The organism is Stenotrophomonas sp. SY1, from assembly GCF_021202945.1.
GTDB lineage: Bacteria > Pseudomonadota > Gammaproteobacteria > Xanthomonadales > Xanthomonadaceae > Stenotrophomonas.
This window is the reverse complement of sequence record NZ_JAJOYR010000003.1, coordinates 57,059-114,729: the sequence shown is the minus strand read 5'-3', so window position 1 is coordinate 114,729 and position 57,671 is coordinate 57,059. Positions and strand designations below refer to the sequence as shown.

At 65.2% G+C, this 57,671-nt stretch carries 44 protein-coding genes (2 of these 44 running past the window's edge); 20 read left to right on the top strand and 24 right to left on the bottom strand.

Annotated elements, in window-relative coordinates; all coding sequences use genetic code 11:
• From LR961_RS17605 to glnA, 7 genes are all read right to left on the bottom strand, one after another.
• Positions 1-1,372 carry the 5' portion of a serine/threonine-protein kinase gene (locus LR961_RS17605; protein ID WP_232151276.1) on the bottom strand. 1,130 nt of this gene lie to the left of the window's left edge, so only the first 1,372 of its 2,502 coding nucleotides appear in the window; its start codon is at positions 1,370-1,372; its stop codon lies beyond the left edge, outside the window.
• Positions 1,373-1,601: 229 nt separating this feature from the next.
• A complete protein-coding gene (gene ntrC, locus LR961_RS17600) occupies positions 1,602-3,041 on the bottom strand; it encodes a nitrogen regulation protein NR(I) (RefSeq protein ID WP_232151275.1) in 1,440 nt (479 codons plus the stop codon).
• The gene (locus LR961_RS17595) at positions 3,034-4,092 is read right to left on the bottom strand and encodes an ATP-binding protein (RefSeq protein WP_232151274.1); all 1,059 of its coding nucleotides are present in this window, start codon (positions 4,090-4,092) and stop codon (positions 3,034-3,036) included. The genes ntrC and LR961_RS17595 overlap by 8 nt, the downstream gene beginning before the upstream one ends.
• Before the next feature lie 28 nt (positions 4,093-4,120).
• Positions 4,121-4,867, bottom strand: coding sequence for an N-acetylmuramoyl-L-alanine amidase (locus LR961_RS17590; RefSeq protein WP_232151273.1), 747 nt, complete (start codon positions 4,865-4,867; stop codon positions 4,121-4,123).
• Between the two features lie 371 nt (positions 4,868-5,238).
• The gene (gene amt, locus LR961_RS17585; RefSeq protein ID WP_232151272.1) at positions 5,239-6,663 is read right to left on the bottom strand and encodes an ammonium transporter; all 1,425 of its coding nucleotides are present in this window, start codon (positions 6,661-6,663) and stop codon (positions 5,239-5,241) included.
• A 21-nt stretch (positions 6,664-6,684) separates the two neighbouring features.
• The gene (locus tag LR961_RS17580; RefSeq protein ID WP_232151271.1) at positions 6,685-7,023 is read right to left on the bottom strand and encodes a P-II family nitrogen regulator; all 339 of its coding nucleotides are present in this window, start codon (positions 7,021-7,023) and stop codon (positions 6,685-6,687) included.
• A gap of 308 nt (positions 7,024-7,331) precedes the next feature.
• Positions 7,332-8,741 carry a type I glutamate--ammonia ligase gene (gene glnA, locus LR961_RS17575; RefSeq protein WP_232151270.1) on the bottom strand — a complete coding sequence of 470 codons (1,410 nt, stop codon included), beginning with the start codon at positions 8,739-8,741 and terminating at the stop codon, positions 7,332-7,334.
• A 214-nt stretch (positions 8,742-8,955) separates the two neighbouring features.
• On the opposite strand from glnA, the gene LR961_RS17570 reads away from it, so the two are divergent.
• Both LR961_RS17570 and LR961_RS17565 read left to right on the top strand, forming a co-directional pair.
• Entirely contained in the window at positions 8,956-9,750 is a 795-nt protein-coding gene (locus tag LR961_RS17570) for an undecaprenyl-diphosphate phosphatase (protein WP_232151269.1), read from the top strand.
• Positions 9,751-9,833: 83 nt separating this feature from the next.
• Positions 9,834-10,655 (top strand): META and DUF4377 domain-containing protein, encoded by an 822-nt coding sequence (locus tag LR961_RS17565; RefSeq protein WP_232151268.1) that lies wholly within the window; start codon positions 9,834-9,836, stop codon positions 10,653-10,655.
• Between the two features lie 312 nt (positions 10,656-10,967).
• Here the strand turns inward: LR961_RS17565 and LR961_RS17560 are convergent, their stop codons facing one another.
• The 9 genes from LR961_RS17560 to LR961_RS17520 all read right to left on the bottom strand — a co-directional run bounded on the left by LR961_RS17560 (position 10,968) and on the right by LR961_RS17520 (position 19,980).
• Positions 10,968-11,576 (bottom strand): YbhB/YbcL family Raf kinase inhibitor-like protein, encoded by a 609-nt coding sequence (locus LR961_RS17560; RefSeq protein WP_232151267.1) that lies wholly within the window; start codon positions 11,574-11,576, stop codon positions 10,968-10,970.
• A 14-nt stretch (positions 11,577-11,590) separates the two neighbouring features.
• Positions 11,591-13,660, bottom strand: a complete 2,070-nt coding sequence (locus LR961_RS17555; RefSeq protein ID WP_232151266.1) for a tetratricopeptide repeat protein — start codon at positions 13,658-13,660, stop codon at positions 11,591-11,593.
• A gap of 58 nt (positions 13,661-13,718) precedes the next feature.
• The gene (locus tag LR961_RS17550; RefSeq protein ID WP_232151437.1) at positions 13,719-14,711 is read right to left on the bottom strand and encodes an alpha/beta fold hydrolase; all 993 of its coding nucleotides are present in this window, start codon (positions 14,709-14,711) and stop codon (positions 13,719-13,721) included.
• A 54-nt stretch (positions 14,712-14,765) separates the two neighbouring features.
• A complete protein-coding gene (locus LR961_RS17545) occupies positions 14,766-15,560 on the bottom strand; it encodes a lysophospholipid acyltransferase family protein (protein ID WP_232151265.1) in 795 nt (264 codons plus the stop codon).
• Positions 15,561-15,830: 270 nt separating this feature from the next.
• Entirely contained in the window at positions 15,831-16,259 is a 429-nt protein-coding gene (locus LR961_RS17540; protein WP_232151264.1) for a hotdog fold thioesterase, read from the bottom strand.
• A gap of 27 nt (positions 16,260-16,286) precedes the next feature.
• Positions 16,287-18,263, bottom strand: a complete 1,977-nt coding sequence (locus LR961_RS17535; protein ID WP_232151263.1) for a phospholipase D family protein — start codon at positions 18,261-18,263, stop codon at positions 16,287-16,289.
• A 4-nt stretch (positions 18,264-18,267) separates the two neighbouring features.
• Complete coding sequence (locus LR961_RS17530) at positions 18,268-18,849, bottom strand: YceI family protein (RefSeq protein WP_232151262.1); 582 nt, start codon at positions 18,847-18,849, stop codon at positions 18,268-18,270.
• Between the two features lie 3 nt (positions 18,850-18,852).
• Positions 18,853-19,329: a histidine phosphatase family protein gene (locus LR961_RS17525; RefSeq protein ID WP_232151261.1), complete on the bottom strand. Its 477-nt coding sequence runs from the start codon at positions 19,327-19,329 to the stop codon at positions 18,853-18,855.
• A gap of 18 nt (positions 19,330-19,347) precedes the next feature.
• Positions 19,348-19,980: a ParA family protein gene (locus LR961_RS17520; RefSeq protein WP_232151260.1), complete on the bottom strand. Its 633-nt coding sequence runs from the start codon at positions 19,978-19,980 to the stop codon at positions 19,348-19,350.
• Positions 19,981-20,102: 122 nt separating this feature from the next.
• On the opposite strand from LR961_RS17520, the gene LR961_RS17515 reads away from it, so the two are divergent.
• Positions 20,103-21,584: an AAA family ATPase gene (locus LR961_RS17515; protein WP_232151259.1), complete on the top strand. Its 1,482-nt coding sequence runs from the start codon at positions 20,103-20,105 to the stop codon at positions 21,582-21,584.
• A gap of 69 nt (positions 21,585-21,653) precedes the next feature.
• Here the strand turns inward: LR961_RS17515 and LR961_RS17510 are convergent, their stop codons facing one another.
• From LR961_RS17510 to LR961_RS17495, 4 genes are all read right to left on the bottom strand, one after another.
• On the bottom strand, positions 21,654-22,787 hold the full coding sequence (locus tag LR961_RS17510) for a hypothetical protein (protein ID WP_232151258.1): 1,134 nt from the start codon (positions 22,785-22,787) through the stop codon (positions 21,654-21,656).
• 126 nt (positions 22,788-22,913) lie between these two features.
• Complete coding sequence (locus tag LR961_RS17505) at positions 22,914-23,651, bottom strand: hypothetical protein (RefSeq protein ID WP_232151257.1); 738 nt, start codon at positions 23,649-23,651, stop codon at positions 22,914-22,916.
• Between the two features lie 363 nt (positions 23,652-24,014).
• Positions 24,015-24,929 carry an AEC family transporter gene (locus LR961_RS17500; protein WP_232151256.1) on the bottom strand — a complete coding sequence of 305 codons (915 nt, stop codon included), beginning with the start codon at positions 24,927-24,929 and terminating at the stop codon, positions 24,015-24,017.
• 258 nt (positions 24,930-25,187) lie between these two features.
• On the bottom strand, positions 25,188-25,826 hold the full coding sequence (locus LR961_RS17495; RefSeq protein ID WP_232151255.1) for a tetratricopeptide repeat protein: 639 nt from the start codon (positions 25,824-25,826) through the stop codon (positions 25,188-25,190).
• Positions 25,827-25,999: 173 nt separating this feature from the next.
• Between LR961_RS17495 and LR961_RS17490 the strand changes: the two genes are divergently transcribed.
• From LR961_RS17490 to LR961_RS17475, 4 genes are all read left to right on the top strand, one after another.
• Complete coding sequence (locus LR961_RS17490) at positions 26,000-29,710, top strand: indolepyruvate ferredoxin oxidoreductase family protein (protein WP_232151254.1); 3,711 nt, start codon at positions 26,000-26,002, stop codon at positions 29,708-29,710.
• Positions 29,711-31,014: 1,304 nt separating this feature from the next.
• Positions 31,015-32,739, top strand: a complete 1,725-nt coding sequence (locus LR961_RS17485; protein ID WP_232151253.1) for an SIR2 family protein — start codon at positions 31,015-31,017, stop codon at positions 32,737-32,739.
• Entirely contained in the window at positions 32,736-33,314 is a 579-nt protein-coding gene (locus LR961_RS17480; protein WP_232151252.1) for a hypothetical protein, read from the top strand. The genes LR961_RS17485 and LR961_RS17480 overlap by 4 nt, the downstream gene beginning before the upstream one ends.
• Positions 33,311-35,734 carry an AAA family ATPase gene (locus LR961_RS17475; protein WP_232151251.1) on the top strand — a complete coding sequence of 808 codons (2,424 nt, stop codon included), beginning with the start codon at positions 33,311-33,313 and terminating at the stop codon, positions 35,732-35,734. The genes LR961_RS17480 and LR961_RS17475 overlap by 4 nt, the downstream gene beginning before the upstream one ends.
• Positions 35,735-36,017: 283 nt before the next feature.
• Here LR961_RS17475 and LR961_RS17470 read toward each other — a convergent pair whose 3' ends face one another.
• Entirely contained in the window at positions 36,018-36,971 is a 954-nt protein-coding gene (locus LR961_RS17470; protein WP_232151250.1) for an AraC family transcriptional regulator, read from the bottom strand.
• 135 nt (positions 36,972-37,106) lie between these two features.
• Between LR961_RS17470 and LR961_RS17465 the strand changes: the two genes are divergently transcribed.
• The 3 genes from LR961_RS17465 to LR961_RS17455 are packed head-to-tail and all read left to right on the top strand — an operon-like array spanning position 37,107 to position 40,972.
• Positions 37,107-37,493, top strand: a complete 387-nt coding sequence (locus LR961_RS17465; RefSeq protein ID WP_232151249.1) for a hypothetical protein — start codon at positions 37,107-37,109, stop codon at positions 37,491-37,493.
• A complete protein-coding gene (locus LR961_RS17460) occupies positions 37,483-38,703 on the top strand; it encodes an MFS transporter (protein WP_232151248.1) in 1,221 nt (406 codons plus the stop codon). The genes LR961_RS17465 and LR961_RS17460 overlap by 11 nt, the downstream gene beginning before the upstream one ends.
• A 19-nt stretch (positions 38,704-38,722) precedes the next feature.
• Positions 38,723-40,972, top strand: a complete 2,250-nt coding sequence (locus tag LR961_RS17455) for a TonB-dependent receptor (RefSeq protein WP_232151247.1) — start codon at positions 38,723-38,725, stop codon at positions 40,970-40,972.
• Between the two features lie 157 nt (positions 40,973-41,129).
• Here LR961_RS17455 and LR961_RS17450 read toward each other — a convergent pair whose 3' ends face one another.
• Positions 41,130-43,040, bottom strand: a complete 1,911-nt coding sequence (locus tag LR961_RS17450; protein WP_232151246.1) for a peptidase M61 — start codon at positions 43,038-43,040, stop codon at positions 41,130-41,132.
• 43 nt (positions 43,041-43,083) lie between these two features.
• A complete protein-coding gene (locus tag LR961_RS17445; RefSeq protein WP_232151245.1) occupies positions 43,084-43,725 on the bottom strand; it encodes a DUF938 domain-containing protein in 642 nt (213 codons plus the stop codon).
• A gap of 155 nt (positions 43,726-43,880) precedes the next feature.
• Between LR961_RS17445 and LR961_RS17440 the strand changes: the two genes are divergently transcribed.
• Positions 43,881-45,509: a TldD/PmbA family protein gene (locus LR961_RS17440; protein WP_232151244.1), complete on the top strand. Its 1,629-nt coding sequence runs from the start codon at positions 43,881-43,883 to the stop codon at positions 45,507-45,509.
• A 323-nt stretch (positions 45,510-45,832) separates the two neighbouring features.
• Here LR961_RS17440 and LR961_RS17435 read toward each other — a convergent pair whose 3' ends face one another.
• Complete coding sequence (locus tag LR961_RS17435) at positions 45,833-46,606, bottom strand: SDR family oxidoreductase (protein ID WP_232151243.1); 774 nt, start codon at positions 46,604-46,606, stop codon at positions 45,833-45,835.
• A 103-nt stretch (positions 46,607-46,709) separates the two neighbouring features.
• Here LR961_RS17435 and LR961_RS17430 point away from each other — a divergent pair, with 103 nt between their 5' ends.
• The 9 genes from LR961_RS17430 to LR961_RS17390 form a co-directional block, all read left to right on the top strand.
• Positions 46,710-47,618 carry a LysR family transcriptional regulator gene (locus LR961_RS17430; protein WP_232151242.1) on the top strand — a complete coding sequence of 303 codons (909 nt, stop codon included), beginning with the start codon at positions 46,710-46,712 and terminating at the stop codon, positions 47,616-47,618.
• Between the two features lie 223 nt (positions 47,619-47,841).
• Positions 47,842-49,476, top strand: coding sequence for a TldD/PmbA family protein (locus LR961_RS17425; protein ID WP_232151241.1), 1,635 nt, complete (start codon positions 47,842-47,844; stop codon positions 49,474-49,476).
• 22 nt (positions 49,477-49,498) lie between these two features.
• Positions 49,499-50,833, top strand: a complete 1,335-nt coding sequence (locus LR961_RS17420; protein WP_232151240.1) for a TldD/PmbA family protein — start codon at positions 49,499-49,501, stop codon at positions 50,831-50,833.
• Between the two features lie 200 nt (positions 50,834-51,033).
• Positions 51,034-51,708, top strand: a complete 675-nt coding sequence (locus LR961_RS17415; RefSeq protein ID WP_332311050.1) for a DUF4159 domain-containing protein — start codon at positions 51,034-51,036, stop codon at positions 51,706-51,708.
• A gap of 16 nt (positions 51,709-51,724) precedes the next feature.
• Complete coding sequence (locus tag LR961_RS17410) at positions 51,725-52,714, top strand: MoxR family ATPase (protein WP_232151238.1); 990 nt, start codon at positions 51,725-51,727, stop codon at positions 52,712-52,714.
• A gap of 16 nt (positions 52,715-52,730) precedes the next feature.
• Positions 52,731-53,627, top strand: a complete 897-nt coding sequence (locus LR961_RS17405; protein ID WP_232151237.1) for a DUF58 domain-containing protein — start codon at positions 52,731-52,733, stop codon at positions 53,625-53,627.
• Complete coding sequence (locus LR961_RS17400) at positions 53,624-54,778, top strand: BatA domain-containing protein (protein ID WP_232151236.1); 1,155 nt, start codon at positions 53,624-53,626, stop codon at positions 54,776-54,778. Before LR961_RS17405 ends, LR961_RS17400 begins: the two co-directional genes overlap by 4 nt.
• Positions 54,775-56,934 (top strand): DUF4175 domain-containing protein, encoded by a 2,160-nt coding sequence (locus tag LR961_RS17395; RefSeq protein WP_232151235.1) that lies wholly within the window; start codon positions 54,775-54,777, stop codon positions 56,932-56,934. Before LR961_RS17400 ends, LR961_RS17395 begins: the two co-directional genes overlap by 4 nt.
• Positions 56,934-57,671, top strand: the 5' portion of a protein-coding gene (locus tag LR961_RS17390; RefSeq protein WP_232151234.1) for a carboxypeptidase regulatory-like domain-containing protein. 1,017 nt of this gene lie beyond the right edge of the window; the window shows 738 of its 1,755 coding nt (coding positions 1-738); its start codon is at positions 56,934-56,936; its stop codon lies beyond the right edge, outside the window. Before LR961_RS17395 ends, LR961_RS17390 begins: the two co-directional genes overlap by 1 nt.

Sequence of the window (57,671 nt, the reverse complement as noted above, 5' to 3'; positions counted from 1 at the left end):
GGGAAGCACCATCGAGCACGCGCAGCATCAGGGTCTTGTCCAGATCCTCCGTCATGGCCGGGTCCATGCTGTCCAGCACCGAGGCCAGGAAGCTGGAAGACACCTTGGCCTTGGCCGCTTCCTGGCGAGCCTCGCGCAATGACCAGGCGGTGGCCACCAGCCCGGCCACCAGCACGACCGCTACAACCGCTGCCGCACCCACCATCAACCGGTTGCGGCGCGCGAACTTGCGCAGCGAGAGCAGCCGCTTGCGGCCGGCGGCATGTGGTGGGTAGTGACGCAACCAGCGCCGCAGGTCTTCCAGCAACGTCGACACCGACGCGTATCGCTCATTGCGGTCGCGTTGCAGCGCTTTCAATGCGATGGCGTCCAGCCCGTCCTGCAGCTCCCGCAGCAGGCGCATCGGGCTACTGCCGCGTGCCAGGGCCACCTGCTCTTGCCGTGAGGTGGAAAGACCACGCAGGTATTGCGATGGCGACAACGAAACAGCGGGCTCAGGCCGTGTGCCGCAGGCCAGTTCGTACAGAATCGCCCCAAGCGAATACACGTCGCTGCGTGCATCCACATCATTACCTGGCCGCGACTGCTCCGGGCTCATGTAGCCCGGCGTGCCGCCGCCATTGCTCAGCTCCGTGCCTTCGGCTTCCATGGCGATGCCGAAATCAATGATCTTCGGCATCGCCACGCCATCGACGCTGCCTACCAGCACATTGGTGGGCTTCAGGTCACGGTGGATGACGCCCTTCTGGTGCGCGTGCTGCACGCCTTCGGCCACCTTGGCCAGCAACTCCACGCGTTGGCGCATGCTCAGCGCGTGCTGGTCGCACCACCGTGATACCGGCTGGCCCTGGATGTATTCCATGACCAGGTAGGCGCGGCCTTCCGGGTCGATGCCGGCGTCGTGGATCTGTGCGATGGCCGGATGCTGCATCTGCGCAAGCAGACGGCACTCGTACTCGAAGTGGGCATGGCGACGCTCACTCAATGCGGTCGTGCGCACCAGTTTGAGCGCCACTTCCCGCTCATAGGCGCCATCGGCGCGGCGCGCCAGGTAGACGCGGCCCATGCCGCCGGAACCAATCATCCGTTCGATCGCCCACGGGCCGAAGCGCGTGCCCGCCGCGATCTCTGCTTCGCTTGCCTGCAGCAGCTCTTCGTTTGCCTGCAACATCGCCTCGGCCGCCCGCTGCAGCGGTTCGCGCAGGCGCCGCGTCGCGTCCAGATCAGCGCTGATCAACGCCAGCAGTTCCTGCCGCAGTTCGGGTTGGTCCATGGTCTGCGCGTGGGCGAAGCCAAGGCGCTCGATTTCAGGCAGGTCGGTGGCCTGGCCGAACAGCTCGGTCAAGCGGCTCCAGGCTTCGGCACTCAACATGGCAGCAAACGCCTCGACAGCCAGGTGTTGGTGACATGTGGTTCACGGCACAGGTTTGGCGTGGACACGCCGCCTGGTTCGCCGCCATCAAACGCGCTGGGACGGGCCCGCTCATGCAATACGAAAGAGCGCCGGAGCATTCCGGTGGTATCGACCTGCGGTGTCGAGGGTTCCATGGGGGCCCGAGTATACAGACCGGTCTTCAGCATTCCGGACGCGCCGTCACCACTCAGCTCTTCCGGCCCGGCCCCAGTTTGCGGGTGATGGTGTTGCGGCCCAATCCCAGCCGTGCGGCGGCATCGGCACGGTGGCCATCGGTGAAGGCCAGCGCCGCTTCCAGCAGCACCGCATCCAGACGCTCGCGTGCCTGCGCATGCAGGCCGGTGGCACCCTCGGCCAAGCGTTGCCGGGCCCATTCGCCAAGCGCTGCGTCCCATTGCCCCGGCACCACGCCGGTCGGCGTGCGGGCGCCGCGTCCACCACGTGACAGCGCGGCGCGAACGTCATCGGCGGAAATGATGTCGGCCACGGCCAGCGCCGCGAGCCGCCAGCACACGTTTTCCAGTTCGCGTACGTTGCCGGGCCAGGGATGTTCGCGCAGCACCTGCAGCGCCGGCGTGGACAGGCGCTTGGCCGGGACGTCCAGGCGTCGGGCAGCGTTGTTGAGGAAGGTCTCGGCCAGTTGCGGCACGTCGCCCAGGCGTTCGCGCAGCGGCGGCAGCCACAGCCGCACCATGTCCAGCCGGTGCAGCAGGTCGGCGCGGAAGCGGCCCTGTTCGACCAACGCTTCCAGGTCCTGATGGGTGGCAGCCACCACGCGCACGTCGACACGGATCAACTCGCGGCCACCGACGCGGAAAAACTCTCCCTCGGCCAGCACGCGCAGCAGCCGGGTCTGCAGGGGCAGCGGCATGTCGCCGATTTCGTCCAGGAACAAGGTGCCGCCATTGGCCTGTTCAAAGCGGCCGATATGGCGCTTGCTGGCACCGGTGAAGGCGCCGGCTTCGTGGCCGAACAATTCGCTCTCCAGCAGTTCGGCAGGAATCGCCGCCGTGTTGAGCGCGACGAACGGCCCCTTGGCGCGCGGCGATTCGCGATGCAATGCGCTGGCCACCAGCTCCTTGCCGGTGCCGGTTTCGCCATTGATCAATACCGACAGCGGCGCCTGCGCGAGGCGGCCGATGGCACGGAACAACGCGCGCATGGCCGGGGTGTCACCGATCAGCTGCGGCGGGCCATCGTCCGAGGCGCTGGCCGCTGCGGCGGCAGGCACCGGCAGGGCCTGCGGCTCGGGCAGCGCGCGACGGGCCAGTTCCACCGCATCGTCCAGATCGAACGGTTTGGACAGGAATTCATGCGCACCGCCACGGAACGCACCGGCGGTGCTCGCCACATCGGTGTAGGCCGACATCACGATCACCGGCAGCTGCGGGTGCGCGGCCTTGAGCTTGTCCAGCAGCACCAGCCCGTCATCACCGGGCATGCGCACGTCGGTGAACAGCAGGTCCGGTGCCGGGCGCTCGGCCATCGCGCTCAAGGCGGCGGCGGCGCTGTCGAAACCTTCCACCGTGTAGCCGGCATCGCGCAGCGCAGTGGTCAGCACGAAACGTACCGAGCGGTCGTCATCGACCACCCACACCGTGGCGGCCTGGGATGTGGACTCATGCATCGCTCACCTCGGTGGCTTCTTCTTCGGCCAAGGGCAGCGGCAACAGCACGGTGAACACGGTGTGGCCCGGCCGCGAACGGTAGCTGAGCGTGCCGCGGTGTTCGCGGGCAACCTGCTGGGCCAGCGCCAGGCCCAGCCCGGTGCCTTCGGCGCGGCCACTGACCAGCGGCAGGAACAGGTGTTCGGCCAGCTCTTCCGGCACGCCACGGCCGTCGTCGGCCACTTCCAGGCGCAGCGCCAGCGGATGCGGTTGTTCGGCGATGCGCAGGCCGTGTTCGACCCGGGTACGCAGGGTGACGCTGGTGGCGCCGGCCTGGATGGCGTTGCGCACCAGATTGAGCAGCGCCTGGGTCAGGCGGTCGCCGTCGCCGGGAAACTCCGGAATGCTGGGGTCGTAGTCGCGCAGCAGCCGCACCGACCAGCCGGCCTCGCTTTCGACCAGGCGCAGCACGCGCTCCAGCGCCGCATGGATGTTCAGCGGTGCGTGCGGCCGTGGCGGTGCCGGTGACAGCAGCTGTTCGAGCAGGGTGTTGAGGCGCTCGATCTCCGAGCCGATCAGTTCGATCAACTCGCTTTCATCGCTGTCGCGACCGTGGGCACGGCGGGCCAGCAGCTGCGCCGCGCCCTTCAGCCCGGCCAGCGGATTGCGCAGCTCGTGGGCCAAGCCCTTGAGTGCGGCGCTGAAGGCGCCAGGCAGGACCTGCGCCGGGTCGGCGGTCTGGAATTCGTCCACCGGGTGCGCTTCAAGCAGCCAGCCGCCGCCTTCGTGGCCGCTCAACCAGCCATCGGCGAAGCGCGGGGCTTCGCCGGGCAAGGCCAGGGCCAGCCGTGGCAGGCGCAGGGTGTCGGTGGAAGGCGTGGCCAGTTGCCCGGCCAGCAGCTCGCCCTGCACTTCCAGCGAGGCCAGCGGCTGGCCCAGCAGGCGCCGCACGCTCACCCCCAGCCAGCGGCAGAACGCCGGGTTGGCACCGAGGATGCGGCCATCGGTGTCGCTCCAGACCAGCGGTGTGGCCAGCAGTTCCGGGGAGGGGCTGAAGTCGTTTCCGCTCATTGCACCAATATAGTGCAAAGACCCGGATTCACTGCTTCTGCAACAGCAGCGAATGCAGGATGCGGGCGTCCTCCGCGTCCAGCTCGGCGGGGAGCGTGTCGCTGCCACGGAAGCGGCGGTGGAAAGCACGCGCGGCGGCGGCGCGGTCATCCAGCGGGTAGCCCAGGGCCTGCAATGCCATCCAGCGGTCAAAGCCTTCCGGCGCCGGCCCATGCGCAGCATTCGGCCAGATGCCGAAACCGGCTTCGGCCAGTTGCTGCCAGGGGAAGAAGCGGCTGGGATCGGCCTTGCGCGTGGGTGCCAGGTCGGCGTGGCCGATGATCTGGTTGCGCGGGATGTTGTAGCGGGTGCACAGGTCGTCGAGCAGACGCAGCAGCGTGGCGATCTGCGGCTGGGTGAACGGGCTGTCACCGTTGTTGTCGATCTCGATGCCGATCGATGCCGAGTTGAGGTCGGTGATGCTGCCCCAACGGCCCCCACCGGCGTGCCAGGCGCGCTCGCTGTCGGCCACCAGCTGGTAGAGGTCACCATCGCGGCCCACCAGGTAGTGCGAGCTGACCTTGCCGCCGCTGTTGGCGCTGCGCAGCGTGTCCAAGCTTTCCTGCACCGAATCCTGTTCGGTGTGGTGCAGCACGATGATCACCGGGCTGCGGGCATTGTGGTTCGGCGACGGCACCCACTGCGCGAGCGGATTGCGCTGCGGCGTGGAAGTGCAGGCGGCAAGTGCGGCGACCAGCGCCAGCGGCAACAGGAGTTTGCAGTTCATGGGGGGCATTGCACGGTGCTGCGCGCCGCATGGCAAGTGACCAACGGCAGGGAACAGGACGTTCCGGCAAGGGAATGTGATTGTGGTCGTGGGTGCCGCGCGGTGGTTTCTGCATCTGTCGCGCTGGGGACTTGCTCATGTCGGTTGGTTCTCCGGTGTCGAGCTGCCCTCACCCCAACCCCTCTCCCGGCGGGACAAGGGCTTCTCGGCTCCCTCTCCCTTGCGCCGAAGGCAGAGGGACTCTTCAGCCCCCTCCCTTGCGCCGAAGGTGGAGGGGAGAGTTGGGGAGGGGTAGCGTTGCCGTTGCGGAATTCTCCCAGCGGCGCACCCTGCCCTCACCCCAACCCCTCTCCCGCAAGCGGGAGAGGGGCTCAAAGCAATCAGACCTCGTAGGCGGACTCACCATGCGTGGTGACGTCCAGGCCGGTGCGTTCGGCTTCCTCGCTCACCCGCAGGCCGACCAGCGCGCGCACCACCAGCAGGATCAGCGCGGTGACCACCGCGCTCCACACCACGGTGAAACCGACGCTGACCACCTGCACCCAAAGCTGGTGCGCGATATCCAGATCAACCTTGGTGCCGCCGAGCGATTGCGCGCTGAACACGCCGGTGAGGATCGCACCAACGATGCCGCCGACGCCGTGCACGCCGAACACGTCAGCGGTGTCGTCGGCCTTGAGCAGACGCTTCAGGCCGGTGACGCCCCACACGCAGACGATGCCGGTGACGAAACCAATCACGATCGCACCCAGCGGCCCGACCGTGCCGCAGGCCGGGGTCACGCCAACCAACCCCGCCACCGCGCCCGATGCCGCACCCAGCGCCGAGGGATGGCCCTTGGTCACCGCTTCGACCAGCGTCCAGCCCAGCACCGCCGCAGCGGTGGCCAGCACGGTGTTGATGAAGGCCAGCGAGGCAACGGTGTCGGCGGCGGCGGCCGAGCCGGCGTTGAAGCCGAACCAGCCCACCCACAGCAGCATCGCGCCGATCCAGGTCAGCGGCAGGTTGTGCGGCTTCAGTGCGGTCTGGCCGTAGCCCAGGCGCTTGCCGACGAACCACGCGGCCACCAGGCCGGCAACACCGGCATTGATGTGCACCACGGTACCACCGGCGAAATCGATCGCACCCAGCTTGCCCAGGTAGCCACCACCCCAGACGATGTGCGCCATCGGGATGTAGCTCAGGGTGAACCACAGCGCCGAGAACAACAGCACCGCGCGGAATTTGATGCGCTCGGCGAAGGCGCCGACGATCAGCGCGGTGGTGATGCCGGCGAAGGTGGACTGGAATGCCACGAACAGCAGGTCCGGCAGGCCGGCGATCGGCGTGTTGCCCACCGAGTCGGGCGTGAAGCCCTTGAGGAAGGCGAACTGGGTGAATGATCCGAAGAACTCGTTGCCCGCGCTGAACACCGCGCTGTAGCCGTAGGCCACCCACAGGATCAGCACCAGCGAGAACACCACCAGCACCTGGCTCAACACCGACAGCACGTTCTTGGTGCGCACCAGTCCGCCGTAGAACAGGCCCACGCCGGGCACCACCATCATCAGCACCAGCAGCGTGGCGGTGAGCATCCACGCCACGTCGCCGCGATCAAACGCAGGCGCTGCTTCGGCTTCCGCGGCGGCCGCAGGTGCGGCTTCCAGCGGTTGCACGGCGACGCTTTCCGTGGCCGCCGGCGGGGTCTGGGCCTCCTGGGCCATCGCAGCGGGAGAGAACATGCCCAGCGCCACGAGGGCGAGCATGAACGACAGGCACAGGCCACCGAACCGGGCCTTCAGCCCGGTGAAAATTTCCGTTCGCATTGTCGACTCCGACTGTGGGGGTTAGAGCGCGTCAGCGCCTGTTTCGCCGGTGCGGATGCGCACCACCTGCTCGAGCGGGGTAACGAAGATCTTGCCGTCGCCGATCTTGCCGGTGCCGGCCGAGGCTTGCAGGGTTTCGATCACCGCTTCCACGCGGTCGTCGGTGACGGCGGTTTCGATGCGGATCTTGGGAAGGAAATCGACCACGTATTCGGCACCGCGATACAGCTCGGTGTGCCCCTTCTGACGCCCGAAGCCCTTGACCTCGGTGACGGTGATGCCCGAAACGCCAACCGCGCCCAGTGCTTCACGTACTTCGTCCAGCTTGAATGGCCTGATGATGGCGGAGATCAATTTCATGCGCATGTCCCGATGTGGAGAAGGCCGGCCCAAGCCTGCGGGCCGGAGTCATGTCTTCCACCGGCCGCGTGGCGGCCGCTGGCTGTTGCGCCGAACGTGTCATGGGCCTCGCTGTTGCCAACACGCTTGCGCGCATTGGCAGCAGTGACGCGGGAGGGAGGAACGGCCCAATCGCGCGTTGCGGACTCTCTTGCCCCTGGTGTTGCGGTGTTGCGTGTTGCTTCAGACCGCCGGCGTGGCTCCCCAGCCGCGCAAGCGGCGGTGATGACGAAGGTGGGAGGGGAGCCCTTCGTCATCACCACCTGAAATCAGCTTGCGTAGTACAGCTGGTACTCAAGCGGGTGCGTCGCAGCGCGGAACGCGGTGACTTCCTTCATCTTCAGCGCGATGTAGGCATCGATGAAGTCGTCGCTCATCACGCCACCGGCCTTGAGGAACTCGCGGTCCTTGTCCAGTGCTTCCAGCGCCTGGTCCAGCGAGGAGCAGACCTGCGGGATCAGCTTCTCTTCTTCCGGCGGCAGGTCGTACAGATCCTTGTCGCTCGGTGCGCCCGGGTCGATCTGGTTCTTGATGCCGTCCAGGCCGGCCATCATCAGCGCGGTGAAGGTCAGGTAGCCGGACTGGATCGGGTCCGGGAAACGCATTTCGATGCGGCGCGCCTTCGGGTTGGACACCCACGGAATGCGGCATGAAGCCGAACGGTTGCGCGCCGAGTAGGCCAGCATCACCGGGGCTTCGAAGCCCGGCACCAGGCGCTTGTAGCTGTTGGTGCCGGAGTTGGCGAAAGCGTTGATCGCACGGGCGTGCTTGAAGATGCCGCCGATGTACCACAGCGCCATCTGGCTCAGGCCGCCGTAGCCGTCACCGGAGAACAGGTTGGCGCCGCCCTTGGCCAGCGACTGGTGCACGTGCATGCCGCTGCCGTTGTCGCCGACCAGCGGCTTGGGCATGAAGGTGACGGTCTTGCCATTGCGATGGGCCACGTTCTTGATGACGTGCTTCATGCGCTGCAGTTCGTCGGCCTTGGTCACCAGCGTGTTGAACTTGGCACCGATCTCGCACTGGCCGGCGTTGGCCACTTCGTGGTGGTGCACTTCGACTTCGATGCCGACCTTTTCCAGCACCTTGCACATTTCGGCGCGGATATCGTGCAGCGAGTCGGTCGGCGGCACCGGGAAGTAGCCGCCCTTCACGGTCGGACGGTAACCGCTGTTGGTGCCGTCGTAGCTCTTGCCGGTGTTCCAGGAGCCTTCCTCGGAGTTGATCTTGAAGAAGGTGTGGCCCATGTCATTGGCGAACTGGACCGAATCGAAGATGAAGAATTCCGGCTCCGGGCCGAAGAAGGCCAGGTCGGCGATGCCGGAGGACTTCAGGTAGGCCTCGGCGCGCTTGGCGATGCCGCGCGGGCAGCGGCCGTAGCCCTGCATGGTGGCCGGGTCGAGCACGTCGCAGGTCAGCACCAGGGTCGGATCGGCGTAGAACGGATCAAGGTAAGCGCTGTCAGCGTCGGGCAGCAGCACCATGTCCGATTCGGCAATGCCCTTCCAGCCGGCGATCGAGCTGCCGTCGAACATCTTGCCTTCCTCGAACAGCGACGGCTCGATGATCGAGACCGGGAAGGTCACGTGCTGTTCGATACCGCGCATGTCGACGAAACGCAGGTCGATGAACTCGATCTGGTTGTCCTTGATCAGCTTCTCAACGTTTTCCAGGGACATCGGGTGAAACCTCGGATGGGTGATGACGTGGGTGTGATGAAGCAACTAGCGTGCCAAGTCCGAAATCATCGCAAAGCATTGTTTTCATTGAGTGAAAGTTACAGTTGCACCGGTCGTGACGCACCATCAGGGTGCGATCCGCCCGTGCAGCACCATTAAGGTGCAACACGCACCATGGACTATGCTGTTGCGGCCTTTTTCTTCCTTCCTCTCCATGTCCGACCTGCTCTCCGCCCTGTTGCTGGGCATCCTCGAAGGCCTCACCGAGTTCCTCCCCATTTCCAGCACCGGCCACCTGCTGATCGCCCAGCACTGGCTCGGCACCCGCTCGGACTTCTTCAACATCGTGATCCAGGCCGGCGCCATCCTCGCCGTGACCCTGGCGCTGCGGCAGCGGCTGTGGTCGCTGGCCACCGGGCTGGGCGAGCGCGAGAACCGCGATTACGTGATGAAGCTGGGCGTGGCTTTCCTGATCACCGCGCTGGTCGGCCTGCCGGTACGCCTGGCCGGCTGGGAGCTGCCTGAAACCGTCACCCCGGTGGCCTGGGCGCTGGTGATCGGCGGCGTGTGGATGATGGTCGCCGAGCATTTCGCCTCGCGCCTGCCCGACCGCGACACGGTGACCTGGAACGTGGCCATCGCCGTGGGCCTGGCCCAGGTGATCGCCGGCGTGTTCCCCGGCACCTCGCGCTCGGCGGCGGCGATTTTCCTGGCCATGCTGCTGGGCCTGACGCGTCGCGCGGCGGCGGCCGAGTTCGTGTTTCTGGTCGGCATTCCCACCATGTTCGCCGCCAGTGGCTACGCGTTCCTGGAACTTGCCAAGGACGGAAAGCTCGCCAGCGAGAACTGGACCGACGTCGGCGTGGCCTTTGCCGCGGCCGTGGTCACCGGCTTCATCGTGGTGAAGTGGCTGCTGGGCTATATCAAGCGCCGGCCCTTCACGGGCTTTGCGCTATACCGCATCGCACTGGGGATCGGGCTGCTGCTGTTCTTGCCTGCTGGAAACTGAATGCGTCCGCGCGATGGCAACCCCGGCCCCCTGCTTCGCCCGTTTGTCGTCTTGAACCTACCCATGCTCCAAAGGAGTTGAACATGAAGCGCATCCTGCTTTTGTCCCTGCCCGTCGCCATGATGGTCGCCTGCAGCAACCCGTCCAACGGCACCAAGACCGAGACCACGCCGCCGGCCAGCACCGCCACTGCGTCGGCCCCGGCCGCGGCCAACATCGACGGCAACCTGCTGGGCACCAATCACTGGCTGCTGGACAACGCGGTGGACGCCTCGGGCAAGCGCATCGATGCGCTGTTCGTGCGTGCCGACAAGCCGGTAACGCTGGACTTCAAGGATGGCCGCCTGTCGGTCAGCAACACCTGCAACCACCTTGGCGGCAGCTACACGCTGGAAGGCAATGCACTGACCGTGGGCCCGATGATGTCCACCCAGCGCGCCTGCGGCGAGCCGGGCGTGATGGAACTGGACCGCCTGGCCGGTGACCGCCTGCAGGGCAAGCTGACCGTGCGTTCCCTGGACGCGGCCGGGCTGAGCGTGGCCACCGCCAGCGGCGACGTGCTGACCTTCCGTGGCGAGCCCACTCCGGAAACCCGCTACGGCGGCACCGGCGAGCGCGTTTTCATGGAAGTGGACGCCCAGACCAAGCCCTGTTCGCACCCGCTGATCAAGGACTACCAGTGCCTGCAGGTGCGTGAAGTGAAGTACGACGACAAGGGCCTGGAACAGGGCAAGCGCGGCGCGTACGAGAACTTCTACGGCAACATCGAGGGCTACAACCACGAGCCGGGCGTGCGCAACGTGCTGCGCCTGAACCGCTTCCAGATCAAGAACCCGCCGGCCGACGCTCCCTCCGTCGCCTACGTGCTGGACATGGTGGTCAGCTCGGAACTGGTGAAGAAGTAAGCCGACAGCACTGCTGCGGATGGGAAGAAAGGCGCCGCGAGGCGCCTTTCTTTTTTTCGATGCCGGCTTTGCTGCCCCCTCTCCCCAACCCCTCTCCCGCACGGGGAGAGGGGCTCGGTGCGCTTGAGCCTGAAGCATTGCCTGCAACCTCGGCTTTCAAAGTCCCTCTCCCCTTGCGGGGTGAAGCCGGCTGCTTGCGAACCATTGGTTCGCAGCCCGTTGAGCGCCCTTGCACCAGCGCAAGGGCTGGGGCGCGGAACGGGGGTTGGGGAGAGGGGAAAGCCCCCCACCGAGCATGGCTCGGCACTACCGTTACAGCTTGGGGTTGAGCGTGTAGGTGCCGTGGATGGCGGCCTCGGCCAACACATGGCCCTGGATGGCACGGTAGACATCGGCGGCGGTGAAGACCCCTTCCACCGGCAACGTTTCCACGTCCAGCGCGAACACGCGGAAGAAGTAACGATGCAGTCGTTCGTCGTTGAACGGCGGGTACGGGCCGTCATAGCCGAAGTAATTGCCGGCCATGTCGGCATTGCCGGCAAACCAGCCGGTGTAGTCGTTCAAGCCCTGGCGTGCACCGGCCGGACCGGCAGGCTGCTGCTTGCCCTTCACGGTGAAGCCATCGCTGCAGCTGCCGGCCGCGATCTCACGCGCGTCTGCCGGAATGTCCACCATCACCCAGTGCACGAAATCACCGCGCACCTGGTCCAGCGGAATGCTGACATCGTCACGGCCAACCAGCTCGGGCACGGTCGGCACGTCCGGGTCCACGCACAGCAGCGCGAACGAACGGGTACCTTCCGGCACCTCGCTCCAGGCCAGCTGCGGGTTACGGTTGCCGGCAAAGCCGTTGGCATCGCCGGCGGCAAATTCCGCCGGGATCGGCTGGGCGTTGGAAAAACTCTGGCTATGCAGTTTCATGCGCGCTCCTGGGATCAGACTTCGGGGTAGCCCAACCGCGCCACCACCGGCGCCAGCTGTGCAAACTCGGCCGACAGGGCCTGCGTGTAACGGCGCCAGTGACCGGGTTCAATCGTGCCCGGGCCGAGGCTGCGCACCGTCGGGAAGCGCATGCCGAACGCCCGCTCAAGCAGGGCAGCCATCGCCGCCGGGTCGTTCACCGCATCGTCGGTGCGCATGATCATGTGCGTGTACAGATCCTGCTCGTGCAGGTCGGCCACCTGCTCCAGCGCGCGCACCAGCCACTGTGCGGCCTCCATGCTGGAGGTCAGGGCCAGCGGTGCCGGTGCGCCCAGCGCCAGCCATTCGATCAGCATGTCGCGCGGGTCGCGCACGGCGATGACCAGGCGACCCTCGGGCAGCTGCGGGCGCAGTGCCCACAACAGGGCGTTGTCCCACCACAGCAGCCAGTCGATGACGTTGCCGTCGGCGATGCCACGGGCCGGCAGGTGCTCGCGCCACTGCTGCACCATCTGCTCCGGGCTCAGCGCGTCGGTGGCCAGGCGCTGCAGGGTCAGGAAGTTCTGGAAGCCGTCGTTGGGCGGGGTCGGCCCGAAGCGGTCGGCACGCAGCACCGCGCTACCGGCGGCCATCACCGTTGCCACGCGCTCCACGCCCGAACCGGGTGCGCCCCACAGGAACATCGGCCGCATCAGGTTGTCTTCGGACACCTGGCCCATCTCCGGCCACTGGCTCGGTGCCTTGGCCTGCGGCGGCAACGGCAGCCGCGTCGGCACCAGATGCTGGTGCAGGCGTACCCAGGTGGCCACCGCACCGGCCGGATCACCGGCCCGGTCCTGCACGGTGCCCAGCCAGCTCTGCAGCGGGGCGTGCGCCGCTTCCGGTGCGTTGTCGGCCAGCGTCCGCACATGATCGACCGCGGCTGCCGGATCGCGCAGCAGCAGGGCCTCGACAATGCGCTGCTCGGCGCTGGAACGGCCCGGTTCCACACTGACGATGTGGCGGGCGACCGCTTCGGCCTGCTCCGGCTGCTGGTTCATGTCATGCAGGCGCATGCGGGTTTCCAGCGCGGGAATGTGATCGGGCATGGCCACCAGCCAGCGCTCGGTCACTTCCACCGCTTCATCGCTGCCCACCTGCGCCACGGCCAGTCGTGCCAGCCACAGATCGTGCTGCTGCGGGTGCTCCTGCACGGCCGCTTCCAGCTCGGTGCGGGCTTCTTCCTCGCGGCCCAGGCGTTGCCAGGCCATCAGCAGCAGCTGCAGGGTGTCGCGGTCGCCGGGCAGTTGCTGCAGCAGCGGGCGCAGGTGTTCCAGCGCCTGCAACGGCTGGCCGGAAGCCAGTTCCAGCTCGCCGGCCATGCGCCGCATGCCGGGCGTGTCGCCGCCGGCAGTGGCCAGCACCTCGCGCATCACCTCGGCGGCGCGATCGGTGTGGCCCTGACGCAACGCCAGCTGCACCAGCAGCCCGCGCAATGCCTGATTGGCCGGGTTGAGCTCGACCACGCGGCGGAACGACTGTTCGGCGAAGGCCAGCATGTCCTTGCCCAGGTAGGCAAAGCCCAGCGCGTACAGCACGCGCGGGTCGTTGGGCAGCTGCTGGCTGGCCGCCGACAACACCGACAGGGCGCGGTCCACGTCACCGCGACGCAGCGCGATCATGCCCTGCACCGCCGCCAGCTCCGGGCTGTCCGGCTCCACGCGTGCGGCCATGCGCGCCAGTCGATCGGCTTCGTCGGTGTCTTCGCGGGCCAGCGCCAGGTGCGCCTGCATCAGGTAGGCGGAGAATTCATTGGGGTTGAGCGCGGTGCTGCGGTCCAGCGCCTGCCCGGCCGCCTCGATCTGACGCAGTGCCAGCAACAGCCCGGCCTGCTGCAGATGCAGGGCGGCATCATCAGGCGCCAGCGCCAGCGCCTGATCCATGCTGGCCTGCGCCTGGGCCAGCTCGCCTTGCTGCTGCAAGGCCAGCGCCAACCAGCGGTGGGCCTGCGCCTGCTGCGGTTCGGTGGCGGCCCATTCCTGGGCCAGGGCCACGCCCTCGTCGGTGGCGTTGCGGCGCAGGGCTTCAATGATCTTGTCTTGCATGGCGGTCCAGCGTGAGCGCAAAAAACGCATTGTAGCGGGCCTGCCCACGCACCACGGTTCAGCCGGCCAGCGCCTCGCGCAGCTGCTGCGCCACCCAGCGCTCGGAGAAGCCATCGCCGCGCAGGCTTTCGATGAAGCCGCAGTGCCCGCCCCAACGCGCAATCTGCAGGCGTGCGTGTTCGGGCAGCTGCCAGTCGCCGAACGTGGAGAACGGAATCACCGGATCGTCGGCAGCCATCAGGATGTCGGCCGGCACCTGCAGGCCGGCCAGCTTTCCGCCGGCAATGGAATAGCCGTCGAAGTAGTCCTGCAACGAGGCAAATTCGGTATGGCGGTCCACCAGCCAACCGGTCAGCGCGCGGATGTCCAGCTTGAGCACGGTGTCATCGCAGTCGGCCAGTTCCGGGAACAACGCGCGCTTGCGGCGCAGCGAGCCGGTCCACTTGCGGCGGAAATACCAGTCGTACATCGCCGGGCCACGCTCGATGCTGTCCATCGTCACCGCCGGATCCAGCACCGGGCATACCGAGGCCACGTGCCGCAGTGGCACGCCAGCCTTCGGCGCATGCAGGGCAAGGCGCAGCACGAAGTTGCCGCCCAGCGAGTAGCCGGCGGCGACCATCGGCAGATCCGGAAAGCGGCTTGCCACGTCACCAGCGGCGTGCACCACTTCCTCGATGCGGCAGGAATGGAAGATGCCCGGATTCAGGTGGTGGGTGTTGCCGTGGTCGCGGAAGTTCAGCCGCACCACGTCCAGGCCCTGCTCGAGCAGGCGCGCGGCGGTCATGCGCATGTAGCTGGATTCGGCGCTGCCTTCCCAGCCATGCAGCAGCAGCGCCAGGCCGGCCGGGGCGATGCCCGGCACGCGGCTGTGCCAGGCCTGCAGGCGCACGCCGGCGCCGCCGTCCAGGATCAGTTCGTGGGTCAAGGCGCCGGTGGCACCGAGCAGCTGCTCGCCACGGCGCAGCCGCACCCGGCTGGATGCCAGCATCGACTGCAGGTGCGGATTACGCAGCCAGCGCGGCGGTTGGTAGTGGTCGGCGTTCAACATGGTCGGCATGTTGCACCGGCGTGGCTGGATATCCGATGAGCCACCGCGATCACCTTAGGGCCCTTCCATCACCGCCACGATGCGCGCACGCGAGGTTTCAGCGATGCGGCGGCGGCCTTCCAGATCCTGGCTGCCGATCGGCGCCAGGAAGTGCACCTCGGCGCGGCGCACCGGTTCGCCCAGCAGCCGCAGGAAATTGCCGAAGAAACTTTCGCCCGGCGCGAACGCCACCATGGTCTGCGCGTCGCCGCGCACGCCATAGCGCAGCGCCACCGGCTGCACCGGCACATTGGCTTCGACCGCGGCCTGGAAGATACGTGCGTGGAACGGCCCCACTTCGCCACCACCGCGCGTACGCCCTTCCGGGAACACGGCCACCGGCCGCTGCTCCTGCAGGCGCTTGACCATCTCCTCCATCACCCCGCCCAGCGACTCGGTGTTGCCGCGCTGGTGATAGATGGTGTGGCCCCGACTGGCCAGCCAGCCGACCAGCGGCCACCCGGCGATCTCACGCTTGGCCACGAAACCGACCATCTTCTGACTGTGGATCATGCTGATGTCCACCCAGCCCACATGGTTGGCCACGAACAGTACCGGCCCGGGCATCGGCTGCCCGTAACGGTGCAGACGAAAACCGAATATCCACATCAGCCCGCCCGACCACCAGCGCACCACCCGGTGTTCCAGGGGATCGACAGGGCCGCCGATGCGCCCGAACGGCGGCATCATCAGCAGCAGGATCAGGGGCAGGAACACTACGATGTGGACCAGCAGCAGCGGGACGCGGTACAGGTAGCGGAATACGCGAACCCCACCGTCCTGGCGGGTATGGCGACGAGGGGATGTCATCCGCGCACGATACCGGATGCGGTCCGGCTTCCGCCAGCGCGCTTGCAGCCGCAAACCCCGTCCCGCCTGCGGCTCACGGCTGAAAAGCGTTTACCCCTCCCCAACCCTCCCCTGCTGCGCAAGGGAGGGGGTGACAGCAACAGCGGTTACGTTGACCGTTGCGGTTGCACGAGATTCTTCAGCACACCTGATCCGCTCCCTCCCTTGCGCAGCAGGGGAGGGTTGGGCAGGGGTCCGTCTGCTTCCACAGCGCACTCAACCCGCGACAACTCACCCCACCGGCACCACCGCCAGCGTCAACCGCGACACGCACACCAGCTTGCCGCCTTCGTTCTCGATGCGGATCTCCCACACCTGGGTGGTACGGCCCACGTGCAGCGCGCGGGCGGTGCCGGTGACCACGCCTTCGCGGGCGGCACGCAGATGATTGGCGTTGATTTCCAAGCCGACGCAGACCTGGTTGGCCGGGTCCACGCACAGGTTGCCGGCACTGCTGCCCAGGGTCTCGGCCAGCACCACCGAAGCACCACCATGCAGCAGGCCGTACGGCTGGCGGGTGCGCGCATCCACCGGCATCGTTGCCTGCAACCAGTCATCACCGGCGGCGGTGAACACGATGCCCAGGTGCTCGATCAGCGTGTTGCGGCTCAGTTCGTTGGCCTGCTGGAGGTCGACCGGCTCACGGAATACTCGGGACATGGCAAAACCCTGCTGTTGAAAGAGTGGCTACAGAATCGGCACCAGGCCGGCACCAAAAGCGGTGAGCATGCGCACCAGCAACCACTTGGGGCCGACATCCACCTCCGGGAAATCACCCACCGCGGTGTAGCACGCGTGGAAACCGGGGTCCTGCCGGCGCAGCGGCTGCGGGCAATCCGGGCCGGGCTTGAACTCGTAATCGGTGGCGTAACGCCACGGCCAGAAATCCAGGATGGGCAACGCCTCGGACGCCTTGCCCAGGCTGTAGTTCAGGCCGGAGAACACCGGCGCCTTCTGCCGTGGCGCCACCACCCAGGAGTTGTCCGGGTGGATGTCGCGCAGGATGCTCTGCGCAAGTTGCTCGGCAAACACCGGGTCCTTGATGATCACCGCGCCTTCGGTGTTGTAGTTCTCGCTGCGCGGGTCGAAGTTGTGGGTGCCGATCACGCCGATCCGGCGGTCCACCACCAGCGACTTGGCATGCAGGCCCATGCGGGCGCCGCGCCGGGTCACCGGCAACGGTCGGTTGGCCGCGCGCGTGCTCAGGAACGACGGCCGGGTTTCGGTACGCAGCACTTCGCGTTCCACTTCGCTGCCGTTGGCGCTGGAGCGCCGTCCGGACCCACTGCCACGCACATTGCTGCCGGCCGCGCTGCCGCCAATAAGCCGGTTGCGCGAGGCGCCGCTGCCGGGTTCGGCGTCCAGCGGCGCCGGCACCAGCTGCGGGTAATTCACCGGCGCATCCAGCGGGAACGGCTTGTATTCGTAGATGTTGAAACCCAGCTCGCGCAGGTTGCGGCGTTTGTACTTGTACGACAGCGCATAGACGATCGGGTTGTCGGTGGCGGCCAGGCTGTTGGTGGACACCACCACGCGCGGCGGTTCCTGTCGTTGGCGCAGGTCCTTGAACAGCTTCTGCGCCGGTTTGGACAGCACCAGGTACGGCGTCTGCAACAGCACCTCGCTCTGCGCCGAGGCAATCAACGCATCAAGCGTCGGCTCGGTCAGGTGCTGGCCGTTGAGCGGCTCGTCCTCGCGTTCGTTGCGGTGCTTGCGCGGCAGGTCGGCCACGTAGCTCACCGAACGCACCGGCAACGCCGTATCGACGAAGGCGCGGCTGATGAAGTCGCTGTCGGAAGCCTCCTCACCCACCCGTTCGATCCGCTCCGGGCGACGGAAATCAGCCGGTGGCAGGGTCGGCACGCCGTGCTTGAGCAGGGTGCGACCGACATCGTTCAGACGCTCGGCCGGCACGCTGAGGCGCGCATCCCAGAACGCCTGGAAATTGGCCGCCATCTCCCGCACTTCCGGCCCGGCCAGCAGCACATCGCGGTCGCGGAAGTTGTACTCGCTGTCCCAGTCGTAATAGTCGTCCTGGTAATTGCGTCCGCCGACCACGCCGATCACGTCATCGATCACCAGCAGCTTGTTGTGCATGCGCTGGTTGAAGCGACGGAAGCAGCACAGCACGCTGCCGGCGTAGTCGAAGTAATTCAGCCGCGCCTTGCCGAACGCCGGGTTGTACACACGCAGCTGGAAGTTGACGTGCGCGCCGGACAACGCACCCAGCACCTGCAGGTCGGAGATGGCCGAGAGCTGGTCGATCAGCACCCGCACCTTGACCCCGCGCCGGGCCGCGGCCAGCAGCTCGTCGATCACCAGCCGCGCACTGTCGTCGGTATCGAAGATGTAGGTCTGCAGGTCGATGCTGCGGGTGGCGCTGCGCAGCAGGTTCAAGCGTGCGACCAGCGACAGCTCGCCTTCGTCGAGGATGGTGGCGTAGTGCTGCGGCTCGGTGCCGGTGGACTCGGCCATGGCCCGTCCGCCCAGCGCACGCAACGGTGAATCCTGCGCGCAGCGATCGGCGCGCGTGCACTCCACGACGCTGGAACGCGCGGACACGGCAATGCCCTGCGCACGCTCGCGCTGCTGCGGCGACAGTGAGGCACAACCGCCGGCCAGCAGGACCACCAGCACAAGGAAAAGACGTACTACAGGATTCACGGATTCACGGTTGGGGTGCGCCGACGAGGCGCGTTCTCAATATGAAGGTCACTCGGTCGCTCAACGCCATCTGCCAATTGTCCATGCCGTAGCGGCCGCGCAGGATGGTACCTCGGCTCACCAGGTCGCAATCATAGCCGGGACGGGCGCATTCAGGCTTTGCCAGGCGCAGCGTCTCCTGGCGGCTGATGCCGCGGATGGTCAGCTGCCCCTTGACGTCGCCGCCGTGCTGGATCAGCTGCGGCCAGTACGGTTCGGACTCGAACTCGACCAGCGGATAACGCGCCACGTCGAAGAAATCCTCGCCGCGCATCCACCCCGTGTAACGCGGCTTGTCCGGGATTTCCACGTACTGGGCAAACATGCGCAACCGCACCTGATGGCGGCCGTCGGGTAGTTGTATGGTCCAGGCCTCGAAGCGCGGGAACAGCCCCTCCACCTTCTGCCCGAAGCGGGTACGTATCTCAAAACCGAACTGCGAACGCGCCGTGTCGATCTGCGGCACGGCCGGCACCGGCGGTGCCGCAATGGCCGCGCCTGCCGGCACCAACAAACTCAGCAACAACCCCCATCGCACAACCGGCATTGCTTATGGCCACCAGAAGGCTGCCAGGCGGGCGATGCCCGGTTCGATCGCGGCTTCCATCGGCAGCGTCAGCACCGCCACTGCTGCCGGCGGCATGCCACGGTAGTCACCGGACTGGCCACTGTTCATCAACGCCACCAGCTGCTCCAGGCCCGGGTTGTGGCCAACCACCAGCAACCGCTCCACCTCGCGGTGTTCGTCCAGCAACGCGGCCAGCGTGCCGGGCACGGCGTCATAGATACGATCTTCCAGGCGCTGCTCGACATAGCCGGTCAGCCCCAGCACCGCTTCGAGTGTCTCGCGGGTGCGTCGCGCCGGCGAGCACAGCACCCGGTCGGGCACCAGCCGTTGTTCTTGCAGCCAGCGGCCTGCGGCCTCGGCCTCGGCCAGGCCGTGCGGGGAAAGCGGCCGGTCGATATCGGCCTGGCCATTGCTGGCCGGTTCGGCATGGGCATGCCGCAGCAGGATCAGTTCACGCATGGTCGGGGAATACTCCTGTCAGACCTTGTTCAACCATTTGAGTAGCGGCTCCCAGTCCTGCTGGTGCTCGCGTACCTGGGCGGAGTGATAGTCGAACAGGCTGCGTCCCAGCCCGACCATCACCACGTAACTCTGGCTGTCGCGCAGTTGTGCGACAACCTCATACGGCCATTCGGCCAGCATCTGGCGGGCCTGTTGCGAGGTCTGTGTCCACGGTTTGGTGCGGTTGAGCACCAGGCCCACCGGCAAGGCCCGGCTGTGCACGCGCTTGACCTTGGAAAGACTGTTCAGAAAGCCGACGATGGCCTCGATGTCCAGCGCCGACGGCAGCACCGGCACCACGACCGCATCGGCGGCAGCCAGGTAGGGCTCCAGGTCGTCGGCGTAGGCGCCGGCCGGGGCGTCGATGATCAGCTGGTCAACGCCATCGGGAATGAGTTTTTCCCAGTTCTTCTTTCTGTGCACGTCCACCGGCAGCACGGCGCTTTCCAGCATTGAACGGCGTTGCGCCCAGCGGGTGCTGGAGCCTTGCGGATCGGCATCGGCGATCACCGTCGCCTTGCCGGCAAGGGCCGACTGCGCGGCCAGATGGGTGGCGATGGTGGTCTTGCCGACACCGCCCTTGGAGCCGGCTACCAGGATCGTCTTCATGCACGCCTCGTTTCCGCGGAACCTGGCCGCAGCGTACACCGCGACGCTGCGGCAAAGGTAGTCATCGGGTGAGGAAAGCCATCGGTCCTGCGTTATCGTGTCCACCCCCGGATGGAACCGCCATGAGCGAACTGCAGGACCTTACCGCGCTGATCCGCGCCAACACGCCGTTGATCGTCATCCAGACCCAGGACGAGTCGCGGATCGTCGAGCTGTTCCGCCAGGCGTTGATGCACGTGTGGCGCGCCCTGCACCGCTGGTCGATCACCGAAGGCCTGCGCCGCATCGACATCGACCGCGAAGACGAGGCCGTCGGCCCGCCCGACGCCAGCTCGGTACTGCGGATGATCCAGGAGGCCGACCAGCGCGGCATCTACCTGCTGCTCGATTTCCACCCTTACCTGGGCTACGCCAGCCACCAGCGGTTGCTGCGCGACATCATCCAGCGCCGCCACAGCCAGCCGCACGTGCTGGTGCTGGTTGGCGCCAACGTCGAGCTGCCACCGGAACTGGAAGCCCTCGCCACCCGCTTCAACCCACGGCTTCCCGATGCCAACGCGCTGCTGAAGATGCTGCGCGAGGAAGCGGCCAGCTACGCCGCCGACCACGGTGGGCGCCGCGTGGAAGCCGACCAGGATGCGGTGCAGCAGATCCTGCGCAACCTCAGCGGGTTGAGCCTGACCGATGCCCGGCGCATTGCCCGCCAGCTCATCTACGAAGACGGCGCATTGCAGGCTGACGACCTGCCGCAGCTGGCCAAGCTGAAGTTCGAGCTGCTCAACCGCAGCGGCCACCTGCACTACGAATACGATTCGGCGCGTTTTGCCGAGGTGGCCGGTGCGCGCCGGCTCAAGCGCTGGATCGAGCAGCGCCGGGCGGTATTCGTCAGTGGCAAGGCGCCACCGGGGCTGGACCCGCCCAAGGGCATGTTGCTGCTGGGTGTGCAGGGTTGCGGAAAATCGATGCTGGCCAAGGCCACCGCCGCCGGCTTCGGCGTGCCGCTGCTGCGGCTGGACTTCGGCACGCTGTACAACAAGTACCACGGTGAAACCGAAAAGAACCTGCGCGACGCCCTGGCCTCGGCCGAGCAACTGGCACCGTGCGTGCTGTGGATAGACGAGATCGAGAAAGGCCTGGCCAGCAATGGCGAGGACGGCGGGGTGTCGCGGCGCGTGCTTGGTTATCTGCTGACCTGGATGGCCGAGCGCAAGGGCGCGGTGTTCATCGTCGCCACCGCCAACCAGGTGCAGGAACTGCCGGCCGAACTACTGCGCAAAGGGCGCTTTGACGAGATCTTCTTCGTCGACCTGCCTGCGCCGGACGTCCGTGTGCAACTGCTGCAGCTGCATCTTCAGCGCCGCCAGCTGGCCCCGGAGAGTTTCGCACTGCCGGCGCTTGCAGCAGCAAGTGATGGCTTCTCCGGCGCGGAAATCGAGCAGGCCGTGGTCGCCGGGCTGTACGCCGCACACGCCGAGCAGAAGCCGATGGACACCGAGCTGCTGATGACCGAGATCCGCAACACGCGGCCGCTGTCGGTGTTGATGGCCGAACAGGTGCAGGGTCTGCGCGACTGGGCGCGGGAGCGCACGGTACCAGCGGACTGAGCGGGCGCCACATCGCGCGGCATCCCCGCCCCTGCCGCAATCATCGCCGCGGCCTGAAATTCATCGTACTCAACGCGGCGCGGACCACGGCACCTTTTCGCTCTGGTCCAGGTACCTGATCCGCGTGGCGCGGCCGTTCTGCAGCACCAGGCCTTCGCGGGTCTGGGGCAACAGCACGGCGGTGGCATGCGTGGTATTGGCCTTGTAGAGCCAGGACACGCCACTGCGCAGGTCCACCAGCTCCACCTTGCCTTCCACCTTTGCCGTGCCGCCGGCCACACCTGCCAGGACCAGCCAATCCTCGCCACGGGTAAACGTGGCCTGATGCACGCCGATCAACTGCGTGGAGTACACGTGCTCGCGCTGCCAATTGGCAAGATTCCAGCGGACGGTTTCGTGTTGCTGGCTGCGATACAGCGCCGGAACCTCCTGCTCCATTGCCTGCGCCTTCTCCGGCGAATATTGCACGGTGACCAGCCGGGTGCCGTTGTCGAGCAACATCACCGACAGGATGTCGTTGCGGGGGCCGACCCCATGCGGGGTGTGACGCTGCACCACTTCCAGCCGTGCGCCGGCTTCATCGCGCAGCAGTTTCAGCAGGACAATCATGCCCTTGTCGGTACCGGCGACGATCGTCCCGGACGCGGCATCCCAATCGATGGCGCGGATGCCGCCATCGCCCTGCAACCGCAACGGATCACCGACCAGCGCACGTTTGGCGTGATCGTAGATATGCAACTCATCGCCACTGGCAAACAGATACAGGCCGGGCAGTGGCGTTGCAGACATGGCACCGGGCACCCAGTGCGCCTGGCGGAATGCGACCAGCAACTCGCCACTGCGGGCGTCCCATACCTTAGGGCCGTTCTCCAACTGCACGATCTCGTCGAAAGCAACGTTGCCGCTGGCCGAACGGGAGATCACGATGCCGTCATCCACGCCGAAGGTGATGTCCTGGACGCGCAGCTCATGCGCGGGCAGCGCGATGCGCGCGTCCTTCTCGCGTGCGTCCCACAACTCCAGTCGGCCGGATTCACGGCCAACGGCGAGCAGCTTCATCTCAGGTGAGTAGGCCGCCGTCCAGGCATCGTCATCCAACCCCCGGTTGGCATCGACGAATGCCTGGGTGAAGTCCTCGTCAATTCCTTTCGCGCATGCTGTCAGCGCGACCAACAACAGCAGCATCCCCAGACAACGCACCATCCGTACTCTCCCCTGAGTCAGTTCTGATCTGGAAACAGATGCAGGCATGTTCCTCAACCCGTGCTGCCCGATTCTCTACAGCAGAAGATGCTCCCGCCCACCAGCGCACCGAGGTTCCAGCCGGACTCAGTTGTCGGACCAGGTGGGTTTCCAGCCGGCCGGTGGTTGCGCCGCAATTCCATTGTCGGCGAGCAGTCGGCGCATGGCCGGCAACTCGCCCATTTCGCCTACCCATTGCAGATAGCCGCTCCTGCTCACCGTCCGTGCGACATTGGATTCAGCCTCCAATAACCCCGCCGAACGTGCGGACAGCCATAACAGCTCGTGGCTGCGCGCGTCCCAGCCCCGCCGCTCCGCCGCATCATCACTGAGGTCCCGCATCCTGCTGCTACCCAGTCGGGCAGCAAACATCGAACCGCTGTCCGCCATCACCGTAAGCAGATGGCGACACTGCTGGCGACGCTCGGCCACCGCGTCTGCCGGGCATTCCCGATAGGCGTCAGCAAGTCCAGGCATCCCGAACGCAGCCGTCAATGCGAACACGCTGGCAACACGCTTTGCCTCGCCGTCGACCTCCATGGTCTGATTGCCATTGCTCGCCGATGTCGGCCATTGCCCACCACGGGTGGCACGGTCCAGCAGCGCGATGCCCTCTGACACGTCGTCCGCATAACGCGTCGCCTGCGTTGCGCGTGTCCAGGCATGTGCTGCCGCATCGGCATCGCCTTTGCCCGTATGCAACCGCCACAACAGCAACTGCGCGACGACTTCATCCGATTCATCGGTTTGCAGGGTCTGAACCGCAGCAGGAATATCGCAACTGCCGCCGCCCAGGCAGCGCGCCACGGCAGCACGCGCGATCAATGGTTGATCGCTGCCAAGGCGTATCGCTTCGTCCAGCCACGCATCACTCTGCGATGGCAGGGCCGACGGGCTTGGCACTGCGGACAACTCCAGCGGAAGCGCCAACCGCGCCGCCACCCACAAATCCAGTGGCTGGCCAGTGGCGGCCGCCTTCTGTGCCCGTTCCAGCAACACAGCGTGGAAGTCCGGCCGGGCGGCGCCTGCTGATTGCCCGGCTGAGACCGGGGCGCCAGCGGCCATCACGCCGGTACAGCTCAGAACCGCCATCGCGGCCAACCACCCTGTAGCCCACTGCCTGCGTCCCATCCCCGTCTCCTCCCTGGATCCGGCGCTGAGCCTGCCACGGTCAGGCGGCGGCTTCCATCAGGAGAGCTTTCCCAGCACCCAGACCCAGGCGGGCAGCGTGACCAGCGACAACACGATGCCGTAGCCCACCATCGCGGCGGCCAGGCGCGGCGCCAACCGGTGCGAGATGGCCAGCGCGGCGGCGGTGATCATGGTCGGCATGGCGGTTTCCAGCACGTTGACGCGCAGCATCTCGCCCTGCAGGCCGAACGCCAGCGACAGCGGAATGGCCGCCGCCGGCAGCACCACCAGTTTGAGCAGCAGGCCAACCGACAGCGGCGCCAGTTCGGCGCGGGTCAGGCGCAGCTGGATGGTCAGGCCCACCGCCAGCATCACCAGCGGCAGCATCGCGTCGGCCAGGTTCTTCAGCGCCGATGCGATCCACGTCGGCGGCGTTGCCGGCATCAGCGTCAATGCGAACAGCAGCGCCCACAACGGTGGAAACTTGAGGATGCGCAGCAGGATCTGGCCGGTGGTCGGCGGCGTGTCGCCGCTGTAGCGCGCCAGGACGTACAAGCCGAATGTGGACAGCAGCACGAACGTACCGAACTGGTCATAGACCACCGCATACGGCAGGGCGTGGTCGCCCAGCAGCGCGCGCACCATCGGATAACCGATGAAGCTGGAATTGGTCAGTGCCACGCACATCAGCAGCACCGCATGCACCTGCCGCTCGAAACCGAACAGCCGCGTTGCCGCGCTGACCAGGCCGAGCGTCAGCACCATCAGCAGCCACGGCGTGGCGATGATGCCAATCAGCGAAACATCAAGTTGCAGGCGTGGCACGTAGGTGAGCACCGCCGCAGGCAGGCACACGTACAGCACCACCTTGTTGAGAGTGTCTGCGGCGTTGTCGGGAAAGGTGCGCAACCTTGCGAAGACCATGCCCAACGCGAGCATGGTCAGGATCAGCGCGAAAGCATCGAAGGCCATGGCCCAAGCATGCACTGCCGCTGCAGGCGATGGAATCGGCATCAGACCTAAGTCTGATACGCGCCGTATGGCCTGCGAATGGGTTCGAAACGTCCGGCGGCTTCGTCGTGGATGTCTTTGCGGATGTCTTTACTCGCACGCCGTCATTCCCGCCTGGGCGGGAATGACGAGCGAAGAAGCTAAAGAGCGAAAAGCCATGAACTCAGAACCAAACCGCCCAAGCGTCGGGACCAACCGTCAGCCCGCCCGACCACCCACTCACGGCCAGCTTGGCGGATTGGCTGCCCAGGCCTGCTGCACTTCGGCAAGCTGCGCCCGTTCGTTGTCCTGCCACAGCGGCAGCAGCTCGGCAAACCTGGCCGGGTCGTTCCACTGCTGCGGCTCGGTGCGTACGGCGGCGGCATACCAGGCCAGCGCTTCGTCCTTGCGGCCCAGCTTCCACAGCACCAGCGCCATGGTCTGCGGCATCCAGGACGGGTTGCCACGCACGTTCTCGGCCGCCGTGGTCCACAGTTGAAGGGCGCCATCGGAGTCGCCGTGGCGGTACAGGTCCCACGCCTGGTTCCAGCGCAAGCCTCGCGCCTGTACCGATGCGTCGGAAACCGTAGCCAGCGCTTCCGAGTACAGCTTGGCGCCCAGCTCGGTACGGCCTTCGGCGTAGGCCACCCCGGCCAACTGCACGGTGGCCTCAAGACCCTTGCGACCACGCTCGCGCAGCTTCATGAGCTGGTCCACCAGATCGGCCTGGCCCGGCGGTACCGCCTGGATCGGCTTGGCCGCCACGTCGTCGTCGAAATAGAACTCGGCGATTTTCGGCAGGTTTTGCGCCTGCACCGTCGAAAACACCAGGCCCGCCAGCAGCACTGCGCCGGCTGCCACGCGCTTTGTAACCCCCATAACTGCAATCCCCATTGAATCAGTTATCAAGCCAAGGCACCGATCCTAACCGCTCGCGGGCCATGACGCGACTGCGTTACAGGGTGATGAAACCCGCGCTGCTACAATCGCCGGCTGCCAACTGCCGCATAAGGTTGGCGCCTGCCGCCAGCCGTTTCTGCATTGGGCCAGCCATGACCAGCACCGCCGAACTTACCTCCCCCGCTTCCGCGAACGATCCGTTGATCGGAGTGCGTGACCACGATTACACGCTGGAGCACAAATACACCCGCAGCGACGGCCGCATCTACCTGAGCGGCGTCCAGGCACTGGTGCGTTTGCCGTTGATGCAACAGGCGCGCGACCTGGCCGCCGGCCTGAACACCGGCGGCTTCGTCAGCGGCTATCGCGGTTCGCCGCTGGGTGGCTTCGACCTGGAGCTGTGGCGGGCACGCAAGCACCTGGAGGCCGCCAAGGTGAAGTTCGTGCCCGGTCTCAACGAGGACCTGGGCGCGACCATGGTCTGGGGCACGCAGCAGACCAACCTGTTCCCCGGCGCCAACGTCGATGGCGTGTTCGGCATGTGGTACGGCAAGGGCCCGGGCGTGGACCGCTGCGGTGACGTGTTCAAGCACGCCAATGCCGCCGGCACCTCGAAGCACGGTGGCGTACTGGCGCTGGCCGCCGACGACCATGCCTGCCGCAGTTCGACCCTGCCGCATGGCAGCGAAGAGGAATTCGTCAGCGCGATGATGCCGGTGCTGAACCCGGCCGGCGTGCAGGACATCCTCGACATGGGCCTGGTCGGCTGGGCGATGAGCCGTTACACCGGCCGCTGGATCGGCTTCAAGACCATTGCCGAGACCGTGGAATCCTCGGCCTCGGTGGACGTGAACCCGTTCGCCCGGCAGATCATCCTGCCGGAAGATTTCGAGATGCCGGCCGCCGGCCTCAACATCCGCTGGCCCGACCCGCCGATGGATCAGGAGATGCGCCTGCACCGTTACGCGGTGAAGGCCGCGCAGGCCTTTGCCCGCGCCAACGGCATCGACAAGGTGGTGATGGATTCGCCGCAGGCGCGGCTGGGTATCGTCACCACCGGCAAGAGCTACCTGGACGTGCTGCAGGCGCTGGAATACCTGGGCCTGGACGAAAAGGCCTGCGCGCAGATCGGCATCCGCGTGTACAAGGTCGGCATGACCTGGCCGCTGGAACCGCAGGGCATCGGCGCGTTCGCACGCGGCCTGGAAGACATCGTCGTGGTGGAGGAGAAGAAGGCCTTCATCGAGCGACAGATGAAGGAATATTTCTACAACTGGCCGGCCAACTGGGGCGCGCGCCCGTCCATCGTCGGCAAGTACGACGAACAGGGCGAGTGGATCCTGCCGTCCACCGGTGAGCTGACCCCGGCCACGATTGCCGGTGTCATTGGTCGTCGCATTCAACGCTTCTTCAACACCGAGTCCATCGAGCAGCGCCTGCGCTGGATGGACGAGAAGGAAGCGGAGATGGCGCTGCCGCGCGCGCAGTTCCCGCGCGTTCCGCATTACTGCTCCGGCTGCCCGCACAACACCTCCACGACCGTGCCGGAAGGCTCGCGTGCGCTGGCCGGCATCGGTTGTCATTACATGGTGACGTGGATGGACCGCGACACCGACACCTTCACCCACATGGGTGGCGAAGGCGTCACCTGGGCCGGGCAAGCCACGTTCACCGACACCGAGCACGTGTTCCAGAACCTCGGTGACGGCACCTATTTCCACAGCGGCTCGTTGGCGATCCGCCAGGCCATCGCGGCCGGCGTCAACATCACCTACAAGATCCTCTACAACGATGCGGTGGCGATGACCGGCGGCCAGCCGGTGGACGGCACCTTGACCGTGCCGCAGATCGCGCACCAGATGCGTGCCGAAGGCGTGTACACCATCGTGCTGCTGTCCGACGACATCCAGAAGTGGAAGTCGCGTCGCCACGAGTTCCCGTCCGATGTCGAGTTCCACGACCGCGCCGAGCTCGACGCGGTGCAGAAGCAGCTGCGCACGGTGAAGGGCACCAGCATCCTGATCTACGAGCAGACCTGCGCCACCGAGAAGCGCCGCCGCCGCAAGCGCGGCAAGCTGGTCGACCCGCCCAAGCGCACGATGATCAACTCGCTGGTCTGTGAAGGCTGTGGCGATTGCGGCGAAAAGAGTTTCTGCGTGTCGGTGCTGCCGAAGGAAACCGAGTTCGGGCGCAAGCGCGACATCGACCAGTCCAACTGCAACAAGGATTTCTCCTGCACCACCGGCTTCTGCCCCAGCTTCGTCACCGTCCACGGCGGCCAGCTACGCAAGGGCAAGAAGAGCGACGCGTCCAGCCTGCTCGACAACCTGCCGGCACCGTTGTTCCGCACCGATTTCTCGCAGCCCTGGAACATCCTGATCACCGGCGTCGGTGGTACCGGCGTGGTCACCATCGGCGCGCTGCTGGGCATGGCCGGCCACCTGGAGGGCAAGGGCGCCAGCGTGCTCGACCAGACCGGCCTGGCACAGAAGGGCGGCGCGGTCACCACGCATATCCGCATCGCCAACACGCCGGCCGACATCCACGCCGTGCGCATCGCCGCCGGCGAAGCAGACCTGGTGCTGGGCTGCGACATGGTGGTGGTCAACGACTACTGGGCGCTGTCCAAGGTGCGTGCCGAGCGTTCGCAGGTGGTGCTCAACACCTACGAAGCGATGCCCGGCACCTTCACCACCCATCCGGACATGCAGTTCCCGGCCGCCGACATCATTGCCGGCGTCAAGGTGGCGCTGGGCGGGCGTGACCCGATCCTGCTCGATGCCACCCAGCTGGCCACCGCGCTGCTGGGCGATGCCATCGCCTCCAACCTGTTCATCCTCGGCTTTGCCTGGCAGCAGGGCCTGGTGCCGCTGTCGCTGGAATCGCTGATGCGCGCGGTGGAGCTCAACGGCGCTGCGGTGGCGATGAACCAGAACGCGTTTGCCTGGGGCCGCCTGGCCGCGATTGATCCGCAAGCCGTACAGCAGGCCGCCGGGCTGGTGCGCAACACGCCGACCCATGCCGAACGCACGCCGGGCGCGCTGCACGAGCTGCCGCCGGGCGACTGGGAAGGCAGCGAGGCCGGCGCGCCGTCGGCACCGCGCAACCCGGGCAACGAACCGGAAGTGCGTGGCCTGCCGTCGGCCAGCCAGAACAGCGGCGAAGCCAACTTCGCCACGCTCGACGACGTGCGCCTGTCGCGCTCGCTGGATGAGCTGATCGCACGTCGCAGTGCCTTCCTCACCGACTATCAGGACGCGGCCTACGCCAACCGTTACCGCGCCCTGGTCGATACGGTGCGCACCGCCGAGCAGCACACCCTGCCGGGCAGCACCGCGCTGACCGAGGCGGTGGCGCGTTACTTCTTCAAGCTGATGGCCTACAAGGACGAGTACGAAGTGGCACGCCTGTACACCAGTGGCGACTTCCACAAGCGCGTGGCGCAGCAGTTCGAAGGCGATTACCAGGTGCGTTTCCACCTGGCGCCGCCGCTGTTCGCCAAGCGCGACGAGCAGGGCCAGCTGCAGAAGAAGGAGTACGGCCCGTGGATGTTCAAGGCCTTCGGCCTGCTGGCCAAACTCAAGGGCCTGCGCGGCGGGCGTTTCGACATCTTCGGCTACACCGAGGAGCGCCGTGGCGAGCGGCAGCTGATCGCCGACTACGAGAAGATCCTGCAGGAGCTATTGGGCGGCCTGGATGCACGCCGGCTGGCGCTGGCAGTGGACATCGCCAGCATCCCCGAGCACATCCGCGGCTACGGCCACGTCAAGGAAGCGCACCTGCACGAAGCCAAGGCCCGCGAAGCGGCACTGCTGGCGACGTGGCGCAACCCGAAGGCGCTGCATATCGTGCAGATGGCGTAAGCCGATAAGGCAACGCATGCATTGCATCTGAAAAAGACAGTGCATGCGTTGCATGCTTCACCGAGGCGGGCGAACTGGTTCCCGCCACGATTCGTTTCCCGCACAGGTTGCACGCGACACGCGCAGCCTATGCGCGTGCTGTTTCTCCGGATCGGTCAGGGCGAACTGGGAAGGGTAGGATCCTTAAGACCACTTACGGCCAGAAGCGGATATTGGAGTTGCCAGCTTTTAGTGGACACCTGACTGAGAGGGGCGATGCGTTGCTTCGAACTCGTCAGGGCGGACAACGCAGAGATGGCTGTGGCGGCGTGCCGGATAGTAGAGCCCGTCGATGTAACCGGATATGTCCGAGGTCGCCACTTCCCGATTGGCGTAGATGCGCTTTTTTATCTACTCCTTCTTCATACTGCTGAAGAAAGACTCAGCGACCGCGTTGTCCCAGCAGTTGGCACGCCTACTCATCCTTGGATCAAGATGGCTGTCTTTGCAGAAGCGCCGCCATGCGTCGCTTCCATATTTCAAGCCTTGATCGGATTGCATCAAAGTTTTGCGTGGATGACGACTGTATACGGCTTTCATTACAGCATCCAAAACAAGTTCCCAATGTTAGTAGGCCTGACAGTCCAGCCAACAAATCTGCGCGAGAGAATATCCAAGACTACAGCCAGATACAGCCAGCCCTCCAAGGTGCGGACGTAAGTGATATCTGTCACCCATGCCTCGTTCGGTTGCGATACGGTGAACTGAATTTGCAGCAGATTGGGAATCAAGACGTGAGGCTTTGACGTCGGCATGTGTGGCACACGATAGCCGCGCAACGTGTAGTCCATTCTCCTGCATCAAGAGAGCAACCCGGTGCATGCTGCACGTCTCTCCACGCTCGCGAAGATCAACAAACACCCTGGGGGCTCCATAGATTCCGTGGCTGGCCGTAAACGATGCACGTACTACCCGAAGCAGCCGCGCGTCTTCCTGAGCTCGATCAGAAACCGGATGTTCATGCCATGCGTAGTAGCCGGCTCGTGCAACCCTGAGCAGACAACGCATCATCTGAATGCTGAAATCGCCCCGATGCATATCGATGATACTTGTACACCCGCCGGGTCTTGCTGGTGATCTTGCCTGCAGACATGGTCGTCTCCCAACTCCCGGGGTTACCCCAACAAAGGCTAGTTCTGTCCAGGAAATCCTGGGAACTCCAGGCTGACTACTTCTCGGCTTTGGCCGATTTGCATATACTCGAGAATCAGATTTATGCCCCAGAGAGCTTTACGGTCTGGGCGTGCCATAGAACAAGGAGAGCTATGTCACCACCTGCAGCGGCCGTTATTAGTGTCCGTTCAACGCTAGCGTTGCTTGACAGCCAATTCACGACCTTCGCCGAGGGCGTGTCTGACGGCAAGTATGCTTTCTGGCTCGGCTCAGGAATTTCTCTAGGCCGCGTACCTGGTCTTCGGGGCGTTGTCGAGAAGGTCATCGAGTTCGTCCGAGCTCGAATCAATTTGATCGATGCGAACTGCAAGTTCCGAAAAGCAATGCAGGAGATCCTTGATCTTGCGATAGCTTCTCCATCGGAACGCGCGGAGATTGACTTTAGCCAGCATGCTGCGACCTGGCCTCCGCTAAGCGCCATTGTGGAGCGACTTGTCGCGAACTACGCGAAACTACTCGGCATTCCTGTTGACGACGAGGAATTTGACTACCTTGTTTGGGAAGCCGTAGACGTGCGAGGGACATACGGCTCGCCACAGCTTGAGCCAGATGTTGAGCATATCTGCATAGCAGCCCTATCTCTTGAGGGTGTGGTATCTGAGATCGCTTCGGCGAACTGGGACGTACTGATTGAAAAAGCGGTTAATCAACTAACAGACGGAAACCCCGCACTAAGCATGTCGGTTGTAGTTCGCCCCCCTGACCTGCAACAGGGTCGAAACGTCACGCGGCTGATCAAGTTTCATGGTTGTGCTGAAAAGGCGGCTGCGGACCCGGGAACCTACCGTCCGTGGCTGGTCGCGAGTACTGATCAAGTTACCGGCTGGTGCGGAAATCCGCGAAACTCCGCACTTATGACCGCATTGATTGGGATACTGAATTCCAAGCCAACGCTTATGCTAGGTCTGTCAGCACAAGACGCCAATATTCAGCATATTTTCAACTCTGCGGCAGCAGGTTTATCGTGGCAGCTGGACAACCCGCCTCCTAGTTATGTTTTCTCCGAAGACGCACTCGGGATTGATCAGAAGGCTCTACTTCGCAATGTCTACAGAGAACAGATCTCGCCGGCCAATATTGCTGATGTCCTTGATGGGTCGCGGGTGCAGGCGTACGCGAAGCCGCTATTGACTGCCCTCTACATTGATGTGCTCTGCCGCAAGCTCCAAGCTCTTATTTCCTTGGCTCCCAGCTCACTGAGTCAAGCAGAGCGTCAGCCCCTCAAGGATGGAATTCGCGAACTAAGAGACAACTTGGCCGGGTCAGCGACTCCTGATCTTGGCTTCGTAGATTCCCTCCTGGTCAGGGTCGGCCGCGCACGTAAGCTTCTTCGCACTGGTCATATCGAGAACCCTAGACTCAAGTATCAGGCTGTTTCTATGCAATCTGTTCCAGCGCTTCAAGCCAATCCAGACTTGCAGGCTTCTGGCCTTGAAGAAGCTGCAGTTGCACTTGGCCTTCTGGGATACGGGGTGCATCGGGGGGACTGGACTATCTCTGGAGAAGGCATGGATGTCGACTCTGGCGTTCTCTCCGTCACTGGAGTAGCACCGGGCGCGACGAAAACGAAGCTGTTCTTTGCGGGAAATTCTGAGAGCGCAACCAGGCTTCGCATCAACTCTCATGTGGTGGAAGAGCAGGCTCCAGTCGTGGCCCAGTCTAAATCGCTCGCTCCCGCTATGCAGCGATCGCCTCGTGGACCTACCGGGCGAACCTTGACGCCTGGGGTAACAGAGATATGCGTATCCGATTTGCTTACTGAAGCCACTACGTTTACCACCCTATACAACCGCTTTCGATCAGAGATAGGCATATGAGCGATTCGACGCCAGTGGGACTTATTTCGACGAAACTTATGGGTGCCGGCTATCGCCGAATGACTGACGGCCTAAAGATTGGTTCGCTTAGTTTCGAGTTTGATGCCGCTTTCGTTCCGGAGGAGACATCTGCAGAGCTGGTCGTGGTAGCAGATAGTGCCCACGATCCCGAGCAATCCATTCTGCGCAAGATTGAGGGCGTAGCACGGGCCTTGGACATCAACAGATCCACGCGCTCGCTCACGCTAGTTGTTACGGGACCGAGACCCTCAGATAGCTCCTTAGTTTCTATGAGCCGTGTGTGCCGTGTTTTACCAACGGGCAACATCGCAGGAGTGGATGGAGAGCAGGTCCTCGAGAACTGGATCGCCGTCCTGCTGCCTCTGCGGCTTTCTTTCGACTCTCCAGCTGCCCCAATTGCCTCGGCCGACGGCTTGTTCGGCACAGCGCACCACCTCGGAGAAGGCGTGCAGAAGATTGTCAGAGCCGCCCACAATGGTCAAAGCTCCGTCGCGGAGGCCATGTTCGAATACATCGATTCTGAATCAAGCGCGTCCATGGAGGGGAAGCCATGAGCAGGCGAATTACATCGCTTAGCGTCCGCGACTTTCGAAGCATTCGAGGTAGTATCACGATTCCTCTCGATAGTCCTGTGGTTCTAGTGCACGGGAGGAACGGTGCCGGCAAGACCAGCCTTCTCTCGGCTCTTGAGCTTGGACTGACAGGTAGTGCATCTTCCCTCGACCTAGTCGATGCAACCTCAAGCGAGCACTTGATTCATAAAGAGGCAGACAATGCGTCTGTTTCGCTTTGCGTCAGTGGATTCGATAATTTGCAGAACTCGACAGAGATTCGAATCGATAGCGGAGTTCATGGCAACCCGCTACTCGGCAAAGAGTTGCGGAATCACTATGTCGAACGCTGTTACCTCGGTCAGTCCAGCCTTAGTCGCCTGTTTGATATCTATCAACAGAAGGGAAAGTCCGCTTCTTCCCCCCTTACCTCTTTCATCAAAGAGCTTCTGGGTCTCGATGCGCTTGAGGCACTGATTGACGGCCTGCATGATGCCGGCGATGTACGAAGGCTGCGAGGACGCGCAGTCCGTTACTGGGAAGTAAGGGACGTGCTTCCATCTCTTCAGGCGGAAGCCATAAGACTTGAGAATGACCTTGCGGCTGCAAAGTCGAATGCAAAGGAGCTGTCAGATGAGATTCAGCTCCTCGTTGCACTGCATTGGCCTGAGATGGACTTCCAGGACGCGGAGGCAACTCTTGTTCACATTCGTAGCCAGTCCCGAGAAGAGGAGCTTCAAGCCATAGCTTCGCGGCGCCGTGAAGTTTCGAGTCTCGCAATTCAAATTGGCTCGGCTGAGTCAACTTCAGATGCCTCGACAATCGACGACGCCGCTGCTGCGGCCGCATTATCAGAGAAAGCGCTAGATCAGTGGCGCGCGACAACTGGGCAGCAACTCGATGACGTATTTGTGCGCCTGGACTCACTCTTCAAAGATCTTCCGTCACCAACCTCTAGTAGACCCGACTACGCCCTGACAGTCGCGCTAAAACTAGCAAATTCTGAGCTAGAGAGGTGTCGCTCTGTGCTCCAGAATCACAATGTTGCAATTGAGCGCACGTCATCAATTGCAGATGATATGCAGGGCTTGAGTGCTCGACTGGCGTCAATTGACGAGAAAATCGCTCTTCACTCCAATGATGCCAGTCAGTTGGCGCAGGCTCTATCCGCGCTTGTTCCCCACGTTCATGGCGATGGCTGTCCTGTGTGCGACAGGAACTTTTCCGAGGTTTCCAGCACTCCCCTGCTCGGCCATCTAACTGCAAAGGTTTCCTCCCTCACTCACTCCGCGGGACAGTTGTCAGCCCTGTCGGGAGAGCGTGCCGGAACCATTCGGCAGCTCGATGCCAAATCTCGCGAAATAGAAATTTTGAAGGGGTCAACCCTCGATGTCGCGTCTCAGAGCGATGTTTCGCTTCGGATGACCATAGTAATAGATGCCGTTTCTGCCCTTGATTCACTTGGGGAGTCGGCGAAGCATGGTGAGCATCTCTTTGCCTTGGCTGCCGAGTCTTCCCAAGCTCTAGAAGCATTGAGGCTTCGTGATGATCGAGGGGCTCTTCTGCGCAATGCTGCGACAAAAGTGTTGTCAGAGCTGGGCGTGACCGGGAACGATCCAGCGAGGTCTCTAAAGGAGATGCTCGATGAGAGCGTGAACATACTCCAAGCCCGTGAGAACGCCATACAGGCTGCGGAGAGCGCGCGACAGAGGACAGAGTCTGCACTGAACGATTTGGTACTTAGAGAACGATCGATACGAGATATCGAGGATAGACAAGCTGTGCTGAGAAAGAAGCAGGCAGGGCTCACGTCAGATTTGGAACGCGGGAACAAGGCAATCGATAGCGTCAAGTCACTATTGAAGCTTGCTCAGGATGAACGTGTTGAAATCGTTCGCCGAGTCTTTAACGATTCATTGAATGCTGCATGGAAGGACCTTTTTGTGCGCCTCGCGCCGGAGGAGCCTTTTGTTCCTGCATTCTCGGTTCCAAAGCAGTCACGCTCAGATTTCCAGGCCACCTTGGAGACGCTTTACCGCGATGGAAGAAGGGGTGGGAACCCCCGCGCCATGTTGAGTGCGGGCAATCTAAATACTGCGGCGCTGACTTTGTTCTTGGCCCTACATCTGTCTGTCAGACCACAGCTTCCTTGGCTTGTCATTGATGATCCCGTTCAAAGCATGGATGAAGTGCATATTTCTCAGTTCGCAGCACTCCTTCGCACTCTCTCAAAACAGCAGAACCGACAGATCATCGTTGCAGTGCATGAGAAACCACTGTTTGACTACCTGTGCCTTGAATTGAGCCCGGCATTCGAGGGCGATCGACTCATTTCTGTTGAACTAGGCCGCGCGGCAGACGGAAACACTGTGGCAGACTGCATTGTCCGCGAGTGGGCTAGGGATCATGCTATCGCGGCGTGAGTGTTCTGAATTCCAATGAAGGGGGTGTGCAGAATTATGTGTAAGTGAATCGCTCAGTTATCTCCAGGCAGCGTATGTCTGCTTTAGGTCGAAAGCTGCCGCCCATTCGTTCAAGGCACCAATCAATATTCTCTTGGTCTACGAATCTTTTTCCGCAAGCAATTCAATGTAAGCGCGAACTGCATTACCCGAGCAGGTGACGCAGATTCTCCTTGAACGATCATCAGCAACCGGAATGTCTTCGCGGCTGAAGCCGCTCCTACCGGGATTGTTTCCTGCCGGGTTACTTCAACTGCGATGGTGATACGCCGAACTGGCGCTTGAACGCGGCGCTGAAACTGCTGGTGTGCGCGTAGCCGGCGATGGTGGCGGCGACATCCACCGGTACGCGCTGGCGAAGCAGTGCTTGGCGGGCGCGTTCCAGCCGCAGCGTGCGCATGTAGGCAACGATGCTGCTGCCGTGCAGTTGCTGGAAACCGCGTTGCAGATCCACCGCGTTGGTGCCGAGCTGGCGCGCCATCTGCGCGATGCTCAGTGCGTCGGCCTCACCACTTTCCAGCCACTGATGCAGACGGGCCACGCAGCGCTGCAGGTGTGCTCCGAGCGGCCTTTCGTCGGCGTCGCTGGCCAACGTCTGCAGTACATCCGCAGCCAGCTCCAGCGCGAAGCTTTCCTGTTGCAGGCGTCGCACCAATGGCAAGGAATCCGGCATGTTCTCCATCAGGTGCAACGCCCGCTGCAACAGCGGTGCACCGGGCCGCCACGACTGGTTGTCGGCATGGCTGCGGCATACCCGCGCCAACCGCGCGCTACCGGTGGCATCGCCATCCAGCTGTCGGCGCAGCCAGTCATCGCTCAGGTGCAGGCTGACCTTGCCTTCCTGCCGCCCCGCCTGCCAATGACGCTGGAAGCTCTCTTCCTCGCGCAGGTGCACCAGCATCGTCGGCATGCGCCGGTGCGCTCCTTCCAGCCGTAGCCGATGCCGGCCGATGGCCACGTCCGCCTCGCCATCCACCAGGAAGCCGGCGGTGATGCCCGGTGCCAGGCGGTTGTGGCTGCAGCCACCAACCATGTCGCGGCTGCGGCTCAGGTACAACACCACTCCGTCGTCCAGCGCATGCACCTGCTGCCAGCCGGCCAGCACCGGCGTGGCGTCGGCCATGCCGGCGTCGAAATCGACCTGGCCGCCCAGTGCATGGGCCGCGGTCATCAGTTCGGCGCAGGTGAAAACCTGCATGCAGGGCATCCCAGGAATGTGGTCGTGCCTAAATTTTCCGTCGCTCCGCCTAAACTTGCAATGGAATTGGTAACTATTCTCATTTGAGACCGTGGTGTCCGCCACGGCCCTTTCTTTTCTGAACAGGCGGCGGCAATGGGTTTGACGATCGACGAGACGGCGGTGATCCGCGCTGTCTTCCATGGGCAGGTAAGCGCGGAGGAAATCCGTCATTGGCTGGCCGACGTGGAACGCCTGATCGTTGCTGGAACACCGTTCTACTTCATCGCCACCACCCTGCCCGGCGCCAGCTTCTGCGACGACTACCGGGCGATCCAGGCGGTCTGGTACAAGCAGCACAAAGCAGCCTTCCGCAGCTTCTGCAGGGGGCTGGTGCGCATCGCCACCTCGGCCGAGGAACAGCAGCGGCTGGACACCCCGGCGCTGCATGCGGCCTGGGGCGTGCCCTACTTCGTCACCACCGATGCCGCCGCCGGCACCCGGTGGATCGCGCGTCACATGGAGGCAGCCGATGCGCGCTGAGCGCAACGCCGTCTCCGGCCTCGGTTTGAGCGTGATCGTGGTGCTGTACATGGCGCACGCGCTGCCGCTGTACTTCTACAACGTGGCGGTGCCGGCCATCCTGCGCAGCCAGGGCGTGGACCTGCGCTGGATCGGCATGCTCTCGCTGCTGTACCTGCCGTGGGCGTTCAAGTTCCTGTGGGCACCGCTGGTCGACCGCTGGCACCTGCCACGGCTGGGCCGCCGCCGCACCTGGTTGTGGCTGACCCAGTTATTGCTGCTGGCCGGCATCCTGGCCCTGGCGGTGACCGGGCTGGATCACGGTCTCACCGTGTTTGTCGCGGTGGGCCTGTGGATCTCCACCGTCGCCGCCACCCAGGACATCGCCATCGACGGCTACACCGTCGAAGCACTGGCACCAGCCGAGCACCGGTTGGGCAGCATGGCGCAGAGCGTGGGCGTGGCGCTGGGCAGCATGGTCGGCGGTGCCGGCGTGCTGTGGCTGTATGAAACGCGCGGCTGGAACGTGGCCCTGCTGACATTGGCGGCGATGAGCGCGCTGACCCTGCTCGCGGTGCAGGCGGTGGACGAACGTCCGCGCCCGGCCAACGCCGCCCGCCCCGGTGTGCTGCATGCACTGCGTCGCCCGCAGATCCGCTGGGCGCTGTTGCTGGTGCTGCTGTACCGGCTGGTCGAGGCCCCGGCGATGGCGATGATCAACCCGCTGCTGGTCGACCAGCAGTGGAGCCTGACCGACATCGGCCTGCTGATCTCGGTGACCGGTGCCGGCATCGGCATGCTTGCCGCCGTCGCCGCGGCCTGGCTGCTCAAGCAACGCAGCGCCGAACAACTGCTGATGCATGCCGGCTGGTGGCGCAGCGCGCTGTACATGCTGCTGGCGCTGCTGCTGTACAGCGGCGTGCTGGCCAGCTCGCGGTTGGGTCTCGGCGCGCTGGTGATCGCGATGCTGGCCCTGCGCTATGTGGCGATGACCAGCCTGTATGCACTCTTCATGCGGGTGAGTTCGCGCGAACAGGCCGGCACCGACTTCACCCTGCTGGTCTGCTTCGAACTGCTGGTGTTCTTCTTCGGCGGTGCCGCCTCCGGCTTCCTCGCCAAGGCACTGGGCTACCCCGGCTACTACCTGTTGTTGGCCGCTGCGTCGGTCGTCGGCCTGCTGCTGTGCAGGCCGGTGATGGCGCGCCTGGCCGCTCCCTCCCCTTCTCTCTGACGACTTCCCCGAGGACACCATGCGGCATCACGCGGCAACCCTTCCGCTCGCCTTGTTGAGCCTGGCCATCAGCGGCCAGCTGCACGCGCAGGGCAACACCAACGTCCAACAACTGGACACAGTCAGCGTCAACGCCACCCGCGCCGCGCGCAGCGTGGCCGAGATCGCCGGCACCGTGTATCGCATCGACCATGAGCAGGTTGCGCAGCAGATCGCCGCCGGTCGCAGTACCGCCGACATCCTCGGCCAGCTGGTGCCGTCGCTGGCACCGGCATCGGGCACCACCAGCAACTACGGCATGACCATGCGCGGCCGCAGCGTGCAGGTGATGATCGACGGTGTGCCGCTGACCGGCGCACGCGACGGTTCGCGCCAGCTCAACAGCATCTCGCCGACGATGATCGAACGCATCGAGGTGATCTCCGGTGCCACCGCGCTGTACGGCGCCGGTGCCAGCGGCGGCATCATCAACATCATCACCCTGCAGCCGGGCGAGCAGCCGCTGGCGCTGGCCACGCAAGCCACCCTGCGCAGCCCCTCGGACGTCTCCGGCGACAACCTTGCCTGGAACCTGGCGCAGACCGTGACCTTCCGCAGGAACACGCTCAGCGGCGCGGCCGGCATCAATTACGCGCGCCAGGGCGCCTCACTGGATGCCGATGGCCGTCGCATCGGCCCGGAAATCGCGCAGACCGACCGCCAGGACACCGAGACCAAGGAGTTCAACGGCCGCCTCGACTGGAACCCGGACGAAAAGCAGCAGCTGAGCGTGGGCCTGCGCTGGTACGACGACCAGCAGGACAGCGACTACGGCCCGGATTACGGCCCGCGCCTGGCGGTGCTGTTCAACCCGGCCTATGCGCCCAGCCACCTCGCAGTGAAGGGCCTGCAGCTGGATGACCAGCCGCGTACCAGGCACCAGGGCATCAACACCCAGTACCGCAACCGCGACATCCTCGGCGGGCATGAGCTGAGCGTGGAAGCGTATTACCGCAACGAGAAGGGTCGTTGGTTCCCGTCGGTGTCGGCCGCGGTGCACCCGGCGCTGCCGGGCGGCTTTGCCTACGTGGCGATGCAGTCCAACACCGACATCGACGTGTGGGGCGTGCGCAGCGCGCTGCACAAGGCTTTCGACGTGGATGGGCGTGCATTGCAGCTTTCCTACGGTGTGGATCATGAGCGCGAGAAGGACAGCCAGCTCGGCCAGACCTATGACATCAATGCCTTCATCGCCAGCAACGGCCTGAACTACGTGCCGACGCAGCGTTACGCGATGGGCCCGGACGTGCGCGTGGATACCACCGGCCTGTTCCTGCAGGGCGACTACCCGCTGACGGAACGCGTGACCGTGCAGGCTGGCGTGCGTCACCAGATCCTGCGCAACCGTGTCGAAGATTCGGTGCCCTATACCGAGGCCATCGCCGCCACCGCCAACCCGGCCTATGTGCCCAAGCTGCTGGAAGGCGGCAACGTCCGCCATTCGCAGACGCTGTTCAATGCCGGCGTGGTCTACAAGGTGGCCGACGGCCAGCAGCTGTTCGCCAACTTCTCGCAGGGCTTCAGCCTGCCGGACACGCAGCGCATGCTGCGCGACGTGCCAGCCAGCTTCGTGATCGACAGCCGCAACATCGGCCCGATCAAGGTCGACAGTTTCGAACTGGGCTGGCGCCGCAGCGACGACGCCGCACTCCAGGGTGGCGTGACCGCGTTCTACAACCAGTCGGACAAGACCGTGCAGTTCAACCGCGACTACAGCGTGTCGGTGGCCGACACCGACGAGCGCGTGTGGGGCGTGGAAGCCAACCTGCGTTACCTGCCCAGCGAGCAATGGGAGTTCGGCGCCAGCGTGGCCAGCACGCGCGGCCAGTACAAGGATGCCAAGGGCCAGTGGCGTGAGCTCAACGCGTTCCGCGTATCGCCGCTGAAGGCCGGCCTGTACGGCCAGTGGCGCTTTGCTACTGACAGCCTGCTGCGCTTGCAGGGCCAGGTCGTCGGCGGCACCGACCATGCCTGGCGTGATGCGCAGGTGGCGGCGGTCAGCCCGACCATTCGTGCAACGCCGTCGGCGAAGATCAGCGGCTATGCGGTGTTCGACCTGCTGGCCGAGATTCCGCTGGGTGCGGGCCGCTTCAGTGTCGGCATCTACAACCTGGCCGACCGCGACTACAAGACCGTGTACGGGCAGCAGGCGGCGGCGACGTACGGCCAGATTTCCAGTGTGCCGGCGCAGGGGCGGACGTTCGGGATCGGGTATCGCTGGGAGTATTGAGGACTGTGCTTGAAGCCCCTCTCCCTACGGGAGAGGGGTTGGGGTGAGGGTACGGGCGAAGCCTGGTGATACCGATTGGCACGAGGCTTCGCCCGGACCCTCATCCGCCCCTTTCGGGGCACCTTCTCCCAACGGGAGAAGGGTGCACGGGTTTCGTTCAACGCTGTTGCCGCCGCGGCGCCAGAATCTTCGTCAGCAGGTCCGCATTGCCCTCGATGCGACGCAGGTGCGGATAACGCAGGCCGTCGCGGTAATCGATGCGCACGGTACGGAAGCTGTCGGCCTGGCGCACGATCAATTCAATCGGTGTGCCGGCTTTTGCATCGATCACCGCCTGCTTCAAACGGCCGCCGTTGTAGGCCAGGCCATTGACCGCCAGCAGCGTCACGTCCTTGGCCAGGCCCGCTTTGAAGGCCGGGCTTTCCCAACCCACCGCCTGCAGCACACCGTCGTCACCGACCTTGATGCCCAGCGAGTACTGCAGGTCGGTCACGCCGTCGGCTTCGCCGTCTGCAACCACGAGATTGGGTTTGTCGTCGTAGTACAACTCCCAGCCGGCCGCCTTCAGGCCATCCGGTGCGCTGCCATCGCGTGCATCAAGGCGCTTGCCGATGAAGGCCTCCCAATCGCCTGGCTGCACCGCCTCCAGCGCCTGCATCACGTCGGCACGGTCATACAGACGGATCTCGCCCTGCGCGCCACCTTGATGGAAGCGCCGAGCAAAATCGTCCAGCGTTACCCTGCCCTTGGACAACGCACGCAGGCGCGCATCCACGCCCAGCCAAAGCAGGGTGCTCTCGTTGTAGAACTCGAAGGCGCGCTGCCAATCGGCCCAGGCCTGCGGCCTGGAATTGAAATCGAGGATGCCCTGGTGGACGGTGTCGTGCAGGTCACGCCATTGCCGTCCCGGTTGGCTGGCGTAGTTGGCCTGCAGCTGCGCCAGCATCGCCATCGCGTAGTCCGGTTTCCACAGGCCCGAGCGTGCAGCCAGCACCACCGCCCAATACTGGGTCTGGCCTTCGTACATCCACAGCTCATCGTTGTGCATCGGCGCGTTGTAATGCGGCACCCAGGTCGGGCGCGGGCGCCAGGCCTTGCCTACCCACGCATGCGCGTACTCGTGCGGCAGCAGGTCGTTGTCCAGGAACGGCCGCTCACCACGCAGGTAACCGTCGTGCATGCCGTTCTCGCTGGACTGCGCGTGTTCCAGGCCGATGCCACTGAATACGTCCGACACCGCCAGCAGGAAGTTGTAACGCGTGTACGGGCGCGTGCCGAACACCGTGTCGGCTTCGCGCACCAGTGCGCGGTGTGCGTCCAGCACCTTTGCATCGGCCTGCAAGGCCTGCGGGTTCTCGGCGACCACATCCAGCCACACCGGCTGCTTCGCGGCTTCGTCCAGTGCGAAGCGCTTGAAATGGCGACCCGCGAACACCGGCGAATCAATCAACGTCATCAACGATACCGGCGCGTAATGCTCGGTACCGCCATCTAGACGTGCTACATCCAGTGCACTGCCACTCTGCCAGCCCTCGGGCAAACGCAGTGATGCGTTGACCTGGATGCCGCGCGCATCGACACCGGCCGGATACAGCACCACGCGATGCCATTGCAGGTCGAGCATGTTCGGCGTCATCGCCACACGGCCCTGGTCCGATGCAGTGGGCGACAGATACTGGAATTCGATATCCAGCACGCTCACGCCTTCGGGCACCTGCAGCTTGAACGCGTACATGTCGCCGGAATCGCGCGTCCATTGCAGCGGTTGCCCGTTGCCTCGGATCAACAACCCGGCGATCTGGTTGATCGGGCCGGTCGGCGCGTGGTTGCCGGGAATCCACTGCGGATACCACAGCGTCAGCGGCCCGGGTGCTACCGGAATGCGCTCGCGAACGCGCTGGATGCGGCGGGTGATGTCGCTGGCATCCACCTCCAGTTCGATCACCCCGGGATAGCTGGCCTGCACCTGCATCGCGGCCTGTCGTGCATCGCTTTGCTGCGCCTGCACCGGCAGCCACGGCGACATGCCCAGCGCCATCGCCAACAACCAGTTACGTCCGTGCTTCACCACGCCCCACCCTCCCCGGAAGATTCTGCATCCTAGCCCGCATTCACCCGGGCATGCGTTGCCAGATCAGCAGGCGGTTGTTGGCCGGCATGGTGAGGTCCTCGCGCAACATCAGCCCTTGCGCATGAGCCAGCGCATCCACCGCTTCGAAATCGCGGATACCCGAACGTGGGTCACGTGCCTTCAGCCAGCCATCGAAATTCCGGTTGCTGTCGCTGGTAAACGCACCACCGTAATTGAACGGGCCGTAGGCGATGAACAGGGCCTGCGGTGCCATCAGCGCAGGCAGCCCGGCGAACAGGGCCTGCACGTTGTCCCAGCCCATGATGTGCAGCGTGTTGGCGGTGAACACCGCATCGAAACCGCTTGCATCACCGGCCTGCGGCAACAGTGGCAGCGGCTGAAGCCCCGGCGTTTCACCAGCAACCGCCTGCAAGGCGATGGCCGGCGGTGTGTTCGGCAGGGCCGCGTCCTGCAACCACAATCCGATGCCCGGCAGGTAATCGGGGTGATCGCTGGCCTGCCAGCGCAGCCACGGCATGGCCGCGGCGAAATGCACCGCGTGCTGGCCGGTGCCGCTGCCGATCTCCAGTAAATGCCGGGCATCACCCAGATGGCGTTGCAGCTCGGCGAGGATCGGCTCGCGGTTGCGATCACAGGATTCTGAGTAGGGTTTGGCGGTCATCGGGCTGGGGCAATGGAATGCATTGCCTGATTGTGCCGCAGCGGCGTTTTCGCACCACGCATGACCATGGTCACTTGTGCCGATGGTGCACCGCGTCCGAGATTCGGGGGTCTTGTGCGATGTCCTGCATCGCCCGCCCTGGAGTCCCGCTCACCATGCAACGCCGTCAGTTCCTCACCCTTTCCGGTCTCGGCCTTGCCGGGATGATGCTGCCCAACGCCCGTCTGATTGCTGCCGAGGAACTGCTGGCGCCGGTGGACGTGGCCAGGAAGAAGGCACTGGCCGACACCGTGCTGGCACTGGCCAGGCGCGGCGGCGCCAGCTATTGCGACGTGCGCATCGGCCGCTACCTCAACCAGGCCATCGTCACCCGCGAGGACAAGGTGCAGAACGTCACCAACAGCGAATCGGCCGGCATGGGCATCCGCGTGATCGTCGATGGCGCCTGGGGCTTTGCCGCCAGCAACCAGACCAACCCGCAGGGCATTGCCGCCGCCGTGGCCCAGGCCGTGGCGATTGCCAAGGCCAACGCGAAGATCCAGACCAAGCCGGTGCAGCTGGCGCCGACGCCCGGCGTCGGCGAGGTGCAATGGAAGACGCCGATCCGGCACAACGCGATGGCGGTGCCGGTCAAGGACAAGGTGGACCTGCTGCTGTCGATCAACGCCGCCGCGATCAATGCCGGCGCCAACTTCATCAACTCGCAGTTGTTCCTGGTCAACGAGCAAAAGTACTTCGCCTCCAGCGACGGCTCGTGGATCGACCAGGACGTGCACCGCATCTGGTTGCCGTTCACCGCCACCGCCATCGACAAGGCCAGCGGCAAGTTCCGCACCCGCGCCGGGCTGTCCGCGCCGGCCGGCATGGGCTGGGAGTTCCTCGACGGCAATGCCGCCGACAAGCACCAGCTGCCCGGCGGGGTGGTCGCCTACGGGCGCTCCTATGATCCGGTGGAGGACGCCATTGCCGCCGCCAGGCAGGCGCGCGAGAAGCTCACCGCTCCGTCGGTGAAACCGGGCAAGTACGACCTGGTGCTGGACCCGTCCAACCTATTCCTGACCATCCACGAGAACGTCGGCCACCCGCTGGAGCTGGACCGCGTGCTCGGCTACGAAGCCAACTACGCCGGCACCAGCTTCGCCACGCTGGACAAGCGCGACGCCGGTTATCGCTGGGGCAGCGACATCGTCAACTTCACCGCCGACAAGACCGAGCCGTACAGCCTGGGCGCGGTGGGCTACGACGATGAAGGCGTGAAGTGCCGGCGCTGGGATCTGGTCAAGGACGGCATCCTGGTCAACTTCCAGGCCACCCGCGACGAGGTGCATATCCTCGGCGAGAACGCGTCGCACGGTTGCAGCTACGCTGATTCGTGGAAGAGCGTGCAGTTCCAGCGCATGGCCAATGTGTCGCTGGCGCCTGGCAAGACGCCGCTGACGCCGGCGCAGATGGTCAAGAACGTGGAGAACGGCATCTACATCCACGGCCGCGGCTCGTATTCGATCGACCAGCAGCGCTACAACGCGCAGTTTGGTGGACAGCTCTGCTACCAGATCAAGAACGGTGAGATCACCGGCATGGTCGAGGACGCCGCCTACCAGATCCGCACGCCTGAGTTCTGGAATGCGTGCAGTGCGATCTGCGATGAACGCGATTTCCGCCTGGGCGGTTCGTTCTTCGACGGCAAGGGCCAGCCCGGCCAGGTGTCGGCGGTGTCGCACGGCTCGGCAACGACGCGCTTTGACGGGGTGAACATCATCAATACGGCGCGGTCGTTGGGCTGAGATCACAGAGCGGCCCTCATCCGCCCTCCGGGCACCTTCTCCCGTGAACGGGAGGAGGGATGGAAGAGCAACAGCCCGCTGCGGACCGCTTCAACGCCAGCAGCAGCGCCCAACGACGCGCTTTGATGGGGTGAGCATCATCAGTACGGCGTGCTCTCGTTGGGCTGAGATCGAGGAGCGGCCCTCATCCGTCCCTTCGGGGCACCTTCTTTCGCATGCGGGAGAAGGGAGCGACGCTGCAATCTGTACGTGCGCGCGGCGCTACATTCCCTTCTCCCGTTCACGGGAGAAGGTGCCCCGAAGGGGCGGATGAGGGGAAGCTTCTACCGCGTCGTATATCCCCCATTGACCAGGATCGTCTGCCCGGTCATCCACCAGCCTTCGGACACCAGGAAGCGCACCCACGGCACGATGTCGTGGATGTCGGTCAGGCCGGTGCGCGAGAACGGCGACAATGCCGCGGCGGTCTTGTGGTATGCCACCGCTTCGGCACCTTCGGCTGGATAGAAGAACGGCGTGTCCATCGGCCCTGGCCCTATCGCCGTCACCGAGATGCCGCGCGCGCCGAACTCCTTGGCCGCCGCGCGCGTGTAATGCTCCACCGGCGCCTTGGTGCCGGCATAGCTGGAGTAGAACGGGGTGAATGCGCCCAGCAGCGAGGTCACCAGCGTGCACACCCTGCCGTTGTCGGCCAGGTTGCGGCCGGCTTCCTTCAGGAAGAAGAACGCGGCCTTGTTGTTCACCGCGTCCATCTCGTCGAACTCGGCTTCACTGATCTGCGTCATCGGCTTCTTCAACACCTTGCCGACGGTGTTGACCGCGATGTCGATATGGCCCAGCGCCTGCCTCGCATCGGCAAACAGCTGTTCAACCGCTGCGGCATGGGTCAGGTCGGCCTGGAACAGATGCGCGCTGGCACCGGCGGCGCGTACCGCCTGGGCGGTGGCCTCGGCTTCGGCGCGCGCGGCGTCGCTGTTGTAGTGGATGGCGATGCCGCTGGCGCCGTGCATGGCCAGGTCACGGGCGAGCAGGCCGCCCAGGTTCTTGGCACCGCCGGTGATGAGGGCGGTCTTGCCGTGGATGCGGTGGTCGGTCATGGACAACTCCTGTGGCGGGAATGCCCACTGAGGCTATCGGCTTGGATTTCCGGATAAAGCCAGCCATCCTGACTTCACTTGTCGGCCTTTCCGGACAATCGCCATGGACCGTATCGAACTGTGCCGCGTCTTCGTCCGCGTGGTGGATTGTGCCGGCTTCACCCGCGCCGCCGACCAGCTGAACCTGCCGCGCTCCACCGTCTCCGAGGCGGTGCGCACGCTGGAGCAACGCCTGGGCACGCGCCTGCTCCACCGCACCACGCGCCAGGTCACGCCGACCCAGGACGGCTTGCTGTTCCATGCCCGCTGCCAGCAGCTGATCGCCGACATGGACGAGGCCGAGCAGTTGTTCCGGCAATCACCACAGGCGTTGAGCGGTCGGTTGAAGATCGATGTACCCGGCCGCATCGGACGGCTGATCCTTGCGCCGGCACTGCCCGCGTTCCTGCAGGCCCATCCGCAGATCGACGTCGAGCTGGGCATGACCGACCGCAGCATCGACCTGGTCGAAGATGGCGTGGACTGCGCGCTGCGGGTGGGGCCGCTGCAGGATTCGCGGCTGGTGGCGCGCGGCATGGGGCAACTGCCGCTGATCAACGTGGCCAGCGCCGGGTATCTCGCCGCCCACGGCGTGCCCGTTCATCCGCACGACCTGGATGCGCATTGGAGCGTGCTCTACGCCTCGCCGGGCAATGGGCGGGTGGAACCGTGGGAGTGGCGCGAGAACGGCACGTTGCATACCCGGCAGTTGCACGGGCGGGTGACGGTCAACAGTGCCGAGGCCTACATCGCCTGCTGCATCGCCGGGATGGGGCTCATCCAGATCCCCGCCTATGACGTGCAGCGCGAGCTGGCCGACGGCACGCTGGTGGAGGTGATGCCCAACCATCGTGCCGACCCGATGCCGATGCATCTGCTGTTCCCGCATCGGCGCCACCCCTCGCAGCGCCTGCGCGTGTTTGTGGAATGGTTGCAGGGGGTGCTGCCCGGCGTGGTGGCCGACAGGGGCTAGGCGCGGGCGCGACCTGGCTTCTTCCGTTCGCGCAATAAAGCGAAGCCGGGAAGCGCATGGCTTTCCGCGAAAAACCCAGCAGCAACCGCGCTTTCTATGCCTAAAGTCACTACCGCTGCAATCGCGTGCCCGCAAGAATCGAGCGGTTCGCAGAACACCGCGAAGCCATCGTCGTTCGTTGCCGTAACGCCCGCCATGCGGGCCGTGCCATTGGAGAGCAGCCTTGCAAAGACGTGACTTCCTCGCCCTTACCGGGCTCACTGCCGGTGGCCTGATGGTGCCCGGCTTCTTCGGCAAGGCCATTGCCGCCGAGCAGCTGCTCACCGTGCTCGACCCGGCACTGAAGAAGCGCCTGGCCGATGACGCGCTGAACGCAGCCCGCGCCGCCGGCGCCAGCTATTGCGACGTGCGCATTGGCCGCTACCTGCGCCAGTTCGTCATCACCCGCGAGGACAAGGTCCAGAACGTGGTGAACACCGAATCCACCGGCACCGGCATCCGCGTGATCGTCAACGGCGCCTGGGGCTTTGCCGCCACCAACGACCTGAGCCCGGCCGGCGTGGTCAAGGCCGCGCAGCAGGCCGCCGCCATCGCCAAGGCCAACGCCAAGGTGCAGACCGCACCGGTGCAGTTCGCCAAGGCGCCGGGCTACGGCGAGGTGAGCTGGCGCACGCCGATCAGGAAGAACGCGATGGAAGTGCCGATCAAGGACAAGGCCGACCTGCTGCTGGGCGTCAACGCCGCGGCCATGGGCGCCGGTGCCAGCTTCGTCAATTCGATGCTGTTCCTGGTCAACGAACAGAAGTACTTCGCCTCCACCGATGGCTCCTACATCGACCAGGACGTGCACCGCATCTGGGCACCGATGACGGTCACCGCCATCGACAAGGCCAGCGGCAAGTTCCGCACCCGTGGCGGGCTGTCCTCGCCGATGGGCCTGGGCTTCGAGTACCTGGACGGCGATGCCTCCGGCAAGACCGTGCTGCCCAACGGTGTGACCGTGTACGGCCAGTCCTACGACATGCGCGAGGACGCCATCGCCGCGGCCAAGCACGCGCAGGAAAAGTTGAAGGCACCGTCGGTCAAGCCGGGCAAGTACGACCTGGTGCTCGACCCGTCGCACACCTGGCTGACCATCCACGAAGCCGTCGGCCACCCGCTGGAACTGGACCGCGTGCTCGGCTACGAAGCCAACTACGCCGGTACCAGCTTCGCCACGCTGGACAAGCGCGAGCAGCGTTTCCAGTACGGCAGTGACAAGGTCACCATGTTCGCCGACAAGACCCAGCCCGGCTCGCTCGGCGCGGTCGCCTATGACGATGAAGGCGTCAAGACCAAGCGCTGGAACCTGATCACCGACGGCAAACTGGTCGATTACCAGACCATCCGCGACCAGGCGCACATCCTCGGCAAGACCGAGTCCGACGGCTGCTGCTACGCCGACTCGTGGTCCAGCGTGCAGTTCCAGCGCATGGCCAACGTGTCGATGGCACCGGGCAAGACGCCGCTGTCGGTGGCCGACCTGGTCAAGGACGTGGAGAACGGCATCTACATCATCGGCGACGGTTCCTTCTCCATCGACCAGCAGCGTTACAACGCGCAGTTCGGTGGGCAGCTGTTCTACGAGATCAAGAACGGCCAGATCACCCGCATGCTCGAGGACGTGGCCTACCAGATCCGCACGCCGGAGTTCTGGAACGCCTGCAGCGCCGTGGCCGACGAACGCGATTACCGCCTGGGCGGTTCGTTCTTCGACGGCAAGGGCCAGCCGGGCCAGGTCTCGGCCGTGTCGCACGGCTCGTCCACCGCCCGTTTCGACGGCATCAACGTCATCAATACCGCGCGCAGCCTCGGCTGATCGTCAAGGAGCTTTGAGAACCATGAGCATTTTCACCGAACAGGAAGCCAAGGCCATCCTGGACAAGGTCATCAAGCTGTCCAAGGCTGATGAGTGCACCGCCACGCTGGCCGGCTCGGTCGACGGCAACATCCGTTTCGCACTGAACAACGTGTCCACCAGCGGCATCGTCAGCAATGCCGAACTGGCCGTGCAGGTGGCCTTTGGCAAGCGCGTGGGCACCGCCTCGATCAACGAGTTCGACGACGCTTCGCTGGAGCGCGTTGTGCGCCGTGCCGAAGACCTGGCCAAGCTGGCGCCGGAGAACCCGGAGTTCGTGCCGGCCATCGGCAAACAGACCTACCGCTCCACGCCGACCTTCAGCGCCTCCACCGCTGCGATCGACCCGGATTTCCGCGCCAAGGTCGCGGCTGATTCGATCGCACCGTGCCGCGGCCACGGCCTGATCGCCGCCGGCTTCCTGGAGGATGGCAACGGCTTTGTCGCCATGGCCAACAGCAACGGCAACTTCGCCTACCAGACCACCACCAACTTCAACTACACCTGCACGGTGCGCACCGAAGACGGCCGTGGCTCGGGTTGGGTGGGCCGCAACCTGAAGGACGCATCGGACTTCAAGGCCGACCAAGACATCGAGATCGCCAAGCGCAAGGCCACCGAATCGGCTGATGCCAAGGCGCTTGAGCCGGGCAAGTACACGGTGATCCTGGAGCCGGCGGCCGCTGCCGGCCTGATCAGCTTCATGATGAATTTCTTCAGTGCGCGCACCGCCGATGAAGGCCGCAGCTTCCTGTCCAAGAAGGGCGGTGGCAACAAGCTCGGTGAGCAGGTCTACGACCCGCAGGTGAATCTGTTCGCAGACCCGTGGCACCCGGACGCAGCGGTGCTGCCGTGGGACAGCGAAGGCATGCCGCGCGAGCGCATGGCCATCATCGAGAACGGCAAGATCGCCAACCTCAGCTACTCGCGTTACTGGGCGCAGAAGCAGGGCAAGACCGCCAACGCACAGCCGGGCAACCTGCTGATGAGCGGCGGCACCAAGTCCATCGCCGAGCTGGTGCGCGGCACCGAGAAGGGCATCCTGGTCACCCGCACCTGGTACATCCGCATGGTCGACCCGCAGACCGTGCTGCTGACCGGCCTGACCCGCGACGGCACGTTCTACATCGAGAACGGCCAGATCAAGCACCCGGTGAAGAACTTCCGCTTCAACGAATCGCCGGTGATCATGCTCAACAACATCGACGAACTGGGCAAGCCGGTGCGCGTGGCCGGTGACGAGTCCAGCTTCGTGATGATGATCCCGCCGATGAAACTGCGTGACTTCACGTTCACTTCGTTGTCGGATGCGGTGTGATTGATACTCCTTCTCCCACCGGGAGAAGGTGCCCGAAGGGCGGATGAGGGTACGGCGCGAAGCACTGTGGCATTCAGCACCATCAGGCTCCGCCCTGCCCTCTCCCCAACCCCTCTCCCACAGGGAGAGGGGCTTCAGCGCCCCAGAGATTTTCTACTTTGCTCCAGTCCCGTCTAACGCGAGCGCAATTCCTGCAGCTGCTGCTTGGCGGCGCAGTGGCGGCCGCATTGCCCGAACGGGCCAACGCGCAGGCCAGCCGCTACGACTTCTGGTTCACGCGCCTGAAGTACGATTCCGGCGACTGGGACGTGGACGCGCGCATGCCGTCCAACCTGATCACCTCGCTGGTGGACTACACGACGCTGCGCGTGGACCCCACCGAACACGTCATCGCGCTGTCCGACCCGAAGATGCTGCGCGCACCGTTCTGCTACCTGGCCGGGCACAAGCTGGTCGAGTTCAATCCCGACGAGCGCCGCAACTTCGAGCGCTACGTGCGCAACGGCGGCTTCGTCTTCGTCGATGACTGCAACCACGACATCGACGGCCTGTTCGCCACCTCGTTCGAAGCGCAGATGCGCAGCATCTTTGGTGCCAACGGCCTGAAGAAACTGCCCAACAACCACGCGCTCTACAACAGCTTCTTCAAGTTCCCCGAAGGCCCGCCTGCCACCGGCTTCGAGCTCAACGGCTGGGGCGATGACCTGATCCACGACTACCTCAAGGGCATCGAGATCGATGGCCGCCTGGGCGTGCTCTACAGCAACAAGGACTACGGTTGCGAATGGGACTACGACTGGCGCAACAAGCGCTTCCTGGCCGAAGACAACACCAAGTTCGGCGTGAACATCGTGATGTACGCACTGACGCACTGACCCCACTGGTGACCGCATGACCGCTCCTTCCCACGATCTCGATTCCCTGCTGCCCCGCCTGGGCGAACTGCGCGGTGCGCTGGCGCAGGCGGTGGTTGGACAACACGCCGTGGTAGAGCAGCTGCTGATCGGTCTGCTGGCCGGCGGCCATTGCCTGCTGGAAGGCGCGCCCGGCCTGGGCAAGACGCTGCTGGTGCGCTCATTGGGGCAGGCGCTTGAGCTGCAGTTCCGGCGTGTGCAGTTCACGCCCGACCTGATGCCCAGCGACATCCTCGGCACCGAGCTGCTGGAGGAGGACCACGGCACCGGCAAGCGCGCATTCCGCTTCCAGAAAGGCCCGATCTTCACCAACCTGCTGCTGGCCGACGAACTCAATCGCACCCCGCCGAAGACACAGGCCGCGTTGCTGGAAGCGATGCAGGAACACACCGTCAGCTACGCCGGAACGACTTACACACTGCCCTCGCCGTTCTTCGTGCTGGCCACGCAGAACCCGATCGAGCAGGCCGGCACCTACCCGTTGCCGGAAGCGCAGCTGGACCGCTTCCTGCTGCACGTGCGCGTGGATTACCCGGACGAAGCCGAAGAACGCGACATCCTCGCCCAGACCACCGGCAGCAACAGCGGCGTGGTACCGAAGGTGATGGACGCCGAGGCGGTCAAGGCCTTGCAGGCAGCGGTGCGCGACGTACACGTCAGCCCCGACCTGTTGACCTGGATCACCCGCCTGGTCCGCGCCAGCCGCCCCGGCGACGCTGCGCCGGCCGAGGTCAACAACTGGATCAAATGGGGCGCCGGCCCGCGCGCCGGCCAATCGCTGGTACTGGCATCCAAGGCGCGTGCGTTGCTGCACGGCCGCTTCGCTGCCACCCGCGAGGACGTGCTGGCACTGGCCGCACCGGTGATGCGCCATCGCCTGTTGCTGTCCTTCGCTGCCGAAGCCGAGCAGAAGAGTGCCGATGACGTGATCGCCGCGCTGCTGCGCGCCGTCCCGTTCCCGGCCTGATCGACCACACGCAGTGATGGCGCCCGCTCCACCGCTGATTCCCGCCGACGTACGCAGCCGCCTGCGTGCGCTGCGGCTGACCCCGCAGCGGGCCAGCGGCAGCCGTGGCATCGGCATGCACGCCAGCCGCAGCCGCGGCGCCGGGCTGGAATTTGCGCAGTACCGGGCCTACGAACCGGGCGATGAGCTGCGTCAGATCGACTGGAAGCTGTACGGCCGCTCGGACCGCTTCTTCGTGCGTGAATCAGAACGCGAAAGCCCGCTCACGGTGTGGCTGATCCTCGATGCCACGGCATCGATGCAGCAGGCCGACCAGGCACGCCGCGAGTGGAACCGTCTGCACGCGGCCAAGGCACTGGCCGGTTGCGTGGTCGAACTGGCGCTGCAGCAGGGCGATGCGTTCGGGTTGATCGCCATCAACGGCGACGGCCTGCAACTGCTGCCGGCCGGCAATGGCCTGCGTCAGCGCGACCGGATGCACCTGCAACTGCATGGGCTGCACGCACGCGGGCAATGGCCCGTCGGGGAGCAGCTGAAGCCGATCTGGGAACGTATCGCCGCGCATGATCTGGTGGTGATGATCGGCGACGGCTTTGACGAGGCGGCGATTGAACTGGCCGAACGCCTGGCCAAGGCCGGCCGCGACGTGGTGCATCTGCAGCTGCTCACCGTCGAGGAGCGCGACTTCCCGTTCCGCGATGGTCACCGCTTCCGTGATCCGGAAACCGGGCAGGAACTGCTCAGTGATGGCGCCAGCGTCCGCGCCGACTATCTCGCACGCTTTGCCGAGGCACGCCGCACCCTGGATGCGCGTTTGCAATCGGCCGGCATCCGCCACGACACCGCCTATCTCGATGAACCGCTCGATGCGCCGCTGCAACGGCTGTTTGCGCGGCGCGGAGGCGGTGCATGAGCCTGTTGTGGCTGTTCCCGGCAGGCCTGCTCGCGCTGGCCGCGTTGCTGTTGCCGCTGCTGATTCATCTGGCCCGGCGCGACCAGCAACAGCTGATCGATTTTGCCGCGCTGCGCTGGTTGTCGGCCAAGCCGCGCCCGCGCCGCCGCATCCGTTTCGACGAATGGCCGCTGCTGCTGGTGCGCTTGCTGCTGCTTGCGCTGTTGGCGGTGCTGCTGGCTCGGCCTGCACTGGAAGGCCTGCGCGATACCACGCCCCGCGTCGCGGTACTGCCCGGCGTGGCCTTGGACAAGGCGCATGCCGTTGTCGCTGAGCCGGAAGCGCGTTGGTTGTGGCTGGCGCCGGCATTCCCGCGCATCGAGCCGGACACGACGCCACCGCACACGCAGCAGCCAATCGCCAGCCTGCTGCGCGAACTGGATGCGACGCTGCCAGCGGAAGCACCGCTGACGGTGATCGTTCCTTCGCTGGTCGATGGCTGGGATGCACAACGCCCGCAGTTGTCGCGCGCGGTGCGCTGGCAGGTGATCGAAACACCCGGCACACAGGCGGCGCCGGCAACACGCACTGCACCGCAGTTGCAGGTGCGCCACGACGCCGAAGGCAAGGCCGCGTTGCGCTATCTGCGTGCGCTCAACCACGCGTGGCAGCCCGATACCGAACTCAACGTGGCCGATGATGGCCAGGCCTTCACCGACAACCCCGCTGTGCGGGTGTGGCTGTCGAGCAAGCCGCTGCCTGCCGACCTGCTGGCCTGGGCCGACCGTGGCGGCACGTTGCTGGTTGATGCGCGGCTGCCGGTTCCGCAGGGCGCGCAACGGACGCCGTTGTGGCATGACGACGCCGGCAACCTGTTGCTGGAGCAGATCACCCACAACAACCAGCGCTGGTGGCGCTGGACCGGCACGCTGGAGGCGGCAACGATGCCCGCGCTGCTGGACGCACGTTTCCCGCAGCAGCTGCGGTCGTTGCTGCAGCCGCTGCCCGCACCCGTCCGCGCCGCCGCCGAATCGATGACGCCGGACACCGGTGCAGCCAGCTACCCGCAGCCGGCACGCGAACTGGCGCCGTGGCTGATCGCAACCATCGCGCTGCTGTTCCTGCTGGAACGCTGGATGGCCAGTGTGCGTCGTCGCCGGGGGCTGGCATGAGCCGGCACCCGCTGCTGCAACGCGCACGCCGCCGGGTGCTGGCGATCAGCGTGCTCGGCGGCCTGCCCATCGCGCTTGCACTTGCACTGCTGACATGGCGCATCGCCGATACGGACGTGGCGACAGTGGTACTCACCGTTGCCCTGCTCGCCGTCGCCGGGCTGGCGATGTGGCGTGCGCGTCGGCTGGATGGCGCGTGGCTGGTCACACGGCTCAACGAGCATCCACGCTTCGAGGACAGCGCCGACCTGCTGTTCGCCGCGCCGGCTGCATTGAACCCGCTGCAGCAGCGTCAGCAACGGCATGTGCAACAACGCCTGCGCGAGAGCGCGCCGGATCTTCGCCAGGCATGGCCGGTGAAACACCTGCTGTTGTGCGCCGGCACCGCGCTGTTGATCGCGGCGGGCGCAGTGGCGTGGCCGTCTGCCACGGCCGGGCGTACAGGCGCCGATGTCGCGGCGACCGGGGCGGCATCCAGCAATCCGCAGGCACCGGCGCTGCGCGCCACGCGCCTGCGGGTCACACCGCCGGCTTACACCGGCCAGGCCGCCACGGCGGGCGAGAAGCTCGACGTGCGCGCGGTGCAGGGCAGCCGCCTGCACTGGCAATTGCAGTTCGCACCGCAGCCACAACAGGCTTGGTTGCAGTTCCATGATGGACGGCGCCTGCCGCTGCAACGCGATGGTGAGCACTGGCAAGCCGGTGAAGCGCTGCAACGCCCGGGGCTTTACCGCATCGTCACCGAGCCGGCGCTGGCCACACCGGGCCGCGCTTACCGGCTCGACGTGGTGCCCGATCGGCCACCGCAGGTGAAGGTGCTGGAGCCGACGCAGACGCTCAACCAGGCCACGCCCAACCAGCGCCAATGGCAGCTGCGTTTCGAGGCCACCGATGATTTCGGCATCAACCCCGGCGCCACGCTCGACATCACCACCGCCAAGGGCAGCGGCGAGAACATCGAATTCCAGCAGCGCAGCGTGCCGCTGTCCGGCAGCGGGGCGGCCACCGCGCGCCGCTTCGGCTACAACGCTGACCTGGCCGCATTGGGCGTGGGCCCCGGTGATGAAGTGGTCGCACGCCTGACCGTGCGCGACAACCGCAACCCACAGCCGCAGGAAGCACGCAGTGCCAGCCTGATCCTGCGCCTGCCCAGCGAACAGGAAGTCCAGACCAGCGAACTGGAAGGCGCGATCAAGAAGGTGATGCCGGCCTACTTCCGCAGCCAGCGGCAGATCATCATCGATGCCGAAGCGTTGCAGAAACAGCGCGGCACGCTGGATGCGGAAACCTTCATCAAGCGCTCGGACGCCATCGGCGTGGATCAACGCATCCTGCGCCTGCGCTATGGCCAGTTCCTCGGCGAGGAAGCCGAAGGCGGCGCCAAGGCGCCACCGACCGGCGACATGCCCACCAGCGACGCACCGGCTGCCGATGCAGACAACGACCACGCCGATGAGCACGCGCACGGCGACGGCCACGATCACGGCAACAGCACCGCCAGCGAGGGAGCGCCGGTGTTCGGCAGCGCCACCGACGTGCTGTCCGAGTACGGCCATACCCACGACCACGCCGAAGCGGCCACCCTGCTCGATCCGCAGACCCGCGCCATCCTCAAGGCCGCGCTCGATCAGATGTGGCAATCCGAAGGCCATCTGCGCCAGGGCCATCCCGACAAGGCGCTGCCGTTCGCATACAAGGCGCTGGGCTTCATCAAGCAGGTGCAGCAGGCCGAGCGCATCTACCTGGCACGCGTTGGCAGCGCGTTGCCACCAATCGACATGGCCCGGCGCATGACCGGCAAACGCGATGGCCTGGGCAATCGCAACGTGGCAATCCCTGCGCGGCCGGACGGCGACCGCACCGTCAGCGATGCCTGGCAGGCGCTGGCGCATGGCGACGGCAAGGTGGATCTGGATGCGCTGTCGCGTTGGCTGGACTCCCACCCGAACGCCTGGCCCGACCCGCTCGACGTGATCGCCGCCATTGATGAAGTGCGCCAGCAACCTGATTGCCAGGCGTGCCGGCAGCGTCTGCGTGACCAGCTGTGGCCAGCGCTGCAACGGCCGCACGGACCACCGGCACGACGCAACGCCGGCGATGCCGCTGGACGGCGCTATCTGGATGCCCTGACCGCACCGCAGGAGCACGCACGATGATGTCGTGGTTGCCCATCGTCGTGATCGTGCTGGCCGTGGCGGTTGCCAGCGTGCGTCTGTGCATGCCGCCACGCCCGCCGCGCGTGCGGCTGATCGCATTGCTGGTACTGCAGGCCGCTGCGGCGGCGCTGCTGTACTTCACCTTGCATCCACCGCCGCGTGCGCTGCAGGCCGACACGCTGGTGATTGCCACCGGCGGCGCGAGCGCCAACGCTGTCGCTGCCATTCCGGCCGCCACGCACCTGCGCCTGCCCGAAGCTGCGGTGATGCGCGAGGTGCCGGCCGTGCCGGATCTGGCCACCGCACTGCGTCAGCATCCCGGTACGCGCGAACTGGTGATCGTCGGCGATGGCCTGCCCGCGCGTGATCGCGGCACCGCGATGCCCGCCGCGCTGCGTTTCATCGCCAGCCCGCCACCACGCGGCCTGGTGGAACTGCATGCACCGCCGCTGCTGGTCCCGGGCGCACGCTTTGTTGTGGGCAGCCGTGTGCAGGGCATGAGCAACGTGCGGGTCGAACTACTGGACCCTGCCGGCCACCGCGTCGACATCACCACGCCTGACGCGGCGGGGCGCGTGCATCTGGCGGCCAGCACGCGCGATGCCGGTGATACGCAGTTCACCCTGCGCGTGCTCGATGCGACCGGCAAGGTGCTCGACCAGCTGCCGGTGCCGGTACGCGTACAGGCGATCGTTGCGCCGACGCTGCGCCTGCTGGCCGCTGCGCCGGGGCCGGAA

Coding starts and splice junctions, on each gene's coding strand:
- ntrC (WP_232151275.1), bottom strand. CDS start 3,041: ATGCATGAGTCCACATCCCAGGCCGCCACGGTGTGGGTGGTCGATGAC.
- LR961_RS17595 (WP_232151274.1), bottom strand. CDS start 4,092: ATGAGCGGAAACGACTTCAGCCCCTCCCCGGAACTGCTGGCCACACCG.
- LR961_RS17590 (WP_232151273.1), bottom strand. CDS start 4,867: ATGCCCCCCATGAACTGCAAACTCCTGTTGCCGCTGGCGCTGGTCGCC.
- amt (WP_232151272.1), bottom strand. CDS start 6,663: ATGCGAACGGAAATTTTCACCGGGCTGAAGGCCCGGTTCGGTGGCCTG.
- LR961_RS17580 (WP_232151271.1), bottom strand. CDS start 7,023: ATGAAATTGATCTCCGCCATCATCAGGCCATTCAAGCTGGACGAAGTA.
- glnA (WP_232151270.1), bottom strand. CDS start 8,741: ATGTCCCTGGAAAACGTTGAGAAGCTGATCAAGGACAACCAGATCGAG.
- LR961_RS17570 (WP_232151269.1), top strand. CDS start 8,956: ATGTCCGACCTGCTCTCCGCCCTGTTGCTGGGCATCCTCGAAGGCCTC.
- LR961_RS17565 (WP_232151268.1), top strand. CDS start 9,834: ATGAAGCGCATCCTGCTTTTGTCCCTGCCCGTCGCCATGATGGTCGCC.
- LR961_RS17560 (WP_232151267.1), bottom strand. CDS start 11,576: ATGAAACTGCATAGCCAGAGTTTTTCCAACGCCCAGCCGATCCCGGCG.
- LR961_RS17555 (WP_232151266.1), bottom strand. CDS start 13,660: ATGCAAGACAAGATCATTGAAGCCCTGCGCCGCAACGCCACCGACGAG.
- LR961_RS17550 (WP_232151437.1), bottom strand. CDS start 14,711: ATGTTGAACGCCGACCACTACCAACCGCCGCGCTGGCTGCGTAATCCG.
- LR961_RS17545 (WP_232151265.1), bottom strand. CDS start 15,560: ATGACATCCCCTCGTCGCCATACCCGCCAGGACGGTGGGGTTCGCGTA.
- LR961_RS17540 (WP_232151264.1), bottom strand. CDS start 16,259: ATGTCCCGAGTATTCCGTGAGCCGGTCGACCTCCAGCAGGCCAACGAA.
- LR961_RS17530 (WP_232151262.1), bottom strand. CDS start 18,849: ATGCCGGTTGTGCGATGGGGGTTGTTGCTGAGTTTGTTGGTGCCGGCA.
- LR961_RS17525 (WP_232151261.1), bottom strand. CDS start 19,329: ATGCGTGAACTGATCCTGCTGCGGCATGCCCATGCCGAACCGGCCAGC.
- LR961_RS17520 (WP_232151260.1), bottom strand. CDS start 19,980: ATGAAGACGATCCTGGTAGCCGGCTCCAAGGGCGGTGTCGGCAAGACC.
- LR961_RS17515 (WP_232151259.1), top strand. CDS start 20,103: ATGAGCGAACTGCAGGACCTTACCGCGCTGATCCGCGCCAACACGCCG.
- LR961_RS17510 (WP_232151258.1), bottom strand. CDS start 22,787: ATGGTGCGTTGTCTGGGGATGCTGCTGTTGTTGGTCGCGCTGACAGCA.
- LR961_RS17500 (WP_232151256.1), bottom strand. CDS start 24,929: ATGGCCTTCGATGCTTTCGCGCTGATCCTGACCATGCTCGCGTTGGGC.
- LR961_RS17495 (WP_232151255.1), bottom strand. CDS start 25,826: ATGGGGGTTACAAAGCGCGTGGCAGCCGGCGCAGTGCTGCTGGCGGGC.
- LR961_RS17490 (WP_232151254.1), top strand. CDS start 26,000: ATGACCAGCACCGCCGAACTTACCTCCCCCGCTTCCGCGAACGATCCG.
- LR961_RS17485 (WP_232151253.1), top strand. CDS start 31,015: ATGTCACCACCTGCAGCGGCCGTTATTAGTGTCCGTTCAACGCTAGCG.
- LR961_RS17480 (WP_232151252.1), top strand. CDS start 32,736: ATGAGCGATTCGACGCCAGTGGGACTTATTTCGACGAAACTTATGGGT.
- LR961_RS17475 (WP_232151251.1), top strand. CDS start 33,311: ATGAGCAGGCGAATTACATCGCTTAGCGTCCGCGACTTTCGAAGCATT.
- LR961_RS17470 (WP_232151250.1), bottom strand. CDS start 36,971: ATGCAGGTTTTCACCTGCGCCGAACTGATGACCGCGGCCCATGCACTG.
- LR961_RS17465 (WP_232151249.1), top strand. CDS start 37,107: ATGGGTTTGACGATCGACGAGACGGCGGTGATCCGCGCTGTCTTCCAT.
- LR961_RS17460 (WP_232151248.1), top strand. CDS start 37,483: ATGCGCGCTGAGCGCAACGCCGTCTCCGGCCTCGGTTTGAGCGTGATC.
- LR961_RS17455 (WP_232151247.1), top strand. CDS start 38,723: ATGCGGCATCACGCGGCAACCCTTCCGCTCGCCTTGTTGAGCCTGGCC.
- LR961_RS17445 (WP_232151245.1), bottom strand. CDS start 43,725: ATGACCGCCAAACCCTACTCAGAATCCTGTGATCGCAACCGCGAGCCG.
- LR961_RS17440 (WP_232151244.1), top strand. CDS start 43,881: ATGCAACGCCGTCAGTTCCTCACCCTTTCCGGTCTCGGCCTTGCCGGG.
- LR961_RS17435 (WP_232151243.1), bottom strand. CDS start 46,606: ATGACCGACCACCGCATCCACGGCAAGACCGCCCTCATCACCGGCGGT.
- LR961_RS17430 (WP_232151242.1), top strand. CDS start 46,710: ATGGACCGTATCGAACTGTGCCGCGTCTTCGTCCGCGTGGTGGATTGT.
- LR961_RS17420 (WP_232151240.1), top strand. CDS start 49,499: ATGAGCATTTTCACCGAACAGGAAGCCAAGGCCATCCTGGACAAGGTC.
- LR961_RS17410 (WP_232151238.1), top strand. CDS start 51,725: ATGACCGCTCCTTCCCACGATCTCGATTCCCTGCTGCCCCGCCTGGGC.
- LR961_RS17405 (WP_232151237.1), top strand. CDS start 52,731: ATGGCGCCCGCTCCACCGCTGATTCCCGCCGACGTACGCAGCCGCCTG.
- LR961_RS17400 (WP_232151236.1), top strand. CDS start 53,624: ATGAGCCTGTTGTGGCTGTTCCCGGCAGGCCTGCTCGCGCTGGCCGCG.
- LR961_RS17395 (WP_232151235.1), top strand. CDS start 54,775: ATGAGCCGGCACCCGCTGCTGCAACGCGCACGCCGCCGGGTGCTGGCG.